This is a genomic window from Bacillus sp. Marseille-Q1617 (assembly GCF_903645295.1).
Taxonomy (GTDB): Bacteria; Bacillota; Bacilli; order Bacillales; family Bacillaceae_B; genus Rossellomorea.
Map to the genome: position 1 here is coordinate 287496 of NZ_CAHJXM010000001.1, position 57671 is coordinate 345166.

Consider the following 57671-nt stretch of genomic DNA (forward strand, 5'->3'; position numbering starts at 1 on the left):
GAACTTCAACGGAGAATGTGCTCAGCCTGTTTTGATCTTCGAAGCTCTCATTGTAAATCTCTTTCTTTAAGATATCGATCGCTTCTTTGATCTCCTCCGGATCGACAAGGGTGACGGTCTTTCCAGCGGTATATTCTTGGTGAAGAGTCAGCTTATCAATTTTCTCTTCATCGATGTGGAAGATATCGTTCGTCGCTTCTTTGTATTCCCGGGTTTCGTATAAAGCCGAGTAGTACTCTGCCAAATCACCTTGCTCGATTTCGTAGCTTCGGACCAGCGTGCTGCCGTCTTCTAATTCATAGTAAAAGAATGCAGGCATCCGGTCGTAACCCTTTGACGTTTCTCCTTTATTAATGATGGCTTTGTGCAGATTCCGTACTGCTTTGATCGAATCTTCTTCTTTCAGCATTGGATCGCGTTTGATCTCGGGGGCGAATCCGTCCTCGCTGATGGTGCCTGTCATTGAATCATTGTTGAATAAGTCATAATAGCTGTAACCGACATACGCTTCCTTGATGCTGCCTGCTTCTGGCACTTTCTTTTCATATTGAAAGAAGTCAAATTGAAACAGGAGGGATGCGGCCCCGATGACAAGCATGTAAACAACGTACCCTTTCCAGTGGTGAAAGACTCTCCAGTGCTTCTGTAAAATCATTTCAGCAACATAATAACCGATCAGGGCACCGACTACATATCCGAACCACATCCAGTAGCCCTGCCCCTGCACTTCGGTGAAATACATTCCGCCGACAAGCATGGCGCAGAAAGTCACACTGTATTTAAAAATCGGCTGAAGCAGCTTGAATGTGATCGGCTGTGATACGGTTTCTATTTTCCTGTTTTGATAGAGCACAAGGGTAAGAAAATAGAAGATAATCGCCAGTACCGCATAAATCAACGCATCCCATCCTGAGATCATCTTATTTTCAAGCATGGCTGCCTTGACGATCGGTGAATACTCTTCAATCTTGATCGTATAGTAGTAATCGGTCGGAAACCCGAACAAGATCTGCTTTAAGCTGAAGGTAACCAATAAGAACATTCCTGCCGGCAATAGCAGGATGATGTATGTCAGCGCACCTTGAACAGCTGAGAGTCCTGTAACCATGGCAATGAAGGTTCCTGTCAAGAAGAAAAGGAAGGACATCAGCAGCGTAATTCCGGCCCAGACGAAGATGTCTGCTGCATCAATGTAAAGATTCAGTTCAGTAATCCAATAGAGTACTAGAAGGAATACCGTATTTAGTAATATCGGGATCAGCAGGATTCCGAGTCCAGTGAGCAAAGCGTGATGGAAAATCTTATTCCGTTTGATTGGCAGACTGTGAATGAAATCGGCCGGCTGTTTAACGTGCAAGTAGCGGAATAGAAACACTGCCAGCAATACAGGAATGAGGAACAGCAGTCCCATTTGAATCGGATATTGCATTTTGAAAAGATTTTCATAGATATTGTTGTAATAAGTGAGATTGGGATTCGTCAATTTACCCAGGATGTCAATCGGAAGCGCAAACAGCAGCCCGATAAAATAAACGATTCCCAGCCAGCCCACACTCCGCAGGCTTTGCATGATCAGTTCCTTATTAATCCAAGATGTTCTGGATGGCATATCCAACATCCCCCATTTCATATATAAAGATTTCTTCCAGTGTCAATGGCAGTAAGTCGAAAATGACCGGGTGATGCGAGCGGATAAGACGTTCCACGTCTTCATGATCACCGCGCACGATGCATAATAAGACACTGCCCCTCGTTTCTTTATGAAGGACGTCCAATTTGTTGAATAGTCCGTCGGGAACATCCCCTTTAAAGGCGAGCTGGATCTTATGGATGCCTGATTTGAGGTCATCGAGTTCCTTTTCGAGCAGGAACCTGCCTTGATGAAGAATGGCGATATGATCGCAGATATCCTCGACTTCCCGCAGGTTATGAGAAGATATCAGGATGGTCATCTCCCTTTCAGCCACTTCTGTGATCAGTACATTCTTTAACTTTTTCCTGACGACGGGGTCAAGTCCGTCAATCGGTTCATCCAGTACAAGTACATCGGGTTTTGCCGATAATGCAAGGATAAACGATGCTTGGCGCTGCACCCCTTTTGAGTACTTATGAAGCTTTTTATTCGGATCGATTTCAAACAATGCCGTCAGCTGATGATAGTATCCTTCATCCCAGCGGCTGTAGGTGTTTTTATAAAATTGAGCCATCTGTTTCAGCGTGTAATGGGTAAAAAAGAACGGCTGATCCGGAAGGAAGACGACTCTTTCCTTGATCGCGGTCATTTCGAATACCGGCTGACCATCAACCGTGATATCTCCTTGATCGGCCTTTAAAATCCCGGCAATCGTACGCAGCAAAGTGGTCTTGCCGGCACCATTGGAACCGAGCAGCCCGTAGATGGATCCTTTTTCAATGGAAAATGAAATATTATGAATGATTTCGGTTCTGTCAAATGCTTTACTGACTCCTTTAATCTCTATCATCAGCTTGATTCCCCCCGACTGATGCCTCGATTTCAGCAATCATTTCTTTTAAATCTTCAGCAGTTATTCCCAAATAAAGAGCCTCTGATAAAAGTTTGGATAATTCTTCTTTCACTTTCATGATTTTCTCCGCATTTTGAATATGACTTGAAGGATTGACAAAGCTACCTCTCCCTTTCACTGAATAGATATATCCTTGAGATTCAAGTTCCCTATATGCTTTCTGGATTGTGTTTGGATTTATCGTCAGCTGCTGAGCCAATGTCCGTACAGAAGGCAACTGCTCATCAGGCTTCATTACCTCATTGATCATCAATTCTTTCAGCTTTTCCACCAACTGTTCGTAAATGGGCTTCCGACTTCTTAAATCAAGTTCAAACATATCCACCCTCCCAACTGTATATAGTGTACTATGTGTCTTAATACAGTTAAAGTATATAACATGTTCTTCCATTTTAGAAGAGTTTTTTTGGAAAAATTTAAAATGGGTGCGTCTTACCCAATAAAAGTTGGAATGGTGACATCGTGATGCCGATAAATAAAAGGGATTTGCTTACGACAATCGCTTTAAGGGAAGAGTGCACAGGGGGACTGTTTGATAAAGATTAAATGCACAAATATGGGCGGCTGTCATATATATAGAAAAGCAGATATGTGTATATACGCTTAAACATTTACTTTGACAAAGAAAGTTTCCCGGTTGCAAGATAGATGTATCAAAAAAGGGACTGGAGGAGTTGGTGTATGATGGATTGGTTCACAGCATTGAATCCTACTGTTCAGGCGCTATTGGGCGGGACCCTGACATGGGGATTGACGGCCCTCGGTGCTGCGACGGTTTTCTTTTTTACAAGTATTCAGAAGCACACGATGAATATGATGCTCGGATTTGCGGCAGGTGTCATGATTGCAGCTTCCTTCTGGTCACTGCTGGCCCCATCGATTGAGTTCAGTGAACAGAACGGTCAGATCCCATGGCTTGCCCCCGCGATCGGATTTTTACTGGGCGGCTTGTTCATCAGGCTCTTGGACTTTGTGGTGCCCCATCTTCATCTTGGCAATGCCCAGGATAAAGCGGAAGGTCCCCCGACAAAGTTCAAAAAGTCCACTTTACTCTTTTTGGCCATCACCCTTCACAATATTCCAGAAGGGCTGGCAATCGGTGTGGCTTTTGGAGCCGCGGCTTTAGGTATTGGAGATGCAACGGTCTTGGGCGCATTGGGTCTTGCAATCGGTATCGGGATCCAGAATATGCCTGAAGGAGCGGCTCTTTCCGTTCCGCTCCGGGGAGAAGGGATGTCACGGGTACGGGCGTTCAACTACGGTCAGCTTTCAGCAATCGTGGAACCGATTGCGGCCGTCATTGGAGCCGCTGCCGTTATCTTCGTTCAGCCGATCCTGCCATATGCCCTTGCATTCGCCGCAGGAGCGATGATTTTCGTGGTCGTCGAAGAACTCATACCCGAATCACAATCTTCCGGGAGTACAGACCTTGCAACCCTGGGACTGATGGCAGGGTTTGTGGTGATGATGATTTTGGATGTTTCATTGGGGTAGTGTTAAGAGGGTTCTGATATAGAAGAAAGAGGCATGCAGCATTGAGGCTGCATGCCTCTTTTTACGGTTTGGTATAAAAGGTGCCTTTTCCTTGACCGTTCGGGACTAAACCGGACCTTTGCAGTATTTGGGTTGCGACTTTAGGCGAAGAAAGAGATAGGAATCTCCTTAATTCCTGATTGGTTATCTTTTTATCGATAAGAAGGAAATAGTCGTCGATGGCATTCAAATGACTGCTCGGTGACCTTCTTGCACAGTGATTGCAAGACCAGGAATTAGTGATCCTCTTTAAAGGCAAGTGACCGCAATGCTCACACCTGACCCCAGGCAGGATATCCTCTTTCGTCAAATTGTACCTTTGAAGACAATTGGAGGGAGCATCTTCATGATGTGTCAAGAGGAGTTTCTTGATTTTTTTGAGGGATTTGGCAGGGAGATTACTAGTTTTATATAAATGATTCAATTCAATGATTCGATCGATTACATTCTGGGAATGGATGATATTTAAGTAGGGTGATCCGGCTTCCGGACGGGAGGAATACTCAATCGTGGTGGAGGGATTGCTGATGACGACCAGATATTCAATCGGCATCGGGAGGAATGTTATAGAGTGATAGCCATTTTTGCAGCAAATGCTTTTGTCGTTTAGCTTGTGAAATCGGATCAATGAACCCTTCTGTGATATCTTTATAGATCCTTGTGCACTGTTTGATTTGAGGGTCGATTCTGATGATTCCCGAGACATTTTTCACTTCGATGACCAGGATATAGTGTGGGGTCAGAAGGAGTGTATCAATTTGAAAGTAGTGAGGTTCGAGAGGGAGTCTTATATCGAAGAACAGCCAGTAATGTTTGCCAGTCAGAAAGCTCAGATGATAATCTACGGCTTTTTCGCCATTGAAGCCAGCCTTTCTTTTCTTCAAATCAAGCTCGATTTGGGGCCTTATCACATGAAAGGGGACAAGCCGTGGTAATAAGGCTTCATTTTCAATGATTTTTAACGGGATTGGTCGATCTTTTAGTATCAATACATCACTCCTTAAACTTTGATAATGTATAATTCGCTGTTGAAGGGGAAAAATCCTTTATTTTTATTACAATATTTGGATGGGTGGCTGGGATATGATCCTGTTTGGAAAAATACGATCCTGTTCGGGAATTTATGATCCTATTTGGGAAAATACGATCCTGTTTCAGGATTTATGATCCTGTTTGGGAAAATACGATCCTGTTCGGGAATTTATGATCCTATTTGGGAAAATACGATCCTGTTTCAGGATTTATGATCCTGTTTGGAAAAATACGATCCTGCTCGGGAATTTATGATCCTCTTTTAAAAAATACGATCCTATTCAAGAATTTATGATCCTCTAAGAATGATTCTAATCTAGCACCCGGGGCCGGCCCCGGCCCTGGCCTCCAACGTCCTCTGCCAAAAACCCCGAACAACAATGCCACCCACAACTGACATCACAAAAATGGAAAATCACCCCAATCCATACGAATAACAGTTATAATTAATAAAAAGCCTTAAAGGAGACATTTATGAAAATTGGACTGGTCCGTCATTTTAAAGTGAAGAGGGGATACCCGAATTCAATTGTGTCCTCTCAGGAGCTGATGAACTGGGTGGAAGAATATGAAGCTTCTGATGTGGAAGAGAATGAGGTGGAATTGGGCGGGATCGAGTGGAAATCTTGTTATTCCAGCAGTATGAGGAGAGCGGAAGTGACGGCGGAGAAAGTGTTTCAGGGAGATATCGTGTTGCTGGATGACTTAAGGGAAATTCCATTGGCGCCCATCTTTCCATCGGGAATGAAGCTTCCCCTTTTCGTTCATTTATTTGCCATCCGCCTCGCATGGTGGTTCAATCATCCGTCACAGGCCGGAAGCAAGAAAGAGGTGCTGGAGAAAATAAAGGGAATGGTAGACAGGGTCATCTCAGAAGATCAGGATGTCCTGATTGTCGGACATGGAGGGGTGATGATGTTTATGAGGAGAGAGCTGATCAAACGCGGTTTCTCCGGTCCGGCGTTCAGGAGGCCGGCAAATGGAAAGGTCTATATTTTTCAAAAAGAAAAAGGATGATTTCGGGAATCATCCTTTGTCCTAATAGCTTTATTTTGTTAATTCTGAACCAATAATAAAATTTTACCTTCATCCAGCTTTTCTTCATATTGATCGGCTTCCTCTTTAGAAAAGCCCATTTCCTGTAATTGATTGCGCAGTTCGTCGCCTTTGCTGAGGATCATGTTTCCTACAGCCGTGCCGATGCCCGTTTCCTTTGCACCGATTTCATTCGCATTGGCATTGTCGGCAACGCGCTCTGTACGGTCATCATCGTGTGACAGCACATATAGATTCTTTTTGTCTATGCCTTGAGAGGATAACTTTTCCACTTCCGAAATTAATTCCTTATCATTATAGAATTCTTTAACAGTCGGTTTCATGTGAATCTCCTCCAATATCATTTTCGAATACAGTCGTTCTTTTCCCTGTTTTTTAAAATATAAACATGCCTTGCATGAGGATTCTTGCTGGAGGGAAAGGGAATACATAACAATATCAGATCAAACAGAAAGGAAGGAGGGGTGCAAGTGAAAGAACAACATACTCTGGAAGACATCAAAAATACGATTGAAAAAGAAAATATGGTTCTTTTGTACATTTCACGACCAGATTGCTCTGTATGTCATGCTTTACTTCCTCAAGTAAAGGAAGTGTTGAAAAAGTATCCTGGCATCGAAGCCGTTCACGCGGATGCTGATGAAATTCCTGAAATCGCAGGGGAGTACTCGATTTTTACCGTGCCTGTACTAATTGTTTTTGTGGAAGGAAAAGAAATGATGAGGAAAGCACGATTTGTCCCGATCGATGAATTGGACAGCGGATTATCAAGATTGGTCACGATGCTTGAAGATTAAACAAACGTTTGATTAAGTTCTCTCAAGCCTTAGGGTAAAAGGATCGATAGGGTTAAACGATCGTTTAACAGGCTGCAGGATATCCTGGATTTGGGGCCGCAGGGGCTGTCATCCTGGCAGCTCTTTTTTGCTCAAAAACAATAGGGGGAAGAAGAGGAAAGTGAATTTTGAATCCCAGTGATAAGGGCGGCTGCTGAAGGGGAGGTGTTATCCCGGATTAATGGGAAATTTTGAAAAATAACTCTTTGAAAAAAGTAGCTCTTTTGTCATGTCCAAGTGAATAGGTATATAATAGAGATAATATACGGAATATTCTGATTGAGTTCCGGGAAGGAGAGGAATTGATGCTGAGGTTGTCCAGAGCAAGTAAAGTAATCATTTCGATCGCCGCCATTATTCTATTTATTGCCGCCAATCAGATTACGATTGTTCAACACCTTACTGCCCGCGCAGCCACCAAGCTATATGTAGGCTGGAAGTACAACCATCTGGATCTGAAATACGAGGACGTGGAGTTCTCTCCGCAATTCGGGGATTACTCTGTTGCTTACAAAGATAGAGAAGGCAGAGTCTATGGTTTCATGGTTGCCCCCAAGTCAATGCCGGTCATCATCCTGCACGACCCGCTTAATGAAAGTCCCTGATCGCACCCTTCAATTTCATGCCCGCAATTTCTTTTACTATTTACTATTTTCGTGTATAATACGTACTGAAATGATAATCAAATAAACGTGACCACAAGGGGAGCGATATGCTGAGAGTGAACGGCACTGCCTGTTCTGACCCTTTGAACCTGTTAGTTAGTACTAGCGTAGGAATGTGGAAGATAGATAGGATTATTATGCCTATTTTTATACGCTGACTCTCCCTTATGGTTTCGTTTAGAAAAAAGGGGAGATTTTTTTATGAAATCTTTAAGTTTAGTAGTATTAATCGAAGCTGCATTAATGGCTGCTTTTGCCATTATCCTTGATTTGCTGCCGTCGATCGATCTGTCGCCGAGTATCTCCATTTCGTTCTCGATGGTGCCGATATTCATCCTGGCTTTCCGCAGAGGATTTAAAGCAAGCCTGTTGGCAGGATTTGTGTGGGGAGTACTGCAGGTGGCACTCGGCAATGCATGGATCGTCACTCCTGTTCAAATGATCATTGAGTACTTCATTGCATTTACCTTCATTGGGTTTGCAGGTCTCTTTGTCCGCCGCATCCAGGAATCATTACGGTCGGAGAATAAATCAAAAGTGTACCTTTGGATTGTGACGGCGACGGTTGTCGGAAGTTTCGCCCGTTATTTCTGGCATTTCATTGCAGGTTTCATCTTTTTTAAAGAGTATGCTCCGGAAGGCATGTCCCCGGTTCTGTTCTCGCTTTTTGCAAACGGAGTAACGATGCTTGGTTCCGCATTGCTATGTTCCGTTGTCCTGGTTCCTTTAATCGCGACAGCTCCGCGGTTGATCAGGCAGGGCGTTTCAGCAGGGAATGATCAGCGGAAAGCCTCATAATAGTAATAAACAGTAAACCGATTCCTGAGGGAGTCGGTTTTTTGTTGTTTAAGAAGGATGGGTCGAGTAAGGGGAAAGGGGATGAAGCAGAGATTGTTAATGAAAGAGAGAGGGGCTTTATGCGTAAATTGTCGAAATATGAAGAATGGCAGATATATTGATATGTTGGACGATAAAATAAATAAATGGAAGATAAACCGAAAAGACGGCCGATAAAACAGAAAAACGGCCGATAAATCAAAAATACGGTCGATAACGCATCCCGAACCCACCCGCCTCCACCCATATCCCCCATCCCACAAGTCAACAAACTGCGAATAACCTCCAGCCATCCACAAAATCCAAATTAATTCCCACTCCTCATTGCTTACAGGCACGTTTATCCTATAAACTAGACCTATTCAAAAAACGATGGCACGGAGAGATACATATGGAAGCTAAAATGATACGAAGGTACGACATAATGGAAGTTTGCCTGCTGGCCGGAAAGATCATGCTCCAGAGCGGGGCTGAAACGTATCGGGTGGAGGATACGATGATGAGGATAGCTGCTTCCTATGGAATAAAAGAATCGCACAGCTATGTGACGCCGACAGGAATCATCTTTTCAATCGAAACAGATGAACCGACGAAGACCAAGTTGATCCGCATCAATGAACGATCGACCGATTTAGAAAAGGTCACTCTGGTGAACGGCATTTCACGGAAAATCAGCCAAGGCCAGTACAGCTTAGAGGAGGCTTACAGTGAGCTGGAAAAGCTTGAGGAAGCAGACCACTCCTATTCTTTTTTGATTCAAGTGCTTGCTGCGTCCATTGCCAGCGGATGCTTTCTCATTATGTTTTTAGGCAGCTGGGATGATTTTATCCCGGCATTCATTACAGGTGGAGCGGGATATATGAGCGTGGTTTATTTACATCGCCTCGTTCCGATTAAATTTTTTGCGGAGTTCCTTGCATCTTTCATCATCGGAATGCTGGCGTTCGGCTTTGTGCATGTCGGAGCAGGGCAGGAACTGGATAAAATCATCATAGGCTCTGTCATGCCGCTTGTCCCCGGCCTGCTCATAACCAATGCAGTCCGCGACCTGATGGCAGGCCATCTGGTTTCAGGATTATCTAAAGGGGCGGAAGCCTTTTTGACCGCTTTTGCAATCGGGACCGGCATCGCGGTAGTATTTACGTTGATTTAACATTTTTTCAATGGATTTTTTTTCGTTGAATGTAGTGCGGACACGCGCTGTTTTGGGTTCTGCCTCAACTGGCTCGAAAATACCCATATGAAGGAGTGGATAGGGAATGATAATCGTCGAACATTTAATCACCAGCTTCATCGCTGCGGCTGCATTTGGCATCATATTTAACGCACCGAAAGAGTCCCTATTCAAATGCGGGATTGTCGGGATGCTTGGGTGGATCATTTACATGATCATGTTTTTAAATGAGACGGATGCCGTCCTCGCAACTCTGCTGGCATCGTTTGTCGTAGCGGTCATCAGTCAGGTATTTGCCAAAATGTACAAAACGCCGGTCATCATCTTCAGTGTCGCGGGAATCATCCCGCTGGTGCCGGGCGGACTCGCCTATGATGCCATGCGGAACTTTGTTCAGAATGACTACAATGCGGCGATCACCCTGGCAGCGAAGGCGTTCATGATTTCGGGATCGATCGCGGTCGGCCTCATCTTTTCGGAAGTCATCAATCAAATCATACGAAATGCCAGACTCAATGCCAGTGCACGCCGGATGAGATAACGAGAAAAGGACAGATCCTGAAGACGGGATCTGTTTTTTTGCGTGCAGAAGGACCCATTACTTTTCACCAAGAGTGCTGTAACTTTCTTCCACACCGCACGTCTAATGTAAAAATAGACTAAAAGGTGGGTCAAACTTATGAAAAAGACGTATCTCATTATTCTTGCAGGGTTCATATTGTGCACTACTTTCGGACTGTTTCTATATTTTCAGAAACCGACCGTCATGGCAGAGGGGAGTCTGGATGGCAAGCTTATCGTGATGAATGAAAATTCATGGACCCTTCAATTTTCTGAGCGGGTCAGGGAGAGTACGATCAATAACAAGAATATTGTTGTGAAGGATTCAGAAGGTCATGCTGTGGCAGTCACCTTCGAGCTAAGCGACGATCGTAAAACACTTACTATTCATCCCCCTGCCGGCGGTTATCCGGAAGAACCCCGGCATTTTACACTTTCCATCACTTCCGGAGTCAAAACAAATCTTGGTTTCTCCTATGATGGGGATACTGAGTTCACCTTTGCCGTCACGGAAGATATCCCGTCCATTGCCTCTAAGGAAGAGCTTGCCCAATATTTTCAAACGATCATAAAGAAACAAAAATTGCAGCAGAGACATTCAGAGTTCAGTCTTTTTGGGAATAGCAACACTGAATCATCTGAAGATAAGGCAGCATCCGCGGGGGGTGAAAGTTCAGGGTCCGAGCACTCAGAAACGAATAATCAAGTCCAGGGTGTAGATGAAGGAGATATCGTCAAAACGGATGGAACCTATATATACCAAGTGGTGAATCAACAGCTGGTCATTTCAAGAGCAGTTCCGGCTGACAGCATGAAAATGGTCTCCCGATTGACATTCAAAGAAAACATCCAGCCGCAGCATTTATTTTTAGAAAAAGACAAGGTGGTGATCATCGGGAACAGCTGGTCCCATGAAGCGGTGGAAGCCACTGAGAAAATCATGCCGCGACCGATGAATGGGTCTACTGTCGCGATGATTTATGACATCTCCAATAAAGAGAAACCGTCGCTTGTGAGAAAGGTGGCAGTGGAAGGCCATTATATGACCTCCAGGAAAATAGAGGACACCCTTTATTTTGTATCCAGCTTATATCCTGATTATTGGCTTGCCGACAAGAATCCCGAAGTTGATTTAAGACCAAGGGTGATGGATAGTGCGGAAGGTGAGGAAGTCAAAGCGATTCCGGCAGCCCGCATAAACTATTTTCCTCAATCAATGCAGCCGAATTACACGATGATTGCAGCGCTGGATATTGAAAATCCGAAAGCGGAATTTAACGTTCAGTCGTATTTAGGGAGCGGAAATGGCATTTACATGTCAAAAGAAAATCTTTATATAGCCGTGGAAAAGATGGAAGATCCCGAAAGGTGGGACGTCTCGAGTACCGAGGTGTATAAGTTTGGAGTGAAGGATTCAGAGATTACGTATAAGGCCTCGGGTAAAGTGCCTGGAAGGATACTGAATCAGTTTTCCATGGATGAGCATGAAGGATACTTCCGGATGGCAACTACTGATGGAGAGGTATGGAATGATGATAAACCTTCTTCAAACGCACTATACATTTTAGACGAAAACATGAAGAAAACAGGTGAAGTCACGAACCTTGCAAAAGGGGAAAGAATCTACTCTGTGAGATTCATGGGTGATAAGGCATATATCGTCACCTTTAAACAAGTAGATCCACTGTTTGTCATCGACACGGCGGATCCGGAGCAGCCGAAGGTACTTGGGGAATTGAAGATCCCTGGCTTCAGCACGTATCTTCATCCGATCGATGAAAACCATTTAATCGGTTTCGGGTTCGATACCAAGATCATGGATGACGGAAAATCATTTAACGAGGAACCCCGAATCATCCGGAGCGGGATGAAACTATCATTATTTGATATTACGGATTTTCATAACCCTAAAGAAGCAGACACTGAAATCATCGGGGGCAGGGGAACACACTCTTATCTGCTCGAAGATCATAAAGCGCTTTTCCACGAACCTTCCCGTAATTTATATGGATTCCCTATTTCGGTCTATCATGACAAAGAGGGAAGTGAGTACGAACAGGTATTTGATTATCAAGGAGCGCTTCTTTACGAAATCACCCCTGAAAAAGGCATTGAACGTAAGGCGAAACTGGCAGAGGACGATCAAAAACAAAAAGATGTCTATGAAAATTGGGAAAATAATATACAGCGCCTGCTCTATATAAATGATACCGTATACACGTTATCCAATAGTAGAATTGATGCATATTCCTTGAATGATTTTACAAAGGAAAGCTCTTTGCTCCTTCAATGACCGATGAACAGCCTCCAATAGGTAATTAGGAGGCTGTTTCTATGTCTTCCTCCAGATGTTTTGAAAAAAAATCTCTGGGTACATTAAGTATGAGATTCAGAGATTTCAAAATTGAAAGGAGCAAACCGAATGAATAGTAACAATATCACGCAAGAATGGTACTCATATCTAGGAAAATTACCAGATCTTCTTCTGGCATTGCTCGTATTATTGATCGGCTGGATCATTGCGAAGGCAATTGAAAAAGCTGTTTACGGTCTTTTGAAGCGAGTGCATTTTGATGACAGGCTTCATTTTGGAAAACCGAATGGAGAACGGAAATGGACATCAGAGAAAGTCATCAGTAAGATCGTGTACTTTATCATTCTGGTGTTTGTCTTTATTGCTTTCTTTAATATGCTGGATTTAAACTTTATCGCTTCTCCGCTTGTCGGAATGCTGACTACGATGGCTGCAGCCATTCCGAATGTATTGAAAGCTGCACTCATTTTATTACTAGCCTGGGTGGCTGCCTCTCTTCTTAAGATGCTGATCGAGAAATTAGGTAATCGTCCATCCGTGAAAAATGCTATCCTCCGATCTAAACTGGCCAAAGATGAAAGTGATGTACATCGTTATGTATACACAGCAGCGCGAATCGTCTTCTATCTTGTGCTATTAGTATTCCTTCCGGGTGTGCTTGCAGCCCTTAACATTACAGGGGTTTCAGGTCCATTCACGGAAATGCTTCACAGCTTCCTTGCATTCATTCCAAAACTGTTCGCAGCAGCGATTATCTTCATTGTCGGCTGGTTCGTCGCAAAAATCGTACGCGACATCGTAACGAATTTCCTGGCTGCGGTCGGAACGGAAAGAGCGGCTGAACGTTTTGGGATCAGCAAACTATTCCAAGGGACGACCGTTTCTTCTGTAATTGGAACAATCGTTTTTGTACTCATCATGATTCCGGTGACAATTTCAGCCCTTGATCAACTCGACATCAGAGGGATTTCTGAACCGGCAATCAATATGCTGAACGCTGTATTGGTGATGCTTCCAAACATTGCGATAGCGATTGTCCTGATCCTTGCGGGAGTCTGGGTCGGAAAATGGGCAGGTGCCTTGGTGTCGCGCTTACTGAACAGAGTGGGCTTCAATTCTCTTCTAAGGAACATGGGAATCGGCCGTAAGTCGACAGCTGACACGACTTTGGATACACCTGCAAATTCCTATATGAACCTATCAGGCCTTGTTGGAAGAATCGTTCAAATCATCATCATATTCTTATTTACCGTCGAAGCTCTGCAAATCGTTAAATTGGAATTCCTTGTGGCGCTTGCGACAGGCGTACTTGCGTATTTACCGAATGTACTTGCGGCTGTCATCATCCTTGGTGCAGGACTTTACCTCGGTAATCTAGTGAAAAATATCATGTCCAACGTACTGAGCGATAACTTCCAGGTCCTTGCGACCATCACGAAATATGCCATCATCGCTCTGAGCTTCTTTATGGCACTCGATCAATTGAAAGTGGCCGATTCAATCGTCAACATCGCATTTATGCTCATCCTGGGAGGGCTTGCCTTAGCCTTTGGATTGGCATTTGGACTTGGAGGAAAAGAATTTGCAGGAAAATATCTTGCAAAACTGGACCGTAAAATTGAAGAAGAGAAGAACATGCCGAAGCATAACAAACCAAATATCAATAAACCTGATATTGGTGGGAACGACAACCTTCCTCCTCATAATCTGTAAAAAAATCTTTATATACAAAATAAAACCGCGTAATCCCGGAGTGGGCCTGCGCGGTTTTGTTTTTTTGTGTGCTTTAATCCATTAAAGAGGTGAGGGACGGGCCTTTAGCGAGCTAAAGGCCCGTCCCTCACTGAGTTAAAGTGGTGATGAATTTCCAATCTTAACCTGTTCCACGTGAAACCTTCGTCACTTTTGAGGTTTTAAGTCTGCCCGGCAGCCGGTCTGCATACTCCCGCTTCCCAATATGGATTCTTCAAACTACCACCCATCATAAAAAAGCGATATCATGATACATATATACATATGATAAAGAACGACAGCGTGAGGGGTGTGTGTGTCTTTGAAGGTTATTGGTTTTTTGAAACCTTACCGGTGGGCGATGGGGATTGCTTGGACGTTGATGCTTGTCGAGCTCACGGTGGAGCTTTTGAATCCTTTATTCATGGCAAAAATCATTGATCAGGGAATCATGAAGGAAGATATGGATGTGGTGCTCTTATGGGGCGGAATCATGGTTGGAATGTCATTTCTTTCTTTTGTTTCCGGCGTCACGAATTCTTTTTTTGCTGCCCAGACGAGTCAGGGGTTCGGTTATGACGTAAGGGAAAGTCTATATAAGAAAATCCAGTCGTTTTCTTTTGCGAGTTTCAATAAGCTGCCGTCTTCTTCGCTCATCACGAGGATGACGAATGATGTGAGACAGCTGCAGAATACGATTTTCATGAGTTTGAGGATCATGCTGAGGGCTCCTTTGCTTGTCATCGGATCAACCATTATGGCGTTAATTGTGAATGCGAAGCTCGCCCTGGTTTTGATCATTGTGATTCCGGTTCTATGGATGTTTTTATTATGGGTCCTTAAACGGGGCTGGAGTTTATTTGAAAGAGTGCAGAAGCGACTTGACCGGGTGAATGAAGTCATGAAAGAAAATCTTTCGGGCATCCGGCTGATCAAAGCATATACAAGAAGCGAATATGAAGAAAAACGATTCCACGGCGCCAATGAAGATTTGAAGGATAAAACGGTGAAAGCTCTGAGATTTATGGAAATCATTATGCCTCTGTTGATGCTCGTGATGAACCTGGCCATATTGATTGTGCTATGGTCGGGGAGTATAGAAGTGACTGGCGGGGGTGCCCAGGTGGGGGAAGTCGTAGCGATCGTGACATATGCGACGAGGATTTCTTCCGTGTTTTCCATCTTTTCTTTTATCATTACAAGCTTTTCAAGAGCCCGGGCATCAGCCGATCGAGTGGCAGAGGTACTGAATACGGAAGTTGATTTGAAGGATGGGGATGAAGCTGAACTTGATAACAAAGTCATCAGCGGAGACATCTCGTTCGACAGAGTCTCTTTTCAATATCCTGAAACGAGGGGCAGGGTTCTTCAGGATGTCTCTTTTTACGTGAGAGCAGGAGAGACAGTATCTGTTTTAGGGGCGACCGGATCAGGGAAATCCACTTTATTTCAGTTGATCCCGAGGCTCTATGACACGACAGAAGGAGAAATTAAGATAGGCGGCCATTCCATCCGGTCTATCACTCTCGAGAATTTGAGGAAAGCAATCGGGTATGTTCCCCAGGAGGCAGTCCTTTTTTCGGGTTCTGTGAGAGAAAATCTTTTATGGGGAAAAGAAGAAGCTTCTGAAGAGGAAATGATCCAAGCGGCAAAGGATGCTCAAATTCATGACACCATTGAAAGCCTGAAGGACGGGTATGACACGGCACTTGGACAAAAGGGAGTGAATCTTTCAGGAGGCCAGAAACAAAGGCTTTCGATTGCGAGGGCCCTGATCAGAAGGCCGAAAATCCTGCTGCTGGATGACAGTACCAGTGCACTTGATTTGAAAACGGAAGCGAAATTGCTCGAAGCGATCAAAAAGTATGAATGCACCATCATCATCATAACGCAAAAAATCAGTACAGCGATGGAGTCGGATACCATCTTGCTGCTGGAAGACGGAGTGATGATCGGGAACGGCTCTCATAAAACCCTTCTGAAGGAATCACCTTTATATCAGCGGATTTATCAATCTCAATTCGGGGAGGTGCACCATGTCTAGGCATATGAGAAAGAGACTTGGTAAGGGTGACAAGGCAAGGGATACAAGAGGCACACTGAGCAGGTTATGGACGTACCTTTCAAAAATGAAAGGCTTGCTCTACCTGGTCATCTTGATGGTTCTCATCAGTTCTGCCGCATCCCTGCTGGGTCCATTTTTAGTGGGGATGGCGATCGATGAATACATTGTCACCAAAGAAGCCTCCGGGATCATCGGGCTGCTTGCAGGCTTGATCATTGTCTATATCCTTCACTCTGTGTCTGTCTGGTATCAGAACTATTGGATGATCGGCGTGGCGCAGGACACCGTCTACCGGCTAAGGAAGGATTTGTTCCACAGGCTGCATCTCCTGTCGATCCCATTCTTTGATAAAAGAAAGCATGGGGAGCTGATGAGCAGGGTCACCAATGATATCGATAATGTCAGTAATACCTTGAACAGCTCATTTATCCAAATCATCTCCAGTGTACTGACACTCATCGGAACGGCAGCTGTCATGCTGTGGCTGAGCCCCCTTTTGACACTGATCACGCTTACGATTGTCCCGCTGATGGTGCTCGGCATGAAGTGGATCACGAAAAGGACGGGTCCGTTGTTCAAACAATATCAGCACCATATCGGTGAGCTGAATGGATATATCGAAGAAACCATTTCAGGACACAGCATCATTAAAACATTCTCGCGGGAAGATACTGCGATTGAAGAATTCAAGGGGAAAAATAAGCAGCTCCGTACTGCAGCCTATTGGGCGGATACGTATTCAGGGTTCATCCCGAAATTGATGAATATGTTGAACAACCTCAGCTTTGCAGTGATCGCCGGTGTCGGGGGGATCTTTGCACTCAATGATATGATCACCATAGGTGTGATTGTCATTTTTGCCGAATACGCCCGGCAGTTTACACGGCCGCTCAATGAACTTGCCAATCAATATAATACATTGTTGTCCGCAATTGCAGGGGCGGAGCGTGTATTTCAGATCATTGATGAAGATGAGGAAGCAAGGGACGAAGGGAAGGCAGCCGATATAAAGACATTGGCCGGAAAGATTGAATTCCGGGAAGTATCCTTTTCTTATGGGAAAAGTGATTCCACCCTTCAGGAGGTCTCGTTTTCAATCAGCCCCGGTGAAACGGTGGCGCTTGTCGGCCCGACCGGTGCAGGGAAGACGACGATTACGAATTTATTGTCCCGTTTTTATGAGCATAACGAAGGAAGGATTTTGTTGGACGGACAGGATATCGAGACCATTACGCGTAAAAGCCTCCGAAGGCAGATGGGATTTGTGCTTCAGGACACGTTTCTCTTTCAGGGCACCATCCTCGAAAATATCCGGTACGGAAGACTTTCTGCAACCGACCAGGAAGTGGTGGAGGCAGCCAAGTTAGCGAATGCCCATTCCTTTATCGAAAAAATGCCTCAAGGTTATAAAACTGTATTGAGACAGGACGGCAGCGGAATCAGTCAGGGGCAGAAACAGTTATTATCGATCGCGCGCGCCATCCTCTCCGATCCAGCGATCCTGATCCTGGATGAAGCGACTTCGAGTATCGATACAATCACTGAACTGAAAATCCAGGATGCTCTTAAAAATCTAATGAAGGACCGGACGTCCGTAGTGGTCGCCCACAGGCTCAATACGATCCGTCAGGCCGATCAAATTCTGGTGCTTGATCAAGGGCGGATCATTGAAAAAGGCACCCATGAAGAGCTTCTTGGGCAAAAAGGCTTTTATCACGGACTCTATCACAGTCAGTTGAAGGAAACCAGTTAACAACGAAGGCCCGTCCCTCACTGCTTTATAGCAGCGAGGGACGGGCCTTTGCATTGAATGGACAAAGCCCCCGGAAGCGTCGGCGCTTCCGGGGGCTTTTTAACTTGAGTGAGGGGCTGACCATCCTGTCAGTACTCCCTCTGTTATGCCTTTTATCGGACAAGGCATGCTCTGTAACTTGCAACATCACAAGTAATATATTTATATCTTTAAACGTATTCAGATAATAAACAGCCGCGGGCAATTCCTTGAGTCGTTTGATAAACCTAAACGACGTAAGCCCTACCTCTCTTACATCCTAACGGCTCCGAAGCCGATCCAGTGTGAATAAGTTGCATATCAAAACAGAATAGAATTACAGATTATCTGTTCTAGTCGTTTTAATTATGTCACAAGTTAACAATAACTAAATATATCACGGTCTAAACGGTTTGTCAACTTTATAATTCCAGTGTGTGCGGCGATCCCTCATCGTCATTCATCAATCGGATGGTATCGGCTGTAATTTTCAACACAATATAATTGGGATCATCCTTGCCGTCAAACCACTTCTCCATATGATCATTCCACAGCTTATCCTTATACTCCCGGGATTCCTCGATCGATGCCTTTCCTTGTATTTCTAAGAACGTATCCCCATACCCTTCACCTTCGTAACCGAGAAGGATGTGTACATTAGGATTATCATCGATTTCTTCCGTCTTATGCGTTTCTTTGCTGGTAGGCGTAAAAAGAGTCAAATCATCATTGAAAAAAGTCATGTAGCGGGAATGCGGCTTGTTCCCTTTCACCGTTGCAAGCGTCCCCACCTTACTATCTTCAAGAACCTTCAAAATTTGCTGTTTAAGTTCTGTTTGGTTCATCCTCGCCATCTCCTTATTCTGGTATATCCATACTATTCCTTATCAAAAGTAGAAATAAACATACGGATGTGTAAAGGGGGAGCTGAGATGGGTATAAAGAAACTAAAAGACAGAAGCCCGTCCCAGATCACGTTACCGCGTCACCGCAGCGAGGGACGGGCCTTAATAAAGGATGATGAATGTGCTGCCGAAGGATTTAGTTGAACGCTGCAAGAAACGAATGGAGCCCTATAACTGTGAAGGATTTGTGTACGGACGCGGTCCAAGGAATCCAGAGATCATGATCGTAGGAGAAGCGCCCGGGGAAACGGAAATCCATAATGGTATCCCGTTCAGCGGAAGGGCGGGGAAGGTCTTGAATGAGTTCTTTGATTACGTAGGTGTTTCAAGGGATGATATCTATTTTACCTCGACCGTAAGAAGCAGACCTTACAAAATCGTTCCCAAAAAAGCGGGGCCGAATGGTGAAATCATAGAAAAGAAATATAACAGGGCGCCGAATATGAAGGAGCAGATTGCTCACGCGCCCATTGTCGATTATGAAATTCAGCATATTAACCCCAAGCAAATCGTGACCTTGGGAAACATTGGACTGCAAAGGTTATTGGGTAAAAACTATAAAATCTCAGAAGTCCATGGAAGGCTGATCCAATCACCTGTCAGACAGCTGAAGGATATGGAAACGAATGAATGGACGCTCAGTGATCAGGAATACTCGATATTTCCTACCTTTCATCCCGCGTCCATCTTTTACAACCGGTCCCTGCTTGAAAAGGTATATGAGGATTTGGATGAGCTGAAAAAAATCTTGAAGAGAAAGAATACAGGGCTGAAACCATAATACTGGTTTAGCCCTTTTTCATTGTTCACCTCAGGCGACAGGCATTTCCACAGACTAACAAGTTTTTCATTTCTTATTCAAATTTTCCTGCGCCATCTTCACTAATTCCTTGACCATATTTCCACCCATACTGCCGCCGATCTTCCCTGCTTGTTTAGATGTCAGCTTCCCATTATACCCCTTGTCCAGCGGGATTCCCTGTTCCCGGGCGGCTTCAAACTTTGCTTCTTTTGGGTCATTCACTCCTGAAACCCTCGCTTTCAGCTGGTCCATCGCTTCACGGGCTTCTGGTACTAATAGTTTTCGTCTCGACATATTTAATCCTCCTTTACCTTTTTAGATTGCCCAAAAAATTTTTTTATACAGGCCGGGACTTGTCATATATGGGTTTTCTGGTATAACGATTTTTTTACGGATAAAAAAAGATTGTCTAATTTGTGTCAAATAAAATATAATTCTTAATAGTTAGATTATTTTAGAGGGAAAAGGGGGAAACACTGTGGAAGAATTTGTAGGCAAATTGGTGGGCATTCTTTGGTCACCTGTCATGATTTACTTTTGTTTAGGTGTAGGTCTTTTATTTTCTATCTTAACAAGGTTTTTGCAGGTGCGTCTCATTAAGGACATGGTAGTACAGATGTTCAGGGGGAGCAGCTCGAAAGCAGGGGTGTCCTCATTCCAGTCACTGGCGCTTTCGCTGTCAGGCCGTGTTGGAACGGGGAATATCGCGGGTACTGCAACGGCTATCGCGTTTGGAGGACCGGGTGCGGTATTCTGGATGTGGGCCATCGCATTTATCGGGGCCAGCAGTGCCTTTATCGAATCCACGCTTGCACAGATTTACAAAGTAAAACAGGATGGTGAGTACCGAGGGGGGCCGGCCTACTACATCGAAAAAGGAATCGGCTGGAAATGGTATGCCGTTTTATTCTCTCTGGCCACTTTACTTGCAATCGGGGTATTAATGCCGGGGATCCAATCAAATTCCATCGCGTTGGGACTTGAGAATGCATTCGGTCTCAGTACAACTGTCACTGGATTGGCACTCGTTGCACTTTTAGCTGTGATCATCTTTGGAGGGGTCAAGCGAATTGCCATGGTAGCGGCTTACGTCGTTCCATTCATGGCAATTGCTTATATTCTTTTAGCCTTGGTGATTGTGGGGATGAATATCGCTGAGATCCCTGCTGTAATCAAACTGATATTCAGCAGTGCCTTTGGAGCGGATGCTGCATTTGGCGGAATTATCGGTAGTGCGATTGCATGGGGAGTAAAACGCGGAGTCTATTCAAACGAAGCCGGTCAGGGTACCGGACCGCATCATGCCGCGGCTGCTGAGGTTTCCCACCCTGCCAAACAAGGCTTGGTGCAGGCATCTTCTGTTTACATTGACACGTTACTCGTTTGTTCGGCAACAGCATTCATGATTTTATTTACGGGAGCCTATAATGTAGAAAAGCCGGATGGAACAAGGATTGTTACAAACTTGGAAGGCGTTGAAGCGGGTCCTGGATACACGCAGGCTGCGATTGAATCCGTCATCCCGGGATTCGGTGCCGGATTCGTAGCGATTGCACTATTCTTCTTTGCCTTTACAACAATCATGGCCTACTACTATATGGCTGAAACGAATGTCGCTTATTTATTAAAAGGGAAAAACGCCAAGCCGGCCATTTTCATGCTTAAGTTTGTCCTTCTTGGAGTCACGTTCTACGGAGCTGTCAAAGAAGCCGCACTTGCCTGGGCCCTTGGTGATATCGGTCTTGGAATCATGGTATGGCTGAACTTGATCGCCATCCTGATCCTTGCGAAACCTGCGCTTCGTGCCCTGAAAGATTACGAAGAACAGAAGAAGCAGGGACTGGATCCAGTTTTTAACTCCACAAAACTGGGAATTAAAAACGCTGAGTATTGGGAACAGGAATATAAGGTGGATAAAGAAGAAAGTGCTTCATAAATAACAAAAAGAACCTGGCGCATGTTACATCATGCAGCAGGTTCTTTTTTTATTCTGATCGGTTTAGTAGGACAAAATCTTTGAGTCGCGAAAGAAGATTGATTATCATAGAAGTAAGTTACTTGCTGTCTAAGGAGGATCCAAATGGATTTATATGAACCCTATCTTCAAAATAAACGTCAGCGGAAATTGCTTGAATTAACCGGTAAGCTCGCAGATTCTTTTGCAAAACGTGCTGAAAGTTACGATCGGGAAGAGGCGTTCCCTTTTGAAAATTATTCTGATTTAAAGAAAGCTGGTTATGCTTCATTAAGTATCCCAAAGGAATATGGAGGGGAAGAGATCAGCTTGTATGAATTGGTGATGCTTCAGGAAAGACTTGCAACAGGAGATGCGGCAACTTCACTATCGATTGGATGGCATTTGGGAGGTCTGATGGAACTGACGGAAAATCGGCCATGGAAAGAAGAAACATTCAAAAGCCTATGTACCAAAATCATTGAAAATCATGCGCTGATTAACCGTGCGGCAACTGAACCGGCGACAGGAAGTCCGACACGCGGGGGACTGCCTGAAACAAAAGGAATGAAAACCGGAGAGGGATGGACGTTAACCGGGCGTAAAACCTTCACCTCAATGGCGAAAGCGTTGGATTACTCTTTAGTCTCAGCGAGAATCGGGGACTCAGAAGAAAAGGGATTCTTTCTGGTTGACCATTCATTACAAGGTGTGACGATAGAAGAGACTTGGGATACCATTTCCATGAAAGGGACGGGGAGTGATGATCTTGTCTTACAGGAAGTTTCACTTCCTTTCGGTGCATTGGTCGAACGTGACAGCGACAAAACGGATGACGGGGAAGGACTTCCAAAAGCATGGCTCCTGCATATCCCTGCCTGCTATATTGGTGTGGCGATTGCCGCAAGGAATGAAGCCATCCGTTTTGCGAAAGAGTATTCACCTAACAGCCTTCCCGGACCTATTAAGGACGTGCCCGAGGTTCAAAGGAAAATCGGTGAAATCGAATTGGAGCTCTATAAAGCAAGGCAGATTATGTATTCAACCGCTGATCGGTGGGTGAAGGAACCGGATAAACGCGCAGAAATGGCAGCAGAACTGGCTTCTGTAAAGCATATTGTAACGAACAGCGCTTTTCAGGTTGTGGACACTGCAATGAGAATTGTCGGAGCTAGAAGCCTCTTCAGGTCAAACCCGATGCAGCGTTATTACCGCGATGTAAGGGCCGGCCTTCATAATCCCCCGATGGATGATATGGTCATATCCATGCTTGCCCGGAGAGCGTTAAATGAATAAATGCAAAAAAGGATCGCTTGAGGAGAAAGATGCCCAGCGATCCTTTTAGATTTCCAATGTTTTTTCCAAGACATTTTGATGTTGCTTTTCGAGTACGTGCAGTTCATTTAATTCTTCCAATAAGTCATGGATGGACAGCAGTTCGTAAAGTAAAACGGTCTCGCACGAAAAATGATGCCTGATCGATTGAAAAGGCTTATTGTGCAGATCATCATGATCCTCCCAAAATTCCTGGAGCAAATCCTTCATCAGGATGAAATGCCCCTCCTGCATGTCGTAAGAAGGCTGATACATGATATTTTTAAGAGAGTGAACAGCCTGAAGGATCTTGTCCTTCTCTTGTGGGGTAAAGGACTCGTTTTGGACCGGAAGATAAATGAGATTTCCGATATGAAAATGGATTTGCCGCAAAAGATTCAGCTTCTTGAATTGGTAATGGTGGTTCCGCAGATCTTTACGGCTTGAGCGGTGAAGCTTCATTTCTTCTTTCTCATATTCACATAGCATATTCGTTTTATCAATTTCACGAGTGATGTCATTAAATATCAGCTTGGTGTCACGATGCAAAGAGTGACCTTGAAGGATTTCATTCCCTCTTTTTTCCAATAAATTTCCGGTCTTCACATATAAGTCATGGATGTTCCTGCTGATAATCGGTGAGTATTTAGGAGGCAAAATCCACAGATTCACCAAAGTAGAGACGATCAGCCCCAGACTGGTTGTCCCAAGTCTGATGAAGAATGTTGCTATGTAATGATCATGAATGGTCGGGATCATCGCAATTCCCGTTAAAGTGGCCACGAGTATCCCGGCATCCAACCGCAGCTTGTGACAGGTGATGATCGTTAATATGGCGACAAGAGCATACGTTATCGCGTGATCTCCCAGTAAAGGAGAAATGATTACAGCAAATAAGGCACCGATAGCGGAGGCAGGAAAACGTATAAACGCTTTTTTGATTGAATCAGCTGCAGTTGGCTCAATTGTGACAATCGCCGTAATGACTGCAAACATTGCCGGCCAATTTAACAGTTCACAGACAAAAGCCGTCAAAAAAACCGCAATTCCGGTCTTCGCGATTCTTCCACCCGCAAACCTGAATCTTTTAAGGAAATTCATCATCTACTATCCTTTCTGGAAAATATCTCTTCTACTCATTATAATGAAAATCACCGGAAAAGAAAAAAAGGTTAAAAACCAAAAAAGAACTGCTCAAAATGAACAGTTCTTTTATATGAAATTATCTAAGAGGTAACGGACGGAGTGAAACACGGATCGTCCGAGGCATTAAATTATCATTTTGAGCCTCTTTCAAATACCTGAACATTTGTTTACCAGCAACAGAGTTTGCTGAGTGAATCGTGATGGATTCAGCGAACAATTGATGTTTAACCATGTAATGCACAAGCATGAGTCCATTTCTCGTTTTGCATTCCAAGTCATGATCCAATGAAAGATGAGAGATAGAAAACCTCTTAAGCAGGTCGATACATTCATCGATGTCTTTCGCAAGAATGTAACCTTGGGGACAGTGTCGATAATCATCTAAAAACACATTTACTGTCATAATTATTCTACTTTCGTTGATTTGACTTATCTTCACCCTAACAGACTATTGGAGATACTTATATAGGTATAAAGGGCTACGAGGCGTATATTGTTATTGTACAAGTATGATAAATGTCTATATATGAAGCTTGAAAATATGTTGAAGTTTCAGTGTTGGAAAAGATTTTTGTAGAAAACTTGCAACTTCAAGCTCCATTCCTAATTATCTATTTCTCCAGAATTTCCAAAAGAAGGTCAGGGCGGTCCGTTATGATTCCGTCTGCACCAGCTTTAATCAACCTTTTCATCGTTTTTTGATCATTGACGGTCCAATAATGGACAGGAAGATGTAAGCGGTGGGCCCCTTTAATGAGCTGCCGATCGGTTAAGTCAACTTCCCCCTTTTGCAGCGGGAGCTGAAATGCATGCACTTTTGGTTTGTAAAGATTCCTCAAGAAAAGCTTGTGCAGAATAACAAATTTTTTCACCTCTTGTGTTCCTCCCTGGACGGCTACACGACCTTCAGATCGTTCAAGGAAGCGATCGATGATGCTCTGATCGAAAGAAGCGATAAGCACATTGTCCTCCATACCGTATTCCTCTATCAGTCCCATCAATTCTTCAATTATTTCATCCACTCTTTCACGCGGATTGTCATCTTTAATTTCGATATTAATTTTCATATGGGGGAAACGCTGAAATACTTCTTCAAGGGCAGGGATATAAACACCTTTTCCCCGATAAGAAAAATCCCCGTCAGCATCCTGAAAATGATAGCCTGCGTCTAACCGCTGAAGGTCTTTCAATGTGTAATCAGCCACAAATCCCTGTCCGTCTGTAGTGGCATCAACCGTAGGGTCATGAATGGTCACAAGATGCCCATCCTTTGTAATATGTATATCCGTTTCTAGGACATCGACCCCGAGCTCTTCAGCATTCTGAAAGGCTTCTATTGTATTGCCTGGCGCAAGAAGCTTGCCGCCTTGGTGGGCAATTACAAGGGGTTTGTTTTGTCCGCCTTCGAAAAACGGATAGGTTTGTCCCTGATCAGGCGGAAGGAAATAGGCAATGCAGAAGAAAATTCCTGTGAAAAGGATCAATAAGATAAAAAAGATCGATTTGGTCCGTTTTGGCTGGGAGGTGCTGGGTTTAATGTAGTTCATAGACAGTCATCCTTTATTAAAGTAGTTCGAGTGAATTCTTCTTCCTTAATACTTATTAGAAGACTGGGCGGGACATGAATGGTTTTTTTATAAAATTTTTGCTTCTGCTCAACAGAGAAGGTGATTTCCACTCCCTTACCTTTTCTGCAGTGGAAACGAACAGTTATCGGCCGAAGTAAATGCAAGGGAGTATGAAAAGATTGTGACTATTGTAAGTGTTTTTTCTTTTTGGAGTAAAAAAATTACTTTAAAGAGAAATTTATCTTGTTTTTAAGCGTAATATATATTACTCTATAAAGTAAGGAGGCGCTTTCATATGCAGGATAACTTATCATTGAATGTTTCATTGCTTCGCCGCCGGGTCCCCAATTTGACAACTGCCGCAAAAGCGGTGGGTTTGAGGCCCGCAACAGTTTCAAATCTGTGTACCGGTAAAATATCGGTCGGTCGCGCAGAGGTGAGAACCTTGGTTACGTTGGCCAATCTCGCCAATTGTTCATTGGATGAATTAATTATTCAAGGAGGGAAATTAAACATGATTGAGACGGGAATTAAGTCGTTAGATTTATTTGCTCCAATTGTGAAAGGCGGAATAAACGGGTTTGTGGCAAGAGCCCAGGTCGGCCAATTGGTCGTATTGGCGGAAATCACTCAAAACTTAAAAGAAAAAGGTTACGAAACGATCTTACTGACACCAGATCAGGAATTCACAGGATTGAGTGACCTTGAAGGCTTTGTGGACGCGAAGGTGCATTCTATGGAGGATGCTTTTGCTGAAGTTTCTTTAAGAGATGAGAAAGAAAAGGTCATAATACAGGTGGACCGCTCATTTGTGGTTTCCGGAGACCTCTATGAAATGAGAGAACGGTTTGAAGCGGAGGGCTTCCCGGACATAACAACGATATTATTTGATCCGAGCGGAACGGCAGTAGATGAAGACGACCCTTATGGCCCTCTGGATACAATGTGTTATTTCGATATCGACTTGGCCAGCCGCGGTATTTACCCCGCCATCCACCCGGTTCAATCCACCTCTTTATTAGTGGAGGAGGAAAGTCTGGAAGAACGTCATACTTCTGCAAACCGTAAAGTGAAAAAACTGTTAAGACGCTATAAAGAGATTCGGGTTCTATTGAATTCACTCGGGAAGGATAAAATACCGGAAGCGGATCTTGAGCTTTATGCGATTGGGGAAAGACTCGAAGCATATCTCAGTCAGCCGTTTCATGTGGCGGAAGAATTCACTCGCATCAAAGGAGAAAAGGTCTCCGTACAGGACAGCATTAAAGATATCGAAAAAATTCTTTCTGGGGGTTACAATCACCTGAAACCAGTAGACTTGAAGTTTAAAGGAAAAGTAAGCTGATAACTTAACAAGTGGGGACATTCTTTCAGGTAAGGGATAACAAAGGATGGTCCCTTTTTTTGATTGTTTGATAGTAGGAGGGATTTCCTAAGGAAACGACTTTTTCATTTAAATGTCGACAAAAAGAGGATTAACTCAAGTGCACGTCGTATGAGTATAGTACTGATTCTATTATTGTTGCAGGGAGATTAGTCGATGATTATCGAGAAATTATTGCTGCATGTATTGATTATTTTAGCTCCAATATTGATACAGACCTCTTTATTAGAACATCATCGACTTGGGAAGTCACCTGTATTTATTGGGATTCTGCATGGTATTGCAGCTTTTACTTGTATGATTTTTGCATATGAAAGTTTTGGATTGTATTGGGATTTCCGATATATCCCCTTAGTTCTGTCTATGTTATATGGCGGCAGAAAATCAGGTCTGATCGTCATTTTATTTATTTTGGCAGCCAGGCTCGTAAATGGCGGGGATGCCCTTTTGTTTGGCTTTATAAGTATTTTTACTGCCGGGATCCTGCCATTTCTGATATCTAATAGATTCTGGACTTATCCCCCCAAGAAAAGAATAACGTTTGCTGTACTCCTCGGATTTTGGCCAGCCTTCGTTATGCTGGGGATCCTGATTGCATTTGCGCTCATACGAGGGATTCCGATGGCGGGGAATACGGAGATGTTAACCTATGTCTTGATATTCGGCGGGATTCAAGTACTGGGAGTGGGACTTGCTGCACGATTGAATGAATGGATGATTGAGAAAAGCCTTTTGAAAGAGGAAATCCTTAAATCAGAAAAGCTTAACACGATAGGGGAATTGGCTGCATCGATTGCGCATGAAGTGAGGAATCCGTTAACAGTCGTGAAAGGATTCCTTCAGTTAATGAAAAAGCAAGTAAAGGGCGATCATCATGAATACCTGACCATCGTGCTCAGTGAACTTGGAAGGGCAGAAGAAATCATCAATGATTATCTCAACTTTGCCAAGCCCGAATTTGAAAAAGTGGAGAAGGTTAATGTCCGGGAGGTGCTGGCTGATGTGACAATGCTGATGAATGCCTATGCGCTCAAAGAAGGAGTCTTTCTTGAAGGGGACTTTAAAGCAAATGGATTTATACATACAGATCGTAACAAACTCAAGCAGGCGTTTGTAAACGTCATAAAAAACGCGATTGAAGCCACACCGGCTCAGGGCAGGGTCAATGTGAGGCTGGAAGTGAAGAACGATCAAGGCATCATTACAATCCAAGACACGGGTAAAGGGATGACCAAGGATGAACTCTCCCGGATAGGAACCCTTTTTTATACCACGAAAGCACGTGGAACAGGACTCGGGACAAGTGTATTTAAAAGAATCATCGAAGCATTGGACGGAGAAGTGCACTACGAGAGTGAAGTAAATAAAGGAACGAACGTAATCATTCATTTGCCGATCGTGGTGGATGAGCTACAAGAGAATGCAGGATAAGGAAAAACACTTAAAGGGACTAAGTGTTTTTTTATTTTAACGGTAAAAAAGTAGTAGGTTGAACGAGATTTAAATTCCAGTCTAGGTTTTTTATCTTTAAAATCTCTGCGCTTTTATGTACTCCATTTACCGTACATATGTTCCATGATAGGATAGAAGAAATGAATGATGAAACCGAGTGTGCAGGCGACGATGACAGTTCCGATTCCGACTGCTCCATGGACGACCATGGCAAGTGTAATGGCGATTGCCTCGTTGAGGAGGCGTGCATTGCGAAGGTTGAGGCCAAAACGCCGGTGAATCGCGATCATGAACGTATCCATCGGGCTGGAAGGCAGCTTTGCCTGCATGTAGATGGCAATGCCGATGCCGAGGATCAAGATGCCGGCGATGACGAATGAAAGCTGCTGGATGAATCCATTCGGCTCTAAGTGTAAAAGGTCAGTGTTAATCCAAAAGTCCACCATCATCCCGATGATGAAAATGGACAGAGCAGCTAGCCATTGAATCCGTTCTTTCAGCAACAGCGCATTTATGAGGATGAGTATGCAGCCGTTAAGAAAGATGCATGTCCCGATACTGAGATGGAATAAGTAAGACTCCCCGACGGCCAGTGCATCCCATGGAGCTGCTCCCAGATTTCCTTTAATGATGAGAGAGACCCCGAAAGAAAGACAAATGAGTCCGATGCAGTAAAAGGCGAATCTTACTTTCATTCCATTATCCTCCGTTCGATTGGAAAATTAGTCTACTATCAACAATATGAGTTGTCCTAATTAGTTAGAAGTATTTTTTAGTGAAGGCTGTGGTGAAACTTCGTGGAAAAAGTGAAGGTGTCCGTCAGGGAATTGGTGGAATTCGTTTATAAAGAGGGAAGCATCGACTTGAAATTCCAAGCCCGCTCATCGATGACGATTGGAACAAAGCTGCATCAGCTCTTACAAAAAGGATATAAAGAAGGGGACGAAAAAGAGGTATTTCTGAAGGGTGAAATTGTATCCGAGGAACTCTCTTTCATCCTGGAAGGCCGATGCGACGGAATTTTATATGAAGAAGAAAAAGTAAAGATCGATGAAATCAAATCCACTGCAAAAAACCTGTCCGATATTGAAAATGGTGCGCGAGTCCATTGGGCTCAGGCGGAGTGCTACGCTTATCTGCTGGCCAGTGAGAAAAAACTGGAGTTCATCGATGTACAGCTCACTTATATTCAAATCGACACAGAACAAGTAAAGGTCTTTGAACGAACGTATTCTATCACTGATTTAGAAGACATCGTACGAAGCACCCTGCTTGCCTTTACCCCTTTTGCCAAGGTGATCGTGAAAAACCGAAAAAAATTCCGGGATAGCATTTCTGAGACCTCTTTCCCGTACCCATCCTTTAGAAAAGGACAAAAACAGCTTGCCGGGGCGGTTTATAAAACGATCACAGAAGAAAAATCTCTTTATGCGAATGCACCTACTGGCACTGGGAAAACCATATCCACCCTTTTTCCGGCAATGAAAGGAATGAGCGGCCATGGAGCGGAGAAATGGTTCTATCTAACGGCAAAAACAATTACCCGGACGGTCGCTCAAGAGGCATTGTTGCTGCTTGAAAAACAAGGACTGCATCACACCTCGGTGACGATTACGGCAAAGGATAAAATCTGTTTCAAGGATGAAACCAAATGCCAAAAAGAATTCTGTGAGTTTGCAGATGGCTATTACGATCGAATTAACGGAGCCCTTATCGATATCCTCAGTCAAGAAACGGTGATGACACGGGAGGTTATCGAAGAATACGCATTGAAACATAAGGTCTGTCCCTTCGAATTTTCAATTGACCTTTCCTATTTAGTCGATGGAGTGATCTGTGATTATAATTATGTCTTTGACCCGAAAGTATCCTTGAAAAGATTAGGCGAGGAAAGTAAGAAAAAGACGGTGCTGTTGATTGATGAATCGCATAATCTTGTGGACAGGGGAAGGGAAATGTATTCGGCTTCTTTGACCAAATCATCTTTCCTGGAGGTGAAAAGCCTTCATCAACAGCATGAAGCACTCAAGAAGAGCATCAACGCTGTAAACAAACAGTTTCTTTCACTGAAAAAGGAAATGAAAGGCGAGGGAGAATGGAGAACGGAAGGACAGCAAGAGCTTACCGAGGAAATTGAAGCATTTGTAGAAACTGCTGAGAAATGTTTGGGGGAGCAGGGGAAAGAGTGGTCAGAGAGCTTCCTGCAATTATACTTTGATTCCTTGCATTTCGTCAGAATATCCAGGCTTTACTCAGAGGAGCACCGCTTCCTGCTTGATTCTTCCGGAAAGGATCTGACAGTGAAGCTCTTTTGCATCGACCCTTCCAAATTGATCGCCGGAGTGAAGAAACCTTATCATTCCTCTATCTTCTTCTCAGCGACCCTCCACCCATTTTCTTATTATTATCAGCAGCTGGGGGGAAGTGAGGAGGACTATCGTTTCTTGATTCCCTCTCCTTTTGAAAAGAGTCAATGGAAAGTGGAGGTCCATCCGATTTCGACCCGGTACAAGGATAGAACACGGACATTGCCGCGGATCGTCCAATCGATTGTCGATGTTTTCTTGAATAATGAAGGTCATTTCTTAGTGTTCTTTTCATCGTATTCATATATGAGGGAAGCGTATGAAGAATTAAAGGAGCACTCACTGGAAGCAGAGTATCTCATGCAGGAAGCAAATATGAGCGAAGAAGAAAGGGAAGCTTTTCTTCAATGTTTTCAGCCCCATTCGGAAAAGCGTGTAATTGGATTGGCTGTGCTGGGAGGGATTTTTTCTGAAGGGATTGATTTGAAAGGGGACCGTTTGAATGGCGTGGTCGTGATCGGTGTAGGACTTCCTCAACCTGGGTTGGAGCAGGAAATGATGAAGGAATACTATGAAGAGAACGGAAAGAACGGGTTTGATTATACGTATGTATATCCTGGTCTGAACAAGGTGTTTCAATCAGGGGGCAGACTGATCCGCTCAGATGAAGATACCGGCGTTTTAAGATTAATCGATGACCGTTATTTGACTCCGAAATATAAAAGGCTCCTCCCTGATGAATGGACACCGTTTACTGTCATAAAATAAATGGCGCAAAAAAAAGACCGCTCTGTGGCGGTCTTTTTTTGTTAATTAAAAGAAGGATCTTTTAAGAGACGGTCGAACTCTTCGAGGTGATGCGTCTCATCTGCGATCATGTCCTCAAGCTTGATGACCAGTTCTGTCAATCCTAATTCTTCAGCCTGTTCCTTACGTTTTTTATAGCGTTCGATTGTATCTGCTTCCGCTCTGCGACCTTCTTCCAGCATTTCCTTCACGTCGTCTGTCTGCTTGACAGGGGCTGGAGTCGTCGTTGGGTCTCCACCTAGAGTTTTGATTTTTTCTGCTAAGTATAAAGCGTGTCCCTGCTCATCAGGAATTTCCTCTTCGAAGAAAGGTTTCAATACCTGACGATATAAACCGCTGACCACCGCAGCGTAGTTTGTGTACAGGATAACTGCTGCATATTCATTTGCTAAATCTTCATTTAAACCATCGATTAATTCTTTTTTCTTTGCATCCATTATGTTACCACCCTTTTGTTTATTGATTATATAGACTATTTACCCACGTGAGTCAGCAAGTAAACATATCCAATTTTATTGAATGCCCATCAATATTTTGCCTCGAAAAGGGGATTCTAAACATATAAACAAAAATGCCGCTTCCCTGGATCTCTCTATGTTCCAGCGCGGGACTCAAAAGGAGGGATAATGAATGTCAAAGGAAGGAAAACAAAGCAAGGACCAAACCTCAGAGCAGCTAGCTAAGCAACAAGCAAAGAATGATGTGGAATTCGGGGCTGACACACAGCTTGGAAACAGCCGGAATCAAAGTCAGAAAAAGAGCGGAAGGCAAATAAACAAAAAATAAAATCTTGACTAGATGATGAATATCTTTTTCCCGGAAAGAAAAACCTAATATCTAGAAATACGAAAAGCGGAGGCGGCTCGTCCAGGCTGGCCGCCGGAGCTGGACAACACTCAGGAGGTATACAGATATGGCAAGAAGAATTGGTGTTGAAGAATCTTTACAAAATGTTGTGCAAGCCTTACGTGAAAAAGGGCATGATGTTGTAGAGCTTAAACAGGAGTCAGATGCACAGGGCTGTGACTGCTGCGTAGTAACAGGAATCGATTCTAATGTGATGGGCATCCAGAATGCAGCCACACAGGGATCTGTTATCGAAGCAAGCGGACTAAGCGCGGATGAGGTATGTCAGCAAGTTGAAAGCAGACTTCAATAGTTTAACGAAAAATGACAAGGCTTAATAAAAACAGGACCGCCTACCGGCGGTCCTGTTTTTTGGGTTTTGGGAGATTTTACTCGAAGATTGTCCAGCTGCAGGGCTTAGAGGCACATGTCATAAGCCAAACCGGCCAAGAAGGCAAAGAACGCCTTCCAGTCCGGTTCGTCTTATGCCACCCGCCTCTGGGCAAAGCCCTTCCGCTTTTCTTATCCAATGTGAGCCAAAGGCTGATTTCGGATATGTTCCTTTAAAAGATCGGGAGCTGTCAAATAGAGCAGACCGTTTCCTTCCAATGTTTTTGGGAAGCCTAGAGGCACTGTCCGTTTTATAAGCTGCGCATATATCTCTGGTTCTGATAAGATCCGTGCAAAGGATGCCTGCTCAAACTGTTTGATAAGAGCGAGGGCACCGGCCACATGCGGAGCTGCCATCGATGTTCCACTGAGCTTGGCGTATTTGTCACCCGGTATCGTAGATAATATTTTTTCGCCGGGTGCAACCAAGTCTACTTCGTTATTAGAATTGGTGAAGTAGGAAGAATTCCGTTGAAGATCGATCGAACCGACTGAGATGACTTCATTATAAGAGGCAGGATAAGAGAATTCGTCTGTAGTGCCGTTGGAATCCCCTTCATTACCGGCTGCACATACAACTAAGATGTTGGCATCGACAGCTCTTTGGATCACTTCATGAAGTGGTTTGTAATCCGTCGGTCCACCAAGTGACATGGAGATGATATCAGCACCCTGGTCGATAGCATACTGAATGCCGTTAACAATCCAATCATATTTCCCGCTCCCACGGCTTCCTGCCAGCACTTTAATGACAAGCAATTCAGCGAGCGGAGCAGCGCCGATCACGCCCTGTCCATCTTCATTCGCAGCGATTGTGCCCGCTACATGCGTGCCGTGACCGCTATAATCTGTCACGTTATTCTCTGCACCACTGTCATCATCCGTGAAATTCCTCCAGCCTTTTACTTTCCCTTTCAGGTCTGGATGGTTTACATCGCAGCCTGTATCAAGAACCGCAACCGTTATTTCATTTCCTTTATAACCATTTTTCCATAAGCTTGGAGCTTGGATTAAGTCAATGCCTTTGGGAATTTCATTCGCATCAGCCACCATTTCATCCATGAAATATGGAATTAATCTGATTTCACCTTGCATAGCAATCCCTCCTGAAAATGGTATTTTACATCGAGGAAAAATCTGAAGTTTCAGAAAATATAACATTTTTCGGACGAGATTTCCAGTGTATTTTGTAATAGGAAAATAAAGCCATTTAATATGGGGTGATGATCGAATGGTAGTGAAGGTCAACAATGATGTAAATGTAAACAAACGTTTGATTAATTCTGAAATAGTTGATAACAAAGGGCCGCGGGGGTTTAAACAAACGTTTGAATGAATTGGTCTGAACGTCCTTTTTCTTTCATAGAGTGGTTATGAAGAACACAGTGGAGGAGGAGGCACAGATGAATTATTATCAATACGGCTATCCTGCCTATTCATATTATCCTTATAGAAACATGCCTGAGATGGCATATGCCATGATTCAGGGAGGACCGCTCGCTCCCAAGTTAAACGGATATGTCTTCTTTCGGGAAGTGCCGAATGGGGTGGAAGTATTCATAGAGGTTCATGGGCTGCCGCAGTATCAAAAAGGAAGCGGGGAAAAAAAGCCTGTCGGACCGCATGGCTTTCATCTTCATGAAAAAGGGGTATGTGAAGTCGGTGACAAGGAGGATCCTTTTCAATCTGCAGGGGGACACTGGAATCCGGATAATCAGCCTCACGGGAATCACGCGGGAGATTTTCCTGTACTGTTTTCCAACGACGGCTACAGCAAAATGTCATTCTTTACGAACAGGTTCAAAGTGGAGGATGTCATAGGAAAAGGAGTCATCATCCATCAAAATCCGGATGACTATAGATCCCAGCCCTCAGGGGATGCAGGGAAGCGGCTTGGCTGCGGAGTGGTCATGAAGTATGGGATGTGAAAAACAATAAAAACGCGGACCTCCATGCCAGGGGTCCGCGTTTCCTTTCTTACAATATACCAAGCACATCAAGCATAACAGCAATAATCAAGATCGGAGCGATAAAACGGATCAGGAAATACCACGTTTCGAATAATCCTTTTTTCAATCTGCTTCCACGCTTCAGTTCTTCGTAAAGCGCCGTCTTTTTCATCTTGATCGGTATGAACAGGGCAATGAGCAGGGAACCGATCGGCAGCAGTACATTGCTCACTGTAAAGTCAGCCAAATCGAAAATCGTTTTACCGAAAATGATGACGTCACTCAATACTCCATAAGATAATGCAGACGGAATTCCGAATACAAAAATCGCAAGCCCGATGATCCACGACCATTTTTTGCGAAGTGCAGGGTCCCCTTTTGAAATGACGGAAACAATGATTTCCAGCATCGAAAAGGCGGATGTCAGAGCTGCAAACAAGAACAGTACGAGAAAGGCAATAAAGAACAGCATTCCGAATGGCAGCTGATTAAAAATTGTCGGCAGCACATTGAATAATAAGACAGGCCCTGCCCCAGGCTCAAGTCCGAATGAGAACACTGCCGGAAAAACGGCAAGTCCAGCCAGAAGAACGATAAAGATGTTCATCGCAACAATGGAACCGGCTGAGCGGGGAAGACTTTGATCCTTCGGCAAGTAGGAGCTGTAGGTCACCATTACCGAAACCCCGACGCTCAGGGTGAAGAAGGATTGTCCCATTGCTTCCAGTATCGTTTGTGATGTTACTTTAGAAAAATCGGGCTCCAGCAGGAACGTGATTCCTTCCATTGCGCCATCAAGCGTAACTGCACGCAGGACAAGGATGATGAACAGCACAAAGAGTGCCGGCATCATAATTTTACTTGCACGCTCGATTCCCTTCTGAACCCCTTTGGCAACGACAAGGATTGTCATCAGGATAAAGAGGAACTGAACAGATACGCTCAAGCCCGGATTTGAAATCGTAGCTCCGAAAAGCTCGCCGTATTGCTCTGAGGTGAGTCCGTTCATCTCACCTGTTATCGCTTTAAATAAATAAACGACGATCCAGCCTCCGACCACACTGTAGAAGGATAGAAGGATGAAGGAAGTAATCATCCCGAGAATCCCTACCCAGTGCCACTTCGTACCCGGGGCTATTTTTTTGTAAGAATCAACCGCATTGCTCTGGGCGGTTCGTCCGATGGAGAACTCCGCGAGCAGTAATGGAAGGCCGAGTAGTAAAGTGAATAGAATAAAGATCAGGAAAAACGCTCCGCCTCCATTTTGACCTGCTGTATAGGGGAATTTCCAGATGGCCCCCAGTCCGATTGCAGAACCTGCTGCGGCAAGGATAAAACCAAGCTTTGATGACCATTGTTCACGTTGACTCATGTACAATCTCCTTTCTGATTCAATTGTTAGTATCCCGCTTTAAACATAAAAAATCGCCCCTACAATTGTAGGGACGATTGGATATCGCGGTACCACCCTAGTTATGAGAAAAAGTTCCCACCACTCGAATAAAATAACGGCTGTGCCGTCTTTTGATCACGTCAAAAGAAGCTCCAGAATCGAAATTCGCTAAACATTTATGTACCGATTCACACCAGCCACCGGCTCTCTTAAACAGGGAAATGTTCGCTACTAGTTTCCTTCAAAGCTTGTTCAATATTAGGTTATTCAATTTTTATCATGAAACGAAACGACTTGTCAATAAATTTCGAAAATACAAATATTGTATTCTCCACGTGTAACGCTTACAAAACCAGTCCCCACCTGAATTGTTTCCGGCCTCTTTCTCTTGTAAAATAAAAAGAATGAGGAAGAAAATATGAACGGAAAAAGGTGTTTAGAAAATGAAATCTATCATAGTGATCGGCGCCGGCATTCTTGGTGCATCAACAGCTTATCATCTCAGTAAAAAAGGGGCACGGGTTACGATCATAGACAGACAGGAACCAGGCCAGGCAACAGATGCTGCCGCTGGTATCGTCTGTCCATGGCTGTCCCAAAGACGCAATAAGATATGGTACCGCCTGGTAAAAGGCGGAGCAAAGTACTATCCTGAACTAATAAAAGAACTGGAAGCACTCGGTGAAACGGAAACCGGTTATCATCGTGCAGGGGCCATCAGTCTGCACACCGATGAACAGAAACTCGACAAGATGATCGAACGGGCGATGAAACGTCGAGAGGATGCCCCTGAAATGGGAAACATAACGAAGTTGACTGCAGCGGAAACGAAAGAACGATTCCCGCTGCTGGCAGACAATTTTGCATCCGTGCATGTAAGCGGGGCGGCAAGAGTGGACGGAAGGGCGCTGCGTAATGCGTTGATACGGGCTGCTGAAAAAAACGGAGCCGACTTCCGGTACGGAGATGCCAAAATGGTAGTGGAAAAGGATACTGTAACCGGAGTGACACTTGGGGAAGAAGTCATTCAAGCAGATACAGTAATCGTCACTGCGGGGGTATGGGCGAAGGAAGTGTTCAAAGAGGCGGGCATCGATTTTCAGGTGTCTTCGCAAAAAGCGCAGATCCTGCACCTGGAAGTGCCGCAGGCGGACAGCAGTCACTGGCCGGTCGTCATACCGCCCGGCAGTCAATATCTCCTTGGATTCCCCGGCGGAAAAGTGGTTGCAGGGGCCACTCATGAAGATGAAGCCGGCTTTGACTGCAGGGTGACAGCCGGAGGTGTATATGAAGTCCTCCACAAAGCCATCGAAGTAGCCCCGGGCATCGAAAACAGTACGGTTGCAGAAACAAGAGTGGGCTTCCGTCCGTTCACTCCAGGATTCCTGCCTGTATTCGGAGCGGTCCCAGGAATGGACGGGGCATTCACTGCAAACGGACTCGGGGCTTCCGGTTTGACGGCAGGACCGTATCTTGGCTCCGAACTTGCCAAGCTGGTGATGGGGGAAGAAACGGAACTTGACCCGGCAGACTATAATATAGCCGATGCCATCGGATAACCTGAAATTCACATTGGGCAAGTAACGATTTTCCTCTATCTTCTAAAGGCCTGCGCCTTTATAATAGAGGGAGTGTGTTTTTTAAAAATAACATTAGTTTATATAGAAAAGGTGTAATCATATATGAGTTTATTATCTGTTAAGAATTTGACCCACGGTTTCGGAGACCGTGCGATTTTCAACGATGTCTCTTTCCGACTGTTAAAAGGGGAGCACATCGGATTGATCGGTGCGAACGGCGAAGGTAAATCGACCTTCATGAATATCATTACCGGCAAACTTGAGCCGGACGAAGGAAAAGTCGAATGGGCAAAGCGTATCCGCATAGGCTATCTCGATCAGCATGCCCAGCTCAAGCAGGGGATGACGATCCGCGATGTATTGAAAACGGCATTTCAGTATCTGTTCGATATGGAAGCTGAAATGAATGAACTGTTCGGGAAGATGGGGGATGCCTCCACCGAAGAGCTTGAAGAACTGCTGGAAGAGACCGGCACGCTTCAAGATGCGTTGACGAATAATGACTTCTACATCATCGACGCAAAGGTGGAAGAAATCGGCCGCGGGCTGGGTCTTGATGATATCGGCTTGGACAAAGACGTCCACGACTTGAGCGGAGGGCAAAGAACAAAGGTCCTGCTTGCCAAGCTCTTACTTGAAAAACCGGACATCCTGCTATTGGATGAGCCGACCAACTATCTTGATGAACAGCATATCGAGTGGCTGAAGAGATATCTCCAGGAGTATGAAAATGCGTTTATCCTGATCTCGCATGATATCCCATTTTTAAATAGCGTCATCAATTTGATCTACCACATGGAAAATCAAGAACTGAACCGCTATGCAGGGGATTACCACGAATTCAAGAAAGTCCATGAAATGAAGAAGCAGCAGCTTGAAGCCGCCTATAAAAAGCAGCAGCAGGAAATGAAGGATCTGAAGGATTTCGTAGCACGTAACAAAGCCCGTGTATCAACACGGAACATGGCGATGTCCCGTCAGAAAAAGCTTGATAAGATGGACGTCATCGAATTGGCAGCCGAAAAGCCAAAGCCTGAATTCAATTTCAAGATGGCTAGAACGGCCGGCCGTGTCATTTTTGAAACGAAGGATCTTGTCATCGGGTATGATACACCGCTGTCAAAACCGCTTAATCTTAAGATGGAACGCGGACAGAAGATTGCCTTATCAGGTGCAAACGGAATTGGTAAGACAACGTTACTAAGAAGCATCTTGGGGGAAATCCGTCCGATCTCAGGTTCCGTCGAGCTTGGGGACTACTTGCACATCGGTTATTTCGAACAGGAAATCAAAACCCAGAACTACAACACCTGCATTGAAGAAGTGTGGAATGAGTTCCCGTCCTTCAATCAGGCAGAAGTACGTGCGGCCCTTGCCAAATGCGGACTGACAACCAAGCATATCGAAAGTAAGGTGGAAGTGCTGAGCGGAGGGGAAAAAGCGAAGGTTCGCCTCTGCAAACTAATGAATAAAGAAAGCAACGTACTCGTCTTTGACGAGCCGACCAACCACTTGGACGTCGAAGCGAAAGAAGAGCTGAAACGTGCATTGAAAGAATATAAAGGCACGGTCCTCCTGATCAGTCACGAACCTGAATTTTATAATGATGTGGCGACTGAAGTGTGGAATTGTGAGTCTTGGACGACAAAATTGTTTTAATAGAATTGAAAGAATGCTCCCTTTTTTAAAGGGGGCATTTTTTGTGCTTCAATAGTGTGTCTGGTTTTGACATGGGAATCAGGACTTCGCCCATATATTTCAGATTACGCCCTTATATCAGGAATCCCGCCCATAAAATTAATATTTCGCCCTTATATCAAGAGGTATCGCCCATAAGATTAAAATATCGCCCATAAATTGGAGGGAGGCCCCACTAAGAGAGGTGTGTTTTAATTTTCTGAAAATATATTGACATTTTCCAGTAAAGACGTTATCTTTTGAGTAGTTGGATATAACACATTTTTTAATAAACGAATTAATAACGTTATATGATTATAGTTTTACATAAAGGGAGGCATGGATATTGATTCTGCATGAGATTGAAACCGCCGGTCGAGATCAGATGGAAAGCCTTCAACTAGAACGACTCCAAAAGACAGCCAGCTTAGTCTACCACTCCGTACCTTTTTACCGCAATCACTTCGAACAAAGAAATCTGCACCCAGACGATATCCGATCTTTAAAAGACATTAAAATGTTACCGCTTACAACAAAGAAGGACTTGCGTGATCACTATCCATTCGGGATGTTCGCGGTCAAGCAGGAGGAAATGGTCAGAGTCCATGCTTCTTCGGGGACGAGCGGTAAGCCGACAGTGGTCGGCTATACCCAAAATGACATTGATATGTGGGGGAATATTGTAGCCAGGGCGATCGCGATGGCCGGGGGAAGGCAGGGAAGCGTGCTTCACAATGCATATGGATATGGATTGTTCACCGGCGGACTTGGCCTTCACTACGGCAGTGAAAAGCTCGGGATGATCACCGTGCCGGTATCCGGCGGAAATATGGATAGACAGATCACACTGATTGAGGATTTCAAGCCTTCCGTCATTTGTGGTACTCCCTCATATGTTCTGAACCTGGCAGAGACAATCGCAGGCCAGGGGAAGGATCCGGCGTCACTTTCACTGCAGGCTGGCATTTTCGGAGCGGAGCCGTGGTCAAATAGGATGAGGGATACGCTGGAAGGGATCCTTGGCATTAAAGCCTGTGATATTTACGGACTCAGCGAAGTGATCGGTCCCGGCGTTGCCATGGAATGCCCTGAGGCACAGGATGGCCTTCATATTGCGGAGGACCATTTCCTGGTTGAAGTCATTCACCCTGATACATTGGAACCGGTCCCTGAAGGAGAAACAGGTGAGCTGGTTTTTACCAGCTTGACGAAAGAAGCGTTCCCGATCATCCGGTATCGTACTGGTGACATTGCTTCGATACAGCACGGAACCTGCTCATGCGGGAGAACGACGGTCAAGATGTCGAGAGTGAAGGGAAGGGTGGACGACATGCTCATCATCAGGGGGGTGAATGTCTTTCCTTCTGAAATGGAACATCATCTCCTTGAGCTAAAGGAACTCGCTCCTCACTATCAGCTCCACGTAAAGAAAAAAGGAGCCCTTGATACAGTAGAGCTTCACGTTGAAATCAACCCGGATTTCTATGCGGGACTCTCAGGGGATATACAGCATGAAAAGGTCTTCGAATTGACTTCAAAAATAAAAAGGGTGATGAAGAACGGCTGCCTGGTATCGATGGATGTAAAAGTCAGGGCGCCTAAGGAAATTCCCCGATCGGAAGGGAAGGCCGTCCGGATTGTGGATCTTCGGGAAGAAGCGATTTTTCCATAAAAAATTTTGTCCGATAAACCTATTACAAGTTAGTCAATCATCGTGAAAACGGTGTGATAAAGGAGGCAGTGCAATGAGTCTGCAAATGACAGAAGAAGAACATATGGCACGCTTTATGAAAAAGATCGAAAACGATGAAAAGATCGAGGCTGATGACTGGATGCCTGATGAATACCGCAATGCACTGATCAAATTGATTTCGATGCACGGTATCAGTGAAATCATGGGAGCCCTTCCTGAGAAGGAATGGGTGCCGAAAGCCCCGTCCCTCCGCAGGAAACTCGGGATCATGGCCAAGGTCCAGGATGAAATGGGTCATGGCCAGCTCCTGCTCCGCGTGGCTGAAGATTTGATGAAGCCTTACGGAAAGACAAGGGAGCATATCATGAGGGACTTATTTTCAGGAGATTTGAAGTTTCATAATGTCTTCCACATGGAAGCTCCGACCTGGGGAGATGCAGGGCTGATCGGCTGGCTCGTCGATGGTGCCGCCATCATTTCTCAGACCAATATGCTGGGGGCTTCGTATGGTCCTTATGCACGTGCATTGAAGCGGATCTGTGCGGAAGAGGTCTTCCACGCACAGCATGGTGAAGCCATCATCATGGCACTTGCAGAAGGAACAGACGAGCAAAAGGCTCTTGTACAGGATGCGGTCAACCGCTGGTGGGAAGCACTTCTGATGTTTTTCGGACCGGCTGACGCAAAAACGACAGGCTCATCAAAACAGGATATCACCATTAAATATAAGATCAGAACGAAAACGAATGAACAGCTACGTCAGGACTTCTTCACCAAGTATGTGCCAAGGATGCTGTCCTTGGGGCTTACACTTCCTGACGAAACGATGTACTACGACGAAGAGAAGGAGCTGTGGATCTATAAGCAGCCTGACTGGAGCAGATTCAAAGAAATCATCCGCAATAATGGACCTAAATCGAAGGAACGCCTTCGCCTGCGGGAGTTATCCTATGACAACAATGCCTGGGTACGCGAGGCACTGAGTCCGAGCGGGAGAGTCAGTTAGAAGGGAATGAGGGAGATGTCTGACAAGGGGCAGAATTTTTATCAGGAATTTGAAGTGTTTAGCAAACGTTCAGACGGGGCCGCGATGCAGCATCAATTCAGTCTGCTTGCCCCGAATCATGAATTGGCGATGGTGATGGCGCAGGAGAATTTTATGAGAAGAGAACCGGTAGCCGACATATGGGTCGTCAAACGGTCGGATCTCAGAATGATGACGCCTGAAGAAAGGGAAAGTGTGAAACGTCTGGATAACAAGGATTACCGGAATGCGAAAGGCTACGGATACCTGAAGAAGAAGTGGCGGCAATATGAACAGGAAATGCTTGATGAGAAAGAGATCATGTCCTGGGGAGAGTTGGTGAAGAAGAAATGATCGTGAAAACTCCGGATGAAATCCCGAATAACGAATTTAAAGAGGCACTGCTGAATCTGCTTTATCAGCTGGCGGATGATGACTTCATCCTTGCGTACCGCGGCTCGGAGTGGCTGGGACTTGCCCCGCATATCGAGGAGGATGTCGCATTCTCATCCATTAATCAGGATACGATGGGCCATGCCGCGATGTATTATCAGCTGCTTGAAGAGCTTGGTGAAGGAAGCCAGGATTCACTGGCCCATGCCCGTCCATCAAATGAAAGAAGGAACGCGATTCTTTTGGAGGAAGTGAATGGACCGGGGGATTATTTGACAGAACCCCGCTATGATTGGGCGTTTGCCGTAGTGAGGCATTATTTTTACAGTGTGGCGAAAAAAGTGCGGATCGATTCACTGAAAAACTCTTCATATGAACCATTGCAACAGCTCGCCATCAAGATCAATACGGAATTATACTACCATCTGCTTCACTGGAAAACGTGGTTCCTGCAGCTTGTGAACGCCGGCGGGGAAGCGTCGGTGCGTATGGGCGAAGCGATGGAAAAGGTGCTCCATGAATTCCAGGGAGTCCTTACATTGGGACCGGCAGGAAAAGAAATGGCCGTCATGGGGCTGATCGAGGGCGAAGAAAATCTCAAAAAACGCTGGGAGATGGCCCTGCAGCCTGTCTTCCAATCTGCGAATCTCGCGTTTCCTCCGAAAACAGACATGAAAAAAGGCGATGGCCGCAAAGGCGAGCACACAGCCGACCTGGATCAAGCATTGTCCACTCTTAGCGAAGTGTATAACTCAGATCCTGCAGCAACCTGGTAAAGGGTGATCAGAAAATGACTGAAATGATTTGGAGTGCCCTTCACACAGTGAAGGATCCAGAAATCGATTCTATAAGTATCGTAGATTTGGGAATGGTGAATAGAATTATAGAGGAAGAGGGCCGGGTCACCATTGAATTGCTCCCTACCTTCATGGGCTGTCCGGCACTCGACATCATTAAATCGAACGTGGTGAAAGCCTGTAAGGATCAGCTGGGGACAGGGGCAGTAGATGTGAGATTCGTTTACAATCCGCCCTGGACTTCCAGCCGGTTAACGGAGAAAGGGCGCGAAAGCCTCAAGGAATTCGGCATCGCACCTCCGCCGAGGGACTTCACGGGAGAAGAAGACTGGCAGGTTCACTGCCCGTACTGTGATTCTCCCTACACCTCAATGGAGAACCTCTTCGGACCGACCGCATGCAGAAGCATCCTCTACTGCAAGCAATGCAAAAACCCGTTCGAGGCCATGAAACCTATTTCTACCATGATGTGAGTAGAAAAGCTTAGGCGGTTTTGCTTGTCCGGTTTCTAAGAGGATTCGTAAACTATAATGTTTAACCGAATCCAGCAGGTGATTGGAGTGGAAGGCGAAGACTCCTATCAGAAAAGCGGAAGGGCTTTGCTCAGAGGCGTGTGGCATAAGACGAATCGGCCACGAAGGCGGTTCTTTGCCTTCTTGGTCGGTTTGGCTTTTGACATGTGCCTCTAAGCCCTGCAGCTGGACAATTAACCCACCATAAAGAAAAGCCGAGGAGGCTCACGGGCTACCCGCGGAAAGCGAAGTCTTCCACGGAAATCAACTGCGGTATTCAAAGTCCAACAAAACCAATTTTAAGGAGAGATCAATAATGGTAAAACTAATCGCGTTATACAAACACCCTGAAAACAAGGAACAATTCGACGAGCACTACTTCAACACCCATGCCCCGATCACAGCAAAAATCCCGGGTCTGAAAGAAATGAAAGTTACCAGAATCACAGGTTCGCCAATGGGTGGGGAAGGCAAATACTACCTTATGTGCGAGATGTACTATGAAAGCCATGAAGCACTGAAAGCGGGACTCAAATCCGATGAAGGAAAAGCTTCCGGAAAGGATCTGATGGGCTTCGCTGCTGAACTGGTCACTCTCATGATTGGTGAAGAAGTGAATGAGTAAGCACGAATACATTGTGGTCAGCGAACGGGACGGGCTCGGATTCATCGAGCTGAACCGTCCCAAGGTGCTGAACGCCATCAATCGTCCCATGGTTTCAGAAATCGTGGAAGCTTTTGAGGAATTCGACCGGAATGAACATGTAAAAGTGATCATTTTGTCCGGGAAAGGAAGGGCCTTTGCCGCCGGAGCCGATATTGATGAAATGTCAGAAGACGGCGCCGTTGATCTTGAACTCCTTAATCAGTTCACTGAATGGGACCGCCTCGCATGGATCAAAAAGCCGATTATCGGCGCTGTTCAAGGCTTCGCACTTGGCGGAGGCTTCGAACTGGCATTGTGCTGTGACATGTTGTTTGCAGCAGAAGATGCAAGCTTCGGATTCCCTGAAGTGAATCTCGGAGTCATGCCGGGCGCAGGCGGGACTCAGCGTTTGACAAAGCTGATTGGGAAATCAAGAGCAATGGAATGGCTCCTGTCAGGCGACCGTTTCACTGCAGCGCAGGCACTCGAATGGGGTGTCATCAACCGTGCGATCGCGCCGGAATTATTAATGGAAGAAACAGAGAAATTTGCGAAGAAGCTGGCATCAAAGCCGCCGCTCTCCATACGATTGATCAAAGAATCCGTCCATAAAGCGGTTGATTATTCTCTTTACGAAGGAATGCAATATGAACGGAAGAATTTCTATCTTCTTTTTGCCTCCGAAGATCAAAAAGAGGGCATGAAGGCGTTCGTCGAAAAACGCAAACCACATTTCAAAGGAAAGTAAGGAGGCTACATAATGTTCGAAACCATTAAATACGAAGTGAAAAACCATGTAGCCTGGATTACCCTGAACCGCCCGGATAAACTGAATGCGTTCATCCGCCAGCTCAATCTTGAAGTCGCGAAAGCAGTAAAAGAATCATCCCGGAATGAAGACGTCAGGGCCCTCGTCATTACCGGTGAAGGCCGTGCGTTCTGTTCTGGACAGGATTTGAGTGAAGTGGATGATTCGATGGATCACGGCGAAGTGTTAAGGAATAATTACGGGCCGATGGTGAAGGAAATTGAAGCCTGCGAGAAGCCTGTCATCGCGGCGGTGAACGGGGTGGCGGCAGGAGCAGGATTCTCCCTGGCGCTGGCATGTGACTTCAGGCTTGTATCAGAAAAGGCAAGCTTCGTTCAGGCATTCGTCCATGTCGGGTTGGTTCCTGATTCCGGCAACCTCTACTATTTAGCAAATCTAGTAGGCTATGCAAAAGCACTTGAACTCGCTGTTTTTGGAGAAAAAATCAAGGCAGATCAAGCTGAGAAGCTCGGATTGGTGACGAAACTGGTACCTGTTGACAGCTGGCAGGAAGAAACGGGAGCCTTTGCAGAAAGAATTGCTTCCATGCCGACGAAAGCCATCGGATTGATGAAGAGGCTTTTAAAAGGAAGCCATGATTTAACCTTTGATGAATACTTGGAAAAAGAAGCTTATGCCCAGCGGATCGCGGGTCAGACCGATGACCACCGTGAAGGCGTCACTGCATTCCTGGAAAAACGAAGACCATCTTTTCAAGGTAAATAGAATTGTGGAATTCAGGGAGGCCCACCGGCAACCCGCGGAAAGCGAAGTCTTGCACGGAAATCAATAGCGGCGTTTAACACAGAAAAACGAAAAAGGAGATGGGACTATGTCTACAGTAAAAGAACAAAGCTTTGAAGTACTCGAGATGAAAAGAGAGCATTATTCATTGGTGATCAACGGACAGCGTATGGAAAGTGAATCAGGGGACACGTTCACGACTTATAACCCTGCTACGGGTGAGCCGATCGCAACGGTTTCACTTGCCTCCGTCGAAGATGCAGAAAAAGCTGTTCTGGCTGCAAGGAATGCATTTGATCATGGGAAGTGGAAGAAGTTCCCGATCAACAAACGCTCCCGAGTGCTGAATAAGATCGCCGGTATCATGCGTTCACGCTTTAATGAACTGGTTTCACTTGAAATCATGGACAGCGGAAAATCATTATCTGCAGCCCAAGGCCAGGTTATGCAGGCAATCGAAGACTTTGAATTCTACGCGGGTGCAATTGTCGGACACCGCGGCACGGTGAACAATGTACCGGGACAATTCACGAATACGGCAGAGAAGGAGCCTGTCGGTGTTTGTGCTCAAATCATCCCTTGGAATTACCCATTGATGATGGCAGCTTGGAAGATTGCCCCTGCGATCGCAGCTGGATGCTCAGTGGTTGTAAAGCCGGCGACGCTCACTCCGCTCACAGCCATTGTACTTGGTGAAATCTGTATCGAAGCGGGAGTGCCTGAAGGTGTCGTCAATATCGTGCCGGGAGCCGGTTCTTCCGTAGGAAACTATCTTGTGGAGCACGAAAAAGTAGACAAAGTGGCATTCACAGGATCGACGCCGATCGGTAAAAATATCATGGAAAAAGCTTCTCAAACATTGAAACGCGTGACTTTGGAACTTGGAGGCAAATCTCCGAACATTGTATTTGATGATGCTGATGTAGATGCTGCGGTAGATGGTTCGCTGTTTGGAATCTTCTATAATACAGGGCAGTCCTGTGAAGCACGCTCAAGACTTTATGTGCATGAAGATATCTATGATGAGTTCATGGAAAAATTCACAGCGAAAACGAAGAAGCTTTCGCTTGGCGATCCGCATGATAAAGGAACTCATATCGGTGCCATCATCAATCAGGGACAGGTGGATACGATACACAGCTATGTGGAGTCCGCCAAAGAGGATGGAGCCACGATCGTGACCGGAGGAAAGCCGGCGAAAGTGGAAGGCTTTGAAAAAGGATACTGGTATGAGCCGACAATCATTACAGATGTCAATCATGATATGAAGGCTGTAAAGGAAGAAATCTTCGGACCTGTTGTCGTTGTGATGAAATTCAAGGATGAAAAAGAAGTCATCAAGATGGCGAACGACAGCGAATACGGACTTGGCTCAGCTGTATGGACGCAGAACCACGGCCGTGCAACAAGAGTGTCAAAAGCGATTCAAGCCGGTATCGTCATGGTGAACTGTCCATTCTCGGCATTCCCGGGAACACCGTTCGGTGGCTACAAGCAGTCCGGTTTCGGCCGCGAACTATGTGTGGAAACACTGGACTTATACACAGAAACGAAGAGTATCATCTCATACTTTGGTAACCGTCCGCTGAATCCATTCGGCGTATAAACATAACAGCTTGATACAGGGGTTGTCCTTTTACGGGTCAACCCCTTATTGCTATAAGGAGGAATCGACATGACACAGCATATTGTTGTCGTAGGATCAGGAGTAATGGGAAGAGGGATCGCCTATGTAAGTGCAGTGGGGGGCTTCAGAACCACTTTGGTGGATATTAAACAGGAACAGCTCGATCATGCCAAAGAAGATATTCAGCGCATTTTTGAAAAAGGTGTGGAAAGAGGGAAGGTCACGAATCAGGAGTATATCGAAGCACGCGAACGCCTTTCGTATTCTGCTAATCTATCCATTACGGTCCGTGATGCGGATGTCGTCATCGAAGCTGTCCCGGAAAAAACTGATATCAAACGCGGTGTATTCGAAGTGCTGGATTCGCATGCTCCTGATTACTGCTATCTGGCAACCAACACTTCAACGATGAGTCCGACAGAAATCGGTTCTTTCACGAAACGTCCGGACAAAGTCATTGCGATGCATTTCTTCAACCCTGTACATAAAATGCCGCTGGTTGAAATCGTAAGAGGACTGGAAACAAGTGATGAAACGGCGGAAGTGATTGAACAGGTTGCCCGTTTAATGGGCAAGGATACAGTGGTCATCAATGAGTTCCCGGGATTTGTTACAAGCAGGATCAGCGCGCTGGTCGGAAACGAAGCCTTTTATATGCTGCAAGAAGGCCTCGGTAGCCCGGAAGAGATTGATAAAGCCATCAAGCTTGGTCTGAATTATCCTATGGGACCATTTGAACTGGGGGACCTGGTGGGGTTGGATACACGTCTGAACAACCTGAAATACCTCCATGAAAAGCTTGGGGAGAAATACCGTCCGGCCCCTCTATTGGAACAATACGTGAAAGCTGGAAGACTCGGCAGGAAGTCAGGCAAGGGTGTGTATGATTACTCAGAATCGAAAGAAAAGGAGAGCCGGCCATGAGGGAAGTTGTCATTGTTGATGCAGTGCGGACTCCGATCGGAAGGTATAAAGGAGCATTGAAGGATGTCCGGCCGGATGACCTGGGAGCACTTGTGATCAAGGCGCTGATTGATCGGAACACTGAAATGCCTGTTAACGCAATAGAAGAGGTCGTGTTCGGAAATGCGAATGGAGCGGGAGAGGATAACCGGAATGTAGCACGTATGTCCACCCTGCTCGCAGGCCTTCCAGTCGAAGTCGGTGCGACGACAATCAACCGGCTGTGCGGGTCGGGACTGGATGCGGTGAATTATGCCGCCCGTGCGATCCTTGCCGGGGAAGGAGATATCTTCATTGCAGGCGGGACGGAAAGCATGACGAGGGCTCCTTACGTCATGGCCAAACCCTCTAAAGACTTTCCAAGAGGCAATATGGAGATGTTCGATACAACCATTGGATGGCGCTTTGTCAATTCCCGCCTCAAGCAGAGATACGGGACGGACTCCATGCCCGAAACAGCTGAAAATGTAGCAAAGCAATATGAAATCACCAGGGAAGAACAGGACAGGTTTGCCTTCGAGAGCCAAATGAAAGCAAAACGTGCAATGGAAGGAGAACGTTTCAAGGAAGAAATCGTTCCTGTTGAAATCGCTGAGCGAAAAGGGAATGCAACCACCGTCACAGTCGATGAACATCCTCGTCCCCAAACAAGCATGGAAAAGCTCGGCAAGCTGTCGCCGCTATTTAATGAAGGAACGGTCACTGCAGGTAATGCGTCAGGCGTCAATGACGGGGCATCCGCTCTGTTGTTGATGAGCAGGGAGAAAGCAGATGAACTGGGCCTGAAACCCCTGGCACGCTATATCACCTCTGCGACTGCAGGGCTGGAACCTTCCGTCATGGGACTGGGGCCGATCTATGCGACACGAAAAGCACTGAAGCGCGCCGGCCTTTCGCTTGATCAAATCGGATTAGTGGAATTGAACGAAGCATTTGCCGCCCAATCGATCGCCTGCATGAGAGACCTTGGGCTGAACGATGATATCGTCAACGTCAATGGCGGAGCAATCGCCTTCGGTCATCCGCTTGGAGCAAGCGGAGCGAGGATCCTGACCACACTCGTGCATGAGATGAAGAAACGGGGTACCCGGTACGGCCTCTCGACGATGTGTATCGGTGTGGGGCAGGGGATCGCGACGCTGGTAGAAAATATAGATTAATAATGAAGAAAGAGGTGCTGGTAACGGGACCTCTTTCTGTGATGTCTTTTTTTTAAAAGATAGTTTAATAAGTGTGAGAGTGAGATAGTATCACAAATAAAAGTTGAGAGAAATTCAGGAATTATATTTAATTTCCTTATGAGTTTGTGATAATATATTTACCAAACGTAAAATGAACGTCACAAGAAAGTTTTTTCACAAAAGTGATTGTACATAAAGGAGAGGCATCAATGAATACCAGATCAATGATCTTTACCCTTTACGGGGATTACATACGCCATTATGGAAATAAAATATGGATCGGCAGTCTCATCCGTTTGCTGAATGAATTCGGCCACAACGACCAGGCCGTCCGGGCGGCGATTTCAAGGATGAATAAACAAGGCTGGGTAAAGGCGGAGAAGCAGGGGAATAAAAGCTATTACTCTTTGACCGAACCCGGCGTCGACCGCATGGAAGAAGCTGCGAACCGTATTTTCAAGCTCAAGCCTCAGGAGTGGGACGGAAAGTGGAGAGTCTTCATGTACAGCATCCCTGAAGAAATCCGCAGCATCCGCGATGAGCTTCGCAAGGAATTGGTATGGAGCGGCTTTGGCACGCTTTCGACCTCCACTTGGATTTCACCAAACAATTTGGAAAAACAGGTTCAATCCCTGATCAAGAAATATGACATCAAAGAATATGTCGATTTCTTTATTGCAGAATACCAAGGACCGAATGAAAATCAGCGACTGGTCGAAAAGAGCTGGGACTTGAAAGAAATCAATGAACGTTACCAGGAATTCATTGCTCATTACAGCCAGCAGTATATGATTGATAAGAACAAAATCAAGAAAGGCGACATGAGTGATGCTGAATGCTTTGTTGAGCGGACCAAGCTTGTACATGAGTACCGTAAATTCCTCTTCGTGGATCCCGGCCTTCCTGAAGAGCTTCTTCCTGAAAAGTGGCTCGGTGCACACGCAGCCTCCTTGTTTGCCGAATACTATAAAGAACTTGCGGAACCGGCATCCCGATTCTTCGAAAGTGTATTCGAAGACGGCAATGAATTAAAAAATAAAGACCGCAGTTATGATATCATGACCCATCCTTTACTGCTTGATTGAGAAAACCCCTGCTTAAAATGGCAGGGGTTTTTGACTGCTCCGAGAAGTCCTAACTCTGCTGGTCCCTGAAAAATAATCTCATTAACGTTTTCCTGCCATAATGTTAAATAGCACTTGTCTAAATTTTCTTGAAAGTATAACATGAATTTAACGGAGGGGGATTTTAATGAATAACTTAACGGAGATTCTCAAAATTAAATATCCTATTCTTCAAGGGGGAATGGGGAACATCAGCAATGCTCCTCTGACGGCTGCCGTATCAGAAGCGGGTGCGCTGGGCACCATTGGGGCAGGGACAATGAGCGTAGAGGAAGTAGAAAATATAATCATAGAGACGAAGAATCGTACAGCAAAACCTTTTGCATTAAATATTCCAATCGCCATCACACCTCATTTACAAGACATAGTCCGCCTGGTGGTTAAACATAAGGTGCCAGCCGTATCCTTATCGGCGGGAAATCCAACGCCGCTCATTCCATATTTCCATGAACATGGTGTGAAAGTAATCTGTGTGGTCGCTTCCAAAAAACAAGCGATGAAAGCGGAAGAAGCAGGGGCCGATGTTATTGTCGGAGAAGGATATGAAGCAGCGGGGATCAATTCCAATCTGGAAACTACGACTCTCGCACTCATTCCGCAGCTTATTGATGCAGTGAGCATTCCCGTGGTCGCTGCAGGAGGTATCGGTGACGGAAGGGGACTTGCAAGCATGCTCGCCCTCGGTGCAAGCGGGGTGCAGATGGGGACCCGTCTCATCGCTACGCAGGAAGCACCATTTCATGAAAACTACAAAACTGCACTATTAAATGCTCAGGATGACAGCACGGTGATTGTCGGCCGCTCAGTCGGCAAGGTAAGAAGGGTCATGAAAACACCTTACTCAGCCGATTTGATCCGTAAAGAAAAGGAAGGCGTTCCGGCTGAGGAGTTCGGACTGCTAACTTCGGAAGACTATCATAGAGTCGGTGCACTCGAAGGAAAGCTCGATCAGGGATTTATCAACGGCGGCCAGGTTTCTGGATTGGTTTCGGATATTCCGACAGTGAAAGAGCTTTTTGAGAAAATGATGAGTGATTCAGAGAACATTTTTGGGAGATTGGCGAAGAACAGGATGAAATGATAGAGAGGAGGCATGTTCCTTTTATGGGGGCGTGCTTTTTTGGTTTGAACTCTAGGTTATCGACTGTTTATTGGTTTTATCGATCGTTTTTTTGATATATCGGCCAAAAGTAATTTTTATCGGCCATTATATTATTTTATCCGTCCAAAATTTCAATATATCGACCATTCATCACAAAACGACAAATTTCGCGCTCCCGCCAAATAAACACCACCTCCCCTCATGGAATCCCCGATCTTACAAAGATACCGATTATTCAACATCTAATGCTTCCATACCTCTATATAAATTCAGATTTCACTCCAAAAAAACAGTAAAAACAACTAGATATTCCTACCCAAACCGTCTATACTAATATTAATTTTTAAATTTTCGGAATATTATTGACTATTTTGTGACGGTGATGATACTATAACGTTGTATTAACGATGGCTATGATTTTTATCACAAAGGTGGATTCTGTAGTCTATAAGACTATTGATCATATTTAAGAAGAGAAAAAGGGGGATTTCAATGAAGAAGAAGAGTTTGTTACTCGGTGTCATCACGATGCTTCTAGGTATGCTGTTTTTAACTGGATGCGGCGGTGAAAAAAGTTCAGGAGACAAAGAATATGTAATCGGGGTCACCCAGATTGTTGAACACCCTTCTTTGGATGCGGCGTTCGAAGGCTTTAAGAAGGCTTTGGCTGAAAATGGCTTTAAGGAAGGCGAGAATGTTAAGTTTGATGTTCAATTAGCTCAAGGAGATCCAAGTAACTCTCAAACGATTGCCAAGAACCTTGTCGGTGACGGCGTCGATCTCATCTTTGCGAATTCAACCCCAAGTGCTCAGCACGCATTGAATGCAACGAAGGACATTCCGATTGTCTTTACCTCTGTTACGGATCCTGTAGGTGCTGAGTTAGTCAAATCATTCGATGAGCCTGGTGAGAATATCACAGGTACATCTGATAACCACCCTGAAGCGACTTCTAAAACCATTTTCTTTATGACAGATGAATTAGAAGCAAAAAATATCGGTATCATTTACAACTCTGGAGAGCAGAACTCTGTTGTACAAGCTGAAGAAGTGAAAAAGCTGGTCGAAGAAAAGGGAGCAAAGCTTGTTGAGGCTTCAGTTTCTACTTCCGCAGAAGTAAAGCAGGCTGCGGAGTCGCTGGTCGGCCGTGTCGATGCCATCTACATCCCGACGGATAATACAGTTGTATCCGCTCTTGAATCTGTTATTTCTGTAGCGAACGATAAGGATATTCCTTTATTCGTCGGAGAGCTTGATTCTATGAAAAAGGGTGCGGTAGCTGCCAGCGGATTCAGCTATGAGGACCTTGGATATGAAACGGGCTTGATGGCCGTGAAAATTTTAAAAGGCGAGAAAAAGCCTTCTGAAATCAATGTGGAGTATCCGAAGAACTTCAAGCTTATGTTCAATAAAGCAGCAGCAGAAGCTCAAGGCGTGGAAGTACAGGAAGCCTGGTCTGAAATGGGAGAGTTTTACGAAGCAAAATAAGAGAGGATGATGATTCGTGCCGACAGCAATATTCGCATCCTTTGAATCTGGAATCATTTACGCTATTATGGCCCTCGGAGTCTACTTGTCCTTTCGGATATTGGATTTTCCTGATTTAACAGTCGATGGCAGCTTCGTTACCGGAGCTGCTGTCGCTGCTACCATGATTGTCAGTGGCGTAAACCCGATCATCGCAACGATAACTGCGATCGTGATTGGATTTATAGCAGGATGTATAACAGGATTGCTTCACACATTTGGTAAAATCAATGCTTTATTATCAGGGATCTTGATGATGATTGCCCTCTACTCGATAAACCTCAGGATCATGGGGCGGTCGAATGTCCCTTTGCTGAGCCAGGAGACAACTTTTACTGGAGTAGAAAGTATGTGGGCTCCGCTCGGAATCGATGCAGCCCTTAATAAACTTTGGATGGCGGTCGGACTGGGTGAGCCCCTTCCAGGTACATGGAGTATATTGTTCATCATGATCATCATTACGCTGGCCATCAAATTTTTGACGGATGCATTTTTAAAAACAGAAATCGGTTTGGCTTTGCGTGCCACTGGGGACAATCAGCGGATGATCAGAAGTTTCTCTGCCAACACCAACTTAATGATCATATTGGGCCTTGGGATTTCCAATGGCATGGTGGCGCTGTCGGGTGCCCTGATTGCACAGTACAGCCGGTTTGCTGATGTCGGAATGGGGATCGGGATGATCATCATCGGTCTTGCTTCCGTCATCATCGGGGAAGCATTATTCGGTACAAAAACGATTGCCCGTACCACCCTCGCTGTCATAGGCGGGGCGATCATTTACCGTTTGGTCGTCAGCATGGCACTTCGTGTCGATTTCCTTGAAACAGGTGACATGAAGCTGATCACTGCAACAATCGTCATTCTGGCTCTGATCATGCCGAAAGTGATGGATCGTTACAAAGATAAAAAACGAAAAGCCCAAAGGATGGCTGAACGGCTAGGAAAGACATCGATTACAGAAGGAAAGGGTGATAACGGTGCTGCAATTAAATCGAATTCATAAAGTATTCAATGAAGGCACACCGGATGAAAAAATCGCCCTGGACGATATTCAGCTGACCATGAAACCAGGTGATTTTGTCACTGTCATCGGCAGTAATGGAGCCGGTAAATCGACTTTGATGAACATCGTTTCAGGGGTTCTGTTACCAGATGTAGGAAATGTGTTCATTGACGGCCATGAGGTTTCAAGGGTATCTGAATATAAACGTTCCAAGCTGATCGGCCGTGTATTCCAGGACCCGATGGCAGGAACGGCCCCTTCCATGACAATCGAGGAAAACCTGGCGATGGCGTATTCGAGAAACCGGACACGAACCTTCCGATTGGGTGTGACGAAGAAGAGAAAAGAGTTTTTCAGAGAGGTATTGGAATCCTTGCATTTAGGATTGGAAAATCGTCTGAATGCAAAAGTGGGACTATTATCCGGAGGGGAAAGACAGGCGCTTTCCTTATTGATGGCGACTTTCACCGAGCCCTCGATCCTGCTGCTCGATGAACACACCGCAGCCCTTGATCCAGCCCGCGCCGATCTGATTACGAACCTGACAAAGGAAATTGTGGAGAAATATCATCTTACCACTCTAATGGTTACCCACAATATGCAGCAGGCACTCGATCTCGGCAACAGGCTGATCATGATGGACAAAGGACAGATCATCCTCGAAGTCAATGAAGACGAAAAGAAACACCTGACCGTTGAAGGTCTCCTTAATGAATTTCAACGAATCCGCGGCAGCAAACTCGCAAGCGACCGCGCTCTATTATCCTAAAAAAGTAACGGGACTCTGTCCCGTTACTTTTTTACGTTAAAGCACCGAGGGACGGGCCTTCAAGCAGGCTTTTGGAGTTTTTAAAATTTTAACAATATATTGACTATTTATAATACTGAATGTTATTATATCGTTAAATTAACGTTATATGAATATGTATAATGCGTTGGTTTAAAGGGGGAAAGCAATGAAGTCCGGATTAGCTGAAGGGCATACCGCCACGGTCATGACGGAGGTGACCCCTGACATGCATGCCCAGTTCGAGGGAAGCGTCGTCCATCCCGTTTACTCAACCGTTTCGATGGTCTATCACATGGAATGGGCATCAAGAAAGATCATCCTTCCTTACCTGGAGGAAGACGAAGAAGGCATGGGGGCAAAAGTGACAGCAGAGCACATGGCACCTGCACGCACCGGTTCCAGTCTTGAAATTAAAGCAACCGTCATAAAATATGAAAGAAACATCATTTTGACCGAAGTGACCGTAAGAGATTTCAAGAATGATAGAATCATCGGAAAGGGAGAGGTCAAACAGGTTGTCCTGCCCAAAGAGATAATTAGAGAGAGAATAAAAAGTATATAGTATTTGCGTTCTAATCTGAAAGCGTTTACAAAATGTCTGGGGGAAGAAGAATGGATATGTTTGAACAAATCAAAAACCACGAACAAGTTGTTTTTTGTAATGATGAAGATACAGGACTCAAAGCCATAATTGCCATACATAATACGACACTGGGCCCTGCTCTTGGCGGCTGCCGTATGCGGCCGTATGCATCAGTGGACGAAGCACTGAACGACGTACTGCGCCTGTCAAAAGGGATGACGTATAAGTGCGCTGCAGCGGATGTTGACTTTGGAGGAGGTAAGGCCGTTATCATCGGCGATCCCGCGAAGGATAAACACCCGGAGTTGTTCCGTGCTTTCGGTCAATTTGTGGAATCTCTGAACGGCCGCTTTTATACCGGGACAGACATGGGGACAGAACCTGAGGATTTTGTTTATGCCCTTAAAGAGACAAATTGCATTGTCGGTGTAGATGAAGTTTACGGTGGCAGCGGAGACTCTTCGATTCCGACTGCGATGGGTGTCATTTACGGTCTTCAGGCCACGAACCAGACCGTATGGGGATCAAGGGACCTGCATGGGAAGAGTTATGCGATCCAGGGACTTGGAAAAGTCGGCTACAAAGTGGCGGAACGCCTTCTTGATGAAGGAGCGGACCTGTATGTAACGGACATCAATCAAAGCTCCATCGATCAATTGGTATCAAAAGCAAAAAACATGGGGGCAGCCATCAAAGTCCTGTCCGGCGATGAAATATATTCTGCCGATGCCGATGTTTTCGTACCATGCGCAATCGGAGGCATCATCAATGATGAGACGATCGATCGATTAAAAGTAAAAGCAGTCGCGGGTTCTGCCAATAACCAGCTGCTGGATTTGTCTCACGGCTTGAAACTTCATGAAAAAGGAATCCTCTACGCACCTGATTACATCGTCAATGCCGGCGGATTGATCCAGGTAGCGGATGAATTATACGAACCGAATAAAGAGCGTGTCCTGCAAAAGACAAGTGCCATCTATAACACCCTTCAGAATATCTACCTTCAAGCAGAGAACCAGCAGATGACCACAATGGAAGCAGCGGACCGGTTCTGCGAAGACCGCATCCATTCCCGCTCAAGACGCAACAGCTTCTTCTCACACATGAAACGCCCGAAATGGGCGGTAAGGCAATAATAAAAGCGGAGGCGGCTTGCCGCCAGAGCTGGAACTCGAAAAAACAAAATAAACCACCACACGAGGTGATGAAATGATCGAGGATTTTCCAATAATCCAGGTAATGGACAATCAGGGAGAACTTATTCATAACGAGTTTGAAAACGAAATTTCAGAAGAAATGACCCGTCAGTTTTATCGGCATTTGATCAGGATCCGCACCTTTGACCGTAAAGCAGTCAGCCTTCAGCGGCAGGGCCGGATCGGCACATATGCCCCTTTCGAGGGACAGGAGGCGTCTCAGGTGGGGACCGCCCTTGCCCTGGGTGAAAAAGACTGGATGTTCCCGACTTACCGCGACCACGGTGCGACCATGACATTCGGCCATTCCTTGCTGAACATCCTTCTTTTTTGGAAAGGGAGGAATGAAGGGTGCGTACCT

At 45.2% G+C, this 57671-nt stretch carries 56 protein-coding genes, 1 riboswitch and 1 other annotated feature (2 of these 58 cut by a window edge); of the genes, 41 read left to right on the forward strand and 15 right to left on the reverse strand.

The genetic code is table 11. From position 1 onward, the window contains the following. The 3 genes in view from HWX64_RS01490 to HWX64_RS01500 are tightly spaced (each overlapping or abutting the next) and all read right to left on the reverse strand, a layout consistent with a single transcriptional unit that may run on beyond the window. Positions 1 to 1609 carry the 5' portion of a DUF6449 domain-containing protein gene (locus HWX64_RS01490; protein ID WP_175986666.1) on the reverse strand. The gene continues 389 nt to the left of window position 1, outside the view, so 1609 of the gene's 1998 nt are visible here — the first part of the coding sequence; it begins with the start codon at positions 1607 to 1609; the stop codon falls past the left edge of the window. Next, on the reverse strand, positions 1584 to 2483 hold the full coding sequence (locus HWX64_RS01495) for an ABC transporter ATP-binding protein (protein ID WP_175986668.1): 900 nt from the start codon (positions 2481 to 2483) through the stop codon (positions 1584 to 1586). The genes HWX64_RS01490 and HWX64_RS01495 overlap by 26 nt, the downstream gene beginning before the upstream one ends. After that, a complete protein-coding gene (locus HWX64_RS01500) occupies positions 2470 to 2865 on the reverse strand; it encodes a GntR family transcriptional regulator (RefSeq protein WP_175986669.1) in 396 nt (131 codons plus the stop codon). Before HWX64_RS01500 ends, HWX64_RS01495 begins: the two co-directional genes overlap by 14 nt. Positions 2866 to 3227: 362 nt before the next feature. On the opposite strand from HWX64_RS01500, the gene HWX64_RS01505 reads away from it, so the two are divergent. Then, positions 3228 to 4040, forward strand: a complete 813-nt coding sequence (locus tag HWX64_RS01505; RefSeq protein ID WP_217703484.1) for a ZIP family metal transporter — start codon at positions 3228 to 3230, stop codon at positions 4038 to 4040. Between the two features lie 61 nt (positions 4041 to 4101). Here HWX64_RS01505 and HWX64_RS01510 read toward each other — a convergent pair whose 3' ends face one another. Both HWX64_RS01510 and HWX64_RS01515 read right to left on the reverse strand, forming a co-directional pair. Then, a complete protein-coding gene (locus tag HWX64_RS01510) occupies positions 4102 to 4632 on the reverse strand; it encodes a hypothetical protein (protein ID WP_175986671.1) in 531 nt (176 codons plus the stop codon). Next, positions 4622 to 5068: a nuclease-related domain-containing protein gene (locus tag HWX64_RS01515; protein ID WP_175986672.1), complete on the reverse strand. Its 447-nt coding sequence runs from the start codon at positions 5066 to 5068 to the stop codon at positions 4622 to 4624. Before HWX64_RS01515 ends, HWX64_RS01510 begins: the two co-directional genes overlap by 11 nt. Before the next feature lie 517 nt (positions 5069 to 5585). Between HWX64_RS01515 and HWX64_RS01520 the strand changes: the two genes are divergently transcribed. Further along, positions 5586 to 6128, forward strand: a complete 543-nt coding sequence (locus HWX64_RS01520) for a histidine phosphatase family protein (protein WP_175986674.1) — start codon at positions 5586 to 5588, stop codon at positions 6126 to 6128. Positions 6129 to 6166: 38 nt separating this feature from the next. Here the strand turns inward: HWX64_RS01520 and HWX64_RS01525 are convergent, their stop codons facing one another. After that, complete coding sequence (locus HWX64_RS01525; RefSeq protein ID WP_175986676.1) at positions 6167 to 6490, reverse strand: general stress protein; 324 nt, start codon at positions 6488 to 6490, stop codon at positions 6167 to 6169. A gap of 147 nt (positions 6491 to 6637) precedes the next feature. Here HWX64_RS01525 and HWX64_RS01530 point away from each other — a divergent pair, with 147 nt between their 5' ends. From HWX64_RS01530 to HWX64_RS01570, 9 genes are all read left to right on the forward strand, one after another. Beyond that, positions 6638 to 6964, forward strand: coding sequence for a thioredoxin family protein (locus HWX64_RS01530; RefSeq protein ID WP_175986678.1), 327 nt, complete (start codon positions 6638 to 6640; stop codon positions 6962 to 6964). Between the two features lie 344 nt (positions 6965 to 7308). Beyond that, positions 7309 to 7608, forward strand: coding sequence for a hypothetical protein (locus HWX64_RS01535; RefSeq protein WP_175986679.1), 300 nt, complete (start codon positions 7309 to 7311; stop codon positions 7606 to 7608). Positions 7609 to 7694: 86 nt separating this feature from the next. Next, positions 7695 to 7799, forward strand: a riboswitch (TPP riboswitch). 70 nt (positions 7800 to 7869) lie between these two features. After that, positions 7870 to 8466 (forward strand): energy-coupled thiamine transporter ThiT, encoded by a 597-nt coding sequence (thiT, locus tag HWX64_RS01540; RefSeq protein WP_175986681.1) that lies wholly within the window; start codon positions 7870 to 7872, stop codon positions 8464 to 8466. Positions 8467 to 8896: 430 nt separating this feature from the next. After that, entirely contained in the window at positions 8897 to 9658 is a 762-nt protein-coding gene (locus HWX64_RS01545; RefSeq protein WP_175986683.1) for a threonine/serine exporter family protein, read from the forward strand. A 106-nt stretch (positions 9659 to 9764) separates the two neighbouring features. Next, on the forward strand, positions 9765 to 10220 hold the full coding sequence (locus tag HWX64_RS01550) for a threonine/serine exporter family protein (protein ID WP_175986685.1): 456 nt from the start codon (positions 9765 to 9767) through the stop codon (positions 10218 to 10220). Positions 10221 to 10358: 138 nt separating this feature from the next. Beyond that, a complete protein-coding gene (locus HWX64_RS01555; protein ID WP_175986687.1) occupies positions 10359 to 12533 on the forward strand; it encodes a beta-propeller domain-containing protein in 2175 nt (724 codons plus the stop codon). A 129-nt stretch (positions 12534 to 12662) separates the two neighbouring features. Then, positions 12663 to 14267: a mechanosensitive ion channel gene (locus tag HWX64_RS01560; RefSeq protein WP_175986689.1), complete on the forward strand. Its 1605-nt coding sequence runs from the start codon at positions 12663 to 12665 to the stop codon at positions 14265 to 14267. Between the two features lie 379 nt (positions 14268 to 14646). Beyond that, positions 14647 to 16329 carry an ABC transporter ATP-binding protein gene (locus tag HWX64_RS01565; RefSeq protein WP_175989583.1) on the forward strand — a complete coding sequence of 561 codons (1683 nt, stop codon included), beginning with the start codon at positions 14647 to 14649 and terminating at the stop codon, positions 16327 to 16329. After that, positions 16322 to 18103: an ABC transporter ATP-binding protein gene (locus HWX64_RS01570; protein ID WP_175986691.1), complete on the forward strand. Its 1782-nt coding sequence runs from the start codon at positions 16322 to 16324 to the stop codon at positions 18101 to 18103. Before HWX64_RS01565 ends, HWX64_RS01570 begins: the two co-directional genes overlap by 8 nt. A 440-nt stretch (positions 18104 to 18543) precedes the next feature. Here HWX64_RS01570 and HWX64_RS01575 read toward each other — a convergent pair whose 3' ends face one another. Beyond that, positions 18544 to 18966, reverse strand: a complete 423-nt coding sequence (locus tag HWX64_RS01575; RefSeq protein ID WP_175986693.1) for a pyridoxamine 5'-phosphate oxidase family protein — start codon at positions 18964 to 18966, stop codon at positions 18544 to 18546. Between the two features lie 175 nt (positions 18967 to 19141). Between HWX64_RS01575 and HWX64_RS01580 the strand changes: the two genes are divergently transcribed. Then, positions 19142 to 19807, forward strand: coding sequence for a uracil-DNA glycosylase (locus HWX64_RS01580; protein WP_254871102.1), 666 nt, complete (start codon positions 19142 to 19144; stop codon positions 19805 to 19807). Positions 19808 to 19873: 66 nt separating this feature from the next. Here HWX64_RS01580 and HWX64_RS01585 read toward each other — a convergent pair whose 3' ends face one another. Continuing rightward, positions 19874 to 20122 carry an alpha/beta-type small acid-soluble spore protein gene (locus tag HWX64_RS01585; RefSeq protein ID WP_175986696.1) on the reverse strand — a complete coding sequence of 83 codons (249 nt, stop codon included), beginning with the start codon at positions 20120 to 20122 and terminating at the stop codon, positions 19874 to 19876. Between the two features lie 184 nt (positions 20123 to 20306). Here HWX64_RS01585 and HWX64_RS01590 point away from each other — a divergent pair, with 184 nt between their 5' ends. Then, positions 20307 to 21764, forward strand: a complete 1458-nt coding sequence (locus HWX64_RS01590) for a sodium:alanine symporter family protein (protein WP_175986698.1) — start codon at positions 20307 to 20309, stop codon at positions 21762 to 21764. A 144-nt stretch (positions 21765 to 21908) separates the two neighbouring features. Beyond that, entirely contained in the window at positions 21909 to 23078 is a 1170-nt protein-coding gene (locus HWX64_RS01595; RefSeq protein ID WP_175986700.1) for an acyl-CoA dehydrogenase family protein, read from the forward strand. Between the two features lie 45 nt (positions 23079 to 23123). Here HWX64_RS01595 and HWX64_RS01600 read toward each other — a convergent pair whose 3' ends face one another. The 3 genes from HWX64_RS01600 to HWX64_RS01610 all read right to left on the reverse strand — a co-directional run bounded on the left by HWX64_RS01600 (position 23124) and on the right by HWX64_RS01610 (position 25789). Beyond that, positions 23124 to 24200: an aromatic acid exporter family protein gene (locus tag HWX64_RS01600; protein ID WP_175986702.1), complete on the reverse strand. Its 1077-nt coding sequence runs from the start codon at positions 24198 to 24200 to the stop codon at positions 23124 to 23126. Positions 24201 to 24318: 118 nt separating this feature from the next. Next, entirely contained in the window at positions 24319 to 24645 is a 327-nt protein-coding gene (locus HWX64_RS01605; RefSeq protein ID WP_175986703.1) for a cyclic-phosphate processing receiver domain-containing protein, read from the reverse strand. A 208-nt stretch (positions 24646 to 24853) separates the two neighbouring features. Continuing rightward, the gene (locus HWX64_RS01610; protein WP_175986705.1) at positions 24854 to 25789 is read right to left on the reverse strand and encodes a glycerophosphodiester phosphodiesterase; all 936 of its coding nucleotides are present in this window, start codon (positions 25787 to 25789) and stop codon (positions 24854 to 24856) included. Positions 25790 to 26105: 316 nt separating this feature from the next. Between HWX64_RS01610 and HWX64_RS01615 the strand changes: the two genes are divergently transcribed. Beyond that, positions 26106 to 27155: a hypothetical protein gene (locus HWX64_RS01615; protein WP_175986707.1), complete on the forward strand. Its 1050-nt coding sequence runs from the start codon at positions 26106 to 26108 to the stop codon at positions 27153 to 27155. A gap of 195 nt (positions 27156 to 27350) precedes the next feature. Next, positions 27351 to 28625, forward strand: coding sequence for an ATP-binding protein (locus tag HWX64_RS01620; RefSeq protein ID WP_175986708.1), 1275 nt, complete (start codon positions 27351 to 27353; stop codon positions 28623 to 28625). Between the two features lie 113 nt (positions 28626 to 28738). Here the strand turns inward: HWX64_RS01620 and HWX64_RS01625 are convergent, their stop codons facing one another. Further along, positions 28739 to 29341, reverse strand: a complete 603-nt coding sequence (locus HWX64_RS01625) for a YitT family protein (protein WP_175986710.1) — start codon at positions 29339 to 29341, stop codon at positions 28739 to 28741. A gap of 102 nt (positions 29342 to 29443) precedes the next feature. On the opposite strand from HWX64_RS01625, the gene HWX64_RS01630 reads away from it, so the two are divergent. Then, positions 29444 to 31720 carry a helicase C-terminal domain-containing protein gene (locus HWX64_RS01630; protein ID WP_254871009.1) on the forward strand — a complete coding sequence of 759 codons (2277 nt, stop codon included), beginning with the start codon at positions 29444 to 29446 and terminating at the stop codon, positions 31718 to 31720. A 41-nt stretch (positions 31721 to 31761) separates the two neighbouring features. On the opposite strand, the gene HWX64_RS01635 is transcribed toward HWX64_RS01630, so the two are convergent. Continuing rightward, entirely contained in the window at positions 31762 to 32196 is a 435-nt protein-coding gene (locus HWX64_RS01635) for a ferritin-like domain-containing protein (protein ID WP_175986712.1), read from the reverse strand. A gap of 193 nt (positions 32197 to 32389) precedes the next feature. On the opposite strand from HWX64_RS01635, the gene HWX64_RS01640 reads away from it, so the two are divergent. Next, entirely contained in the window at positions 32390 to 32545 is a 156-nt protein-coding gene (locus HWX64_RS01640; protein ID WP_175986713.1) for a hypothetical protein, read from the forward strand. Between the two features lie 127 nt (positions 32546 to 32672). Further along, the gene (locus tag HWX64_RS01645) at positions 32673 to 32918 is read left to right on the forward strand and encodes a YkuS family protein (protein ID WP_175986715.1); all 246 of its coding nucleotides are present in this window, start codon (positions 32673 to 32675) and stop codon (positions 32916 to 32918) included. Positions 32919 to 33127: 209 nt separating this feature from the next. Here the strand turns inward: HWX64_RS01645 and HWX64_RS01650 are convergent, their stop codons facing one another. Next, complete coding sequence (locus tag HWX64_RS01650) at positions 33128 to 34090, reverse strand: S8 family peptidase (RefSeq protein WP_175986717.1); 963 nt, start codon at positions 34088 to 34090, stop codon at positions 33128 to 33130. A 362-nt stretch (positions 34091 to 34452) separates the two neighbouring features. Between HWX64_RS01650 and HWX64_RS01655 the strand changes: the two genes are divergently transcribed. Beyond that, positions 34453 to 34923, forward strand: coding sequence for a superoxide dismutase family protein (locus HWX64_RS01655; RefSeq protein WP_254871103.1), 471 nt, complete (start codon positions 34453 to 34455; stop codon positions 34921 to 34923). A 49-nt stretch (positions 34924 to 34972) separates the two neighbouring features. Here HWX64_RS01655 and HWX64_RS01660 read toward each other — a convergent pair whose 3' ends face one another. After that, positions 34973 to 36316 (reverse strand): sodium-dependent transporter, encoded by a 1344-nt coding sequence (locus tag HWX64_RS01660; RefSeq protein WP_175986720.1) that lies wholly within the window; start codon positions 36314 to 36316, stop codon positions 34973 to 34975. Between the two features lie 66 nt (positions 36317 to 36382). Next, positions 36383 to 36591, reverse strand: a binding site (T-box leader). A gap of 189 nt (positions 36592 to 36780) precedes the next feature. Between HWX64_RS01660 and HWX64_RS01665 the strand changes: the two genes are divergently transcribed. The 21 genes from HWX64_RS01665 to pdhA all read left to right on the forward strand — a co-directional run. Then, on the forward strand, positions 36781 to 37896 hold the full coding sequence (locus HWX64_RS01665; protein WP_175986722.1) for an FAD-binding oxidoreductase: 1116 nt from the start codon (positions 36781 to 36783) through the stop codon (positions 37894 to 37896). Between the two features lie 123 nt (positions 37897 to 38019). Beyond that, on the forward strand, positions 38020 to 39576 hold the full coding sequence (locus HWX64_RS01670; RefSeq protein ID WP_175986723.1) for an ABC-F family ATP-binding cassette domain-containing protein: 1557 nt from the start codon (positions 38020 to 38022) through the stop codon (positions 39574 to 39576). Positions 39577 to 39940: 364 nt separating this feature from the next. Next, positions 39941 to 41266: a phenylacetate--CoA ligase family protein gene (locus HWX64_RS01675; protein ID WP_175986725.1), complete on the forward strand. Its 1326-nt coding sequence runs from the start codon at positions 39941 to 39943 to the stop codon at positions 41264 to 41266. 73 nt (positions 41267 to 41339) lie between these two features. Next, positions 41340 to 42293 carry a 1,2-phenylacetyl-CoA epoxidase subunit PaaA gene (gene paaA / locus HWX64_RS01680; protein WP_175986727.1) on the forward strand — a complete coding sequence of 318 codons (954 nt, stop codon included), beginning with the start codon at positions 41340 to 41342 and terminating at the stop codon, positions 42291 to 42293. 15 nt (positions 42294 to 42308) lie between these two features. Further along, the gene (paaB, locus tag HWX64_RS01685; RefSeq protein ID WP_175989585.1) at positions 42309 to 42665 is read left to right on the forward strand and encodes a 1,2-phenylacetyl-CoA epoxidase subunit PaaB; all 357 of its coding nucleotides are present in this window, start codon (positions 42309 to 42311) and stop codon (positions 42663 to 42665) included. Further along, the gene (paaC, locus tag HWX64_RS01690) at positions 42662 to 43480 is read left to right on the forward strand and encodes a 1,2-phenylacetyl-CoA epoxidase subunit PaaC (protein ID WP_175986728.1); all 819 of its coding nucleotides are present in this window, start codon (positions 42662 to 42664) and stop codon (positions 43478 to 43480) included. Before paaB ends, paaC begins: the two co-directional genes overlap by 4 nt. Positions 43481 to 43494: 14 nt before the next feature. Continuing rightward, the gene (paaD, locus tag HWX64_RS01695; protein WP_175986730.1) at positions 43495 to 43974 is read left to right on the forward strand and encodes a 1,2-phenylacetyl-CoA epoxidase subunit PaaD; all 480 of its coding nucleotides are present in this window, start codon (positions 43495 to 43497) and stop codon (positions 43972 to 43974) included. A gap of 355 nt (positions 43975 to 44329) precedes the next feature. Next, positions 44330 to 44638 (forward strand): EthD family reductase, encoded by a 309-nt coding sequence (locus HWX64_RS01700; protein WP_172248888.1) that lies wholly within the window; start codon positions 44330 to 44332, stop codon positions 44636 to 44638. Continuing rightward, positions 44631 to 45407 (forward strand): enoyl-CoA hydratase/isomerase family protein, encoded by a 777-nt coding sequence (locus HWX64_RS01705; protein ID WP_175986732.1) that lies wholly within the window; start codon positions 44631 to 44633, stop codon positions 45405 to 45407. The genes HWX64_RS01700 and HWX64_RS01705 overlap by 8 nt, the downstream gene beginning before the upstream one ends. 12 nt (positions 45408 to 45419) lie before the next feature. Further along, positions 45420 to 46193 carry an enoyl-CoA hydratase-related protein gene (locus HWX64_RS01710; protein WP_175986733.1) on the forward strand — a complete coding sequence of 258 codons (774 nt, stop codon included), beginning with the start codon at positions 45420 to 45422 and terminating at the stop codon, positions 46191 to 46193. 106 nt (positions 46194 to 46299) lie between these two features. Then, a complete protein-coding gene (locus HWX64_RS01715; RefSeq protein ID WP_175986735.1) occupies positions 46300 to 47817 on the forward strand; it encodes an aldehyde dehydrogenase in 1518 nt (505 codons plus the stop codon). 69 nt (positions 47818 to 47886) lie between these two features. Next, entirely contained in the window at positions 47887 to 48762 is an 876-nt protein-coding gene (locus tag HWX64_RS01720; RefSeq protein WP_175986737.1) for a 3-hydroxyacyl-CoA dehydrogenase, read from the forward strand. Next, positions 48759 to 49961, forward strand: coding sequence for an acetyl-CoA C-acyltransferase (locus HWX64_RS01725; RefSeq protein ID WP_175986738.1), 1203 nt, complete (start codon positions 48759 to 48761; stop codon positions 49959 to 49961). The genes HWX64_RS01720 and HWX64_RS01725 overlap by 4 nt, the downstream gene beginning before the upstream one ends. A gap of 230 nt (positions 49962 to 50191) precedes the next feature. After that, positions 50192 to 51067, forward strand: coding sequence for a phenylacetic acid degradation operon negative regulatory protein PaaX (gene paaX, locus HWX64_RS01730; protein WP_175986740.1), 876 nt, complete (start codon positions 50192 to 50194; stop codon positions 51065 to 51067). 166 nt (positions 51068 to 51233) lie between these two features. Further along, complete coding sequence (locus HWX64_RS01735; RefSeq protein WP_175986742.1) at positions 51234 to 52187, forward strand: nitronate monooxygenase family protein; 954 nt, start codon at positions 51234 to 51236, stop codon at positions 52185 to 52187. Between the two features lie 513 nt (positions 52188 to 52700). Further along, on the forward strand, positions 52701 to 53696 hold the full coding sequence (locus HWX64_RS01740) for an ABC transporter substrate-binding protein (protein ID WP_175986744.1): 996 nt from the start codon (positions 52701 to 52703) through the stop codon (positions 53694 to 53696). A gap of 16 nt (positions 53697 to 53712) precedes the next feature. Next, on the forward strand, positions 53713 to 54741 hold the full coding sequence (locus HWX64_RS01745) for an ABC transporter permease (RefSeq protein WP_175986745.1): 1029 nt from the start codon (positions 53713 to 53715) through the stop codon (positions 54739 to 54741). Next, complete coding sequence (locus HWX64_RS01750; protein WP_175986747.1) at positions 54716 to 55510, forward strand: ABC transporter ATP-binding protein; 795 nt, start codon at positions 54716 to 54718, stop codon at positions 55508 to 55510. Before HWX64_RS01745 ends, HWX64_RS01750 begins: the two co-directional genes overlap by 26 nt. A gap of 187 nt (positions 55511 to 55697) precedes the next feature. Next, positions 55698 to 56093, forward strand: coding sequence for a thioesterase family protein (locus tag HWX64_RS01755; RefSeq protein ID WP_175986749.1), 396 nt, complete (start codon positions 55698 to 55700; stop codon positions 56091 to 56093). A 50-nt stretch (positions 56094 to 56143) separates the two neighbouring features. Continuing rightward, a complete protein-coding gene (locus tag HWX64_RS01760; protein ID WP_175986750.1) occupies positions 56144 to 57250 on the forward strand; it encodes a Glu/Leu/Phe/Val dehydrogenase in 1107 nt (368 codons plus the stop codon). Positions 57251 to 57323: 73 nt separating this feature from the next. Continuing rightward, positions 57324 to 57671: the beginning of a pyruvate dehydrogenase (acetyl-transferring) E1 component subunit alpha gene (pdhA, locus tag HWX64_RS01765; protein WP_175986752.1), read on the forward strand. Its footprint extends 723 nt past the window's final position; 348 of the gene's 1071 nt are visible here — the first part of the coding sequence; its start codon is at positions 57324 to 57326; its stop codon lies off the right edge, out of view.

Excerpts from the sequence above, each read along its gene's own strand:
- HWX64_RS01495 (WP_175986668.1), bottom strand. The coding sequence starts at position 2,483 with ATGATAGAGATTAAAGGAGTCAGTAAAGCATTTGACAGAACCGAAATC.
- HWX64_RS01500 (WP_175986669.1), bottom strand. The coding sequence starts at position 2,865 with ATGTTTGAACTTGATTTAAGAAGTCGGAAGCCCATTTACGAACAGTTG.
- HWX64_RS01505 (WP_217703484.1), top strand. The coding sequence starts at position 3,228 with ATGATGGATTGGTTCACAGCATTGAATCCTACTGTTCAGGCGCTATTG.
- HWX64_RS01510 (WP_175986671.1), bottom strand. The coding sequence starts at position 4,632 with ATGCCGATTGAATATCTGGTCGTCATCAGCAATCCCTCCACCACGATT.
- HWX64_RS01520 (WP_175986674.1), top strand. The coding sequence starts at position 5,586 with ATGAAAATTGGACTGGTCCGTCATTTTAAAGTGAAGAGGGGATACCCG.
- HWX64_RS01525 (WP_175986676.1), bottom strand. The coding sequence starts at position 6,490 with ATGAAACCGACTGTTAAAGAATTCTATAATGATAAGGAATTAATTTCG.
- HWX64_RS01535 (WP_175986679.1), top strand. The coding sequence starts at position 7,309 with ATGCTGAGGTTGTCCAGAGCAAGTAAAGTAATCATTTCGATCGCCGCC.
- thiT (WP_175986681.1), top strand. The coding sequence starts at position 7,870 with ATGAAATCTTTAAGTTTAGTAGTATTAATCGAAGCTGCATTAATGGCT.
- HWX64_RS01545 (WP_175986683.1), top strand. The coding sequence starts at position 8,897 with ATGGAAGCTAAAATGATACGAAGGTACGACATAATGGAAGTTTGCCTG.
- HWX64_RS01550 (WP_175986685.1), top strand. The coding sequence starts at position 9,765 with ATGATAATCGTCGAACATTTAATCACCAGCTTCATCGCTGCGGCTGCA.
- HWX64_RS01555 (WP_175986687.1), top strand. The coding sequence starts at position 10,359 with ATGAAAAAGACGTATCTCATTATTCTTGCAGGGTTCATATTGTGCACT.
- HWX64_RS01560 (WP_175986689.1), top strand. The coding sequence starts at position 12,663 with ATGAATAGTAACAATATCACGCAAGAATGGTACTCATATCTAGGAAAA.
- HWX64_RS01565 (WP_175989583.1), top strand. The coding sequence starts at position 14,647 with ATGGGGATTGCTTGGACGTTGATGCTTGTCGAGCTCACGGTGGAGCTT.
- HWX64_RS01570 (WP_175986691.1), top strand. The coding sequence starts at position 16,322 with ATGTCTAGGCATATGAGAAAGAGACTTGGTAAGGGTGACAAGGCAAGG.
- HWX64_RS01575 (WP_175986693.1), bottom strand. The coding sequence starts at position 18,966 with ATGAACCAAACAGAACTTAAACAGCAAATTTTGAAGGTTCTTGAAGAT.
- HWX64_RS01580 (WP_254871102.1), top strand. The coding sequence starts at position 19,142 with ATGAATGTGCTGCCGAAGGATTTAGTTGAACGCTGCAAGAAACGAATG.
- HWX64_RS01585 (WP_175986696.1), bottom strand. The coding sequence starts at position 20,122 with ATGTCGAGACGAAAACTATTAGTACCAGAAGCCCGTGAAGCGATGGAC.
- HWX64_RS01595 (WP_175986700.1), top strand. The coding sequence starts at position 21,909 with ATGGATTTATATGAACCCTATCTTCAAAATAAACGTCAGCGGAAATTG.
- HWX64_RS01600 (WP_175986702.1), bottom strand. The coding sequence starts at position 24,200 with ATGATGAATTTCCTTAAAAGATTCAGGTTTGCGGGTGGAAGAATCGCG.
- HWX64_RS01605 (WP_175986703.1), bottom strand. The coding sequence starts at position 24,645 with ATGACAGTAAATGTGTTTTTAGATGATTATCGACACTGTCCCCAAGGT.
- HWX64_RS01610 (WP_175986705.1), bottom strand. The coding sequence starts at position 25,789 with ATGAACTACATTAAACCCAGCACCTCCCAGCCAAAACGGACCAAATCG.
- HWX64_RS01615 (WP_175986707.1), top strand. The coding sequence starts at position 26,106 with ATGCAGGATAACTTATCATTGAATGTTTCATTGCTTCGCCGCCGGGTC.
- HWX64_RS01620 (WP_175986708.1), top strand. The coding sequence starts at position 27,351 with ATGATTATCGAGAAATTATTGCTGCATGTATTGATTATTTTAGCTCCA.
- HWX64_RS01625 (WP_175986710.1), bottom strand. The coding sequence starts at position 29,341 with ATGAAAGTAAGATTCGCCTTTTACTGCATCGGACTCATTTGTCTTTCT.
- HWX64_RS01635 (WP_175986712.1), bottom strand. The coding sequence starts at position 32,196 with ATGGATGCAAAGAAAAAAGAATTAATCGATGGTTTAAATGAAGATTTA.
- HWX64_RS01640 (WP_175986713.1), top strand. The coding sequence starts at position 32,390 with ATGTCAAAGGAAGGAAAACAAAGCAAGGACCAAACCTCAGAGCAGCTA.
- HWX64_RS01645 (WP_175986715.1), top strand. The coding sequence starts at position 32,673 with ATGGCAAGAAGAATTGGTGTTGAAGAATCTTTACAAAATGTTGTGCAA.
- HWX64_RS01650 (WP_175986717.1), bottom strand. The coding sequence starts at position 34,090 with ATGCAAGGTGAAATCAGATTAATTCCATATTTCATGGATGAAATGGTG.
- HWX64_RS01655 (WP_254871103.1), top strand. The coding sequence starts at position 34,453 with ATGCCTGAGATGGCATATGCCATGATTCAGGGAGGACCGCTCGCTCCC.
- HWX64_RS01660 (WP_175986720.1), bottom strand. The coding sequence starts at position 36,316 with ATGAGTCAACGTGAACAATGGTCATCAAAGCTTGGTTTTATCCTTGCC.
- HWX64_RS01665 (WP_175986722.1), top strand. The coding sequence starts at position 36,781 with ATGAAATCTATCATAGTGATCGGCGCCGGCATTCTTGGTGCATCAACA.
- HWX64_RS01670 (WP_175986723.1), top strand. The coding sequence starts at position 38,020 with ATGAGTTTATTATCTGTTAAGAATTTGACCCACGGTTTCGGAGACCGT.
- paaA (WP_175986727.1), top strand. The coding sequence starts at position 41,340 with ATGAGTCTGCAAATGACAGAAGAAGAACATATGGCACGCTTTATGAAA.
- paaB (WP_175989585.1), top strand. The coding sequence starts at position 42,309 with ATGTCTGACAAGGGGCAGAATTTTTATCAGGAATTTGAAGTGTTTAGC.
- paaC (WP_175986728.1), top strand. The coding sequence starts at position 42,662 with ATGATCGTGAAAACTCCGGATGAAATCCCGAATAACGAATTTAAAGAG.
- paaD (WP_175986730.1), top strand. The coding sequence starts at position 43,495 with ATGACTGAAATGATTTGGAGTGCCCTTCACACAGTGAAGGATCCAGAA.
- HWX64_RS01700 (WP_172248888.1), top strand. The coding sequence starts at position 44,330 with ATGGTAAAACTAATCGCGTTATACAAACACCCTGAAAACAAGGAACAA.
- HWX64_RS01705 (WP_175986732.1), top strand. The coding sequence starts at position 44,631 with ATGAGTAAGCACGAATACATTGTGGTCAGCGAACGGGACGGGCTCGGA.
- HWX64_RS01710 (WP_175986733.1), top strand. The coding sequence starts at position 45,420 with ATGTTCGAAACCATTAAATACGAAGTGAAAAACCATGTAGCCTGGATT.
- HWX64_RS01715 (WP_175986735.1), top strand. The coding sequence starts at position 46,300 with ATGTCTACAGTAAAAGAACAAAGCTTTGAAGTACTCGAGATGAAAAGA.
- HWX64_RS01720 (WP_175986737.1), top strand. The coding sequence starts at position 47,887 with ATGACACAGCATATTGTTGTCGTAGGATCAGGAGTAATGGGAAGAGGG.
- HWX64_RS01725 (WP_175986738.1), top strand. The coding sequence starts at position 48,759 with ATGAGGGAAGTTGTCATTGTTGATGCAGTGCGGACTCCGATCGGAAGG.
- paaX (WP_175986740.1), top strand. The coding sequence starts at position 50,192 with ATGAATACCAGATCAATGATCTTTACCCTTTACGGGGATTACATACGC.
- HWX64_RS01735 (WP_175986742.1), top strand. The coding sequence starts at position 51,234 with ATGAATAACTTAACGGAGATTCTCAAAATTAAATATCCTATTCTTCAA.
- HWX64_RS01740 (WP_175986744.1), top strand. The coding sequence starts at position 52,701 with ATGAAGAAGAAGAGTTTGTTACTCGGTGTCATCACGATGCTTCTAGGT.
- HWX64_RS01755 (WP_175986749.1), top strand. The coding sequence starts at position 55,698 with ATGAAGTCCGGATTAGCTGAAGGGCATACCGCCACGGTCATGACGGAG.
- HWX64_RS01760 (WP_175986750.1), top strand. The coding sequence starts at position 56,144 with ATGGATATGTTTGAACAAATCAAAAACCACGAACAAGTTGTTTTTTGT.